The following is a 57,671-nucleotide window of genomic DNA, read 5'->3' on the forward strand; positions in this document are numbered from 1 at the left end:
AGGTCCATCGCGACGTACTCGACCGCGCCGGTGTCGAGCGTCTCGCGGAGGACAGCCGGCCGCGTCCCGTTCGTGTCGAGTTTCACGTCGAACCCACGGTCGGCGATCCGGCTGACGAATCGGGGCAAGTCCCGGTGCAGCGTCGGCTCGCCGCCGGTGATCACGACGCCGTCGAGGACGGCTTCCCGGTCGTCGAGAAGGGCGAAGAACTCGTCCGCCGAGAGCGTCGATGCCCCAGCGTGCTTCGAGTCGGCCTCGATCAGTTCGGGGTTGTGACAGTACGGACACCGGAGATTGCAGCCCGCGGTGAAAACCGCACAGGCGACTCGCCCGGGGAAGTCAGACAGCGTCGTCCGCTGGAGCCCACCGAGACGCATGTCAGTCGGTGACGCTCGGGCGGAAGTCCGCGCGCTCGTCGAATTCGGCCTGCTTGCCGGGATTCCAATGCTCGGTCGGCCGGAGATACCCCACGACGCGGGAGTACACCTCACAGGATTCCCCGCAGTCCGGGCAGGTCTCGTGCTCGCCGCTGTGATGGCCGTGGGTCGGACAGACCGAGAACGTCGGCGTCAGCGTGTAGTAGGGCAACTCGTAGTTCTCGGCGATCGTCTTGACGAGTTGCTTGGTCGATTCGGGGTCGGGCATCGCTTCGCCCAGCCAGCCATGAAAGACCGTGCCACCCGTGTATTTCGTCTGGAGATCGTCCTGGTGGTCCAGTGCGTCGAAGAGGTCCGGTTCCGCGCCGAATGGCAGCTGCGTCGAGTTGGTGTAGATCGGCTCGTCGCCGCCGAGACCGTCGGTGGCGTGGACGGTCAGGTCCGAGAACTGCGCACGATCCTGGCGGGCCAGCCGATAGGACGACCCCTCCGCGGGCGTCGCTTCGAGGTTGTACATGTGGCCGGTCTCGGCTTGGTACTCCCGGAGGCGATCGCGCATGAATTCGAGGACCTCCTCGGCGAAGGCCTTCCCCTCGGCCGTGTCGATCCCCGACTCCGGACCACGGAGATTGAGAATGGCCTCGTGGGTACCGATGAGGCCGATCGTCGAGAAGTGATTCGCCCAGTAGCTGTCCTGCGCCTCCTTGACGTTCCGGAGATAGAACTTCGCGTAGGGGTACAGCCCCTGCTCGGTGTAGCGCTCCAGCACCTCGCGTTTGGTCTCCAGACTTCGCTTTGCCACGTCCATCAGCGATTCGAGCCGATCATAGAACTCAGCCTCGTCGTCGGCCCGATACCCAAGCTGGGGCAGGTTGATCGTGACGACGCCGATCGACCCCGTCAGGGGGTTCGAACCGAACAGGCCGCCACCGCGGGATTCGAGTTCGCGGTTGTCAAGGCGGAGCCGACAGCACATCGAGCGGGCGTCCTCGGTGTCCATCTCGCTGTTGACGAAGTTCGAGAAGTAGGGTGTCCCGTACTTGGCAGTCATCTCCCAGATGGGATCGAGCGTCTCGTTGTCCCACTCGAAGTCCTCGGTGATCGAGTAGGTCGGAATCGGGAACGTGAACGGCCGGCCTTTCGCGTCGCCCTCCAGCATCACCTCGGCGAAGGCGCGGTTGATCAGGTCCACTTCGTCCTGATAGTCACCGTAGGTCGAGTCCTGGGCCTCGCCGCCGATCACGACCGGTTTGTCGGCGAGGTGGTCGGGCACCGTCAGGTCCATCGAGAGGTTGGTGAAGGGGGCCTGGAAGCCGACCCGCGTCGGGACGTTGAGGTTGAACACGAACTGCTGGATCTGGTGGCGGACTTCCTCGTAGTCGAGGTCGTCTTCGCGGACGAACGGCGCGAGGTAGGTGTCGAAGTTCGAGAGGGCCTGCGCGCCGGCGGCCTCGCCCTGCAAGGTGTAGAGGAAGTTCACGAGTTGCATCAGCGCCACGTCGAAGTGGTTGGCGGGCGCGGACTCGACCTTCCCGCGGACGCCCTTCAGGCCCTCCCGGAGGACATCCTCGATATCCCAGCCGACGCAGTAGGGACCCAGCACGCCCAGGTCGTGGATGTGGATCGCGCCCGCGTCGTGGGCCGCGGCCACCTCGGCGCTGTAGAGCTTTTCGAGCCAGTAGTCCTCGATGGTGCGCTCGGTGAGGTGGATGTTCAGCCCCTGCAGGGAGTAGTCCATGTTGGAGTTCTCCCGGACGCGCCAGTCCTCACGGTCGACGTAGGCGTCGACGGGTCCCTGGTCGGTTCCACTAGCCTCGCTCCCCGCGACCAGCCCTTCCAGATCACGCAACTCGGCGTGGCGGTGTCGATAGAGGATGTACCGCTTGGCGGCCGCGTACTCATCAGCCTCGACGAGCGTCCGCTCGACGCAGTCCTGGATCGTCTCGACGGCCACCGTCCCATCGGACGGATCAAGGCGATCGACCACGCCGTCTGTCAGGGCGTCGATCCCGGTGTCCGGGTCAGTTTCGGCCGCCGCGAACGCCTGCCGGATGGCGGTCGTGATCTTCGAGCGATCGAACGGTTCCACAGTCCCGTCGCGCTTTTGGACCTGCTGGACCATGCGAACACTCGCTTCGCCGGCCCCTCACTAAACAACTACGATTGCCGTTATACAAATTTATTTGTACTTCGGTTCGGCGAGTCGTCCCCGGGCGATCAGCGGATGAAGAGCGTCCCCTACCATTGTCCGTCGTGTCACACGCTACCCATCGCTGTCAGTAATCCGGTGCTCGTCTGTGAGGCGGGCATCGATAATTCCTGCAACGATAGTAGCCGCCCCTGAGAGAAAAAGATACACATTGATCGAGGTCACGTCCATAATGCCAACGTAATCAATGGCAGCGACGCCGAGGATTACCCAAGAAATGGCCTGGAAGCGTCGCCCGGGTCGAGTTTCGGCGATGAATCTACTCATGCGATCCGCTCGGTTCATAGACAGTAAATGCCTTCTGTTTCACTGATAGCAAGCTGCGTGCGAGACAGTGTCAGCCATCAGCGAATAGATCCAAGATTGCTCCGCCCTGTCGGGTTCGTTCCGGAGTTCACCGCAGTTTCCGATGGAGTGGATGCTCCCGATAGAGGACGACAGAGCCGACGACGATCAACAACGTTCCAGCGATTAGTCCGAGTTGTTCATAGAGGTCCATCGCGAGGAACCGGTAGTAGTACTCTTCGACGCTGAACGGAATGTTCTCGGGCCGCTCGATAGTAATTCCGTACTCGTATTCGTTACGGACAACTGTTTGGTTTCCATCCTGATGAGTTATCCACCACTCATCCTCGATGAGATTTCCTGTTTGGGTATCAATCGTGAAAGCCCACCGTTCACTTCGGTTTGGGGGGTTCCCTGGGCGAGATACCGACATCGCATTTGGAATTGCAACGATAATTTCCTCGGCGCTTCGCTTCCGTACCGTCGCGTTGGCTTCACTGAGCTCATCTACCTTCGGGGTGAAGGCTGTGAAGCGCCCGTTCCATCCGTCGTAATTTTTGATTGGACTCCAATTCGGACCACCCCATCCCATCGCGCCATTTTCGTAGTGCTTTGGGATGAAGGATCCATCAGTACCATTTATCATTCCCGCTTTTGCCCGCTGATCGCTGTTTGATACCTCATAATAACTCCGCGGGACAACTTTGGGATAGTCACTTGTATTAAATGAGACAATCCGTCGATAATCTACTGTTTCCAAGCGATCAAACGTCTGGACGAGTAGTTCACTTGAGTCGGCACTCGTGTTGACCTCAGACGGTTGTACGCCTGATCCGCCGAAAAATACCACACTAAACAGTAGAAGACCGGTGATGACGGTGGCAGACCCAGCAATGAGAGATGTCTGGTGTGGGTGTTTCATATCTTCCTCAGTCTTCTTGTCCATCCGATAGTGGATCGTTCACACGGACGACAGAGGGGCCTATACCAGCTATTTGAACAGTGACATCCATGGTACCTCCAGTAGGATCTCCATCTGAGATAGTCCAAGTGAATTCCGAAGACATGTTTTTGTAGATGGCAGAATGGTACATGCTGTACTTACTTTTTCCACCCGCGACATTAACAAGTTGACCCGTTCCCTCCTCAAGGACAAACGCACCAACTGCCGTCCCATAGCTACCACTTACGATTAGCGTATTCGCAGATGCTGTTACTGAAGATAGAGGGCCACCGCCTGCAGCCATAATTAGCCCCGTTTCCAATGTGTTCATTGCTTCATCGTACGTTTCTTGGAACCTAGTTTTCACCGTACTTTCGTAGAGATATGGTTCATCGGATTCTATCGTGATCGTACCGTCTTCATCTCTTGCTTCGAAATAAATTGGACTATCCTGAGACATATCGAAGTTTGCTTCGAGAATACCGAGTTCTTCCCATTGGTAATCGTTTTCACCCGTATCTGGAGCAGATACTACGATATCAGTCTGCGTTATGATTTCATCTCTATTGATCTCTCCAACATTATTATACATATGAATGTCGCGTGACGAATCGCCGGGCTTGAATTGTAATTCGTACTCTGTCGGAATATCCTCGGTGGCTACGTCATGCGAATAATGAAGATGGACTTCGACATTTTCGAGAAGGATGTGTTTCTGATCCTCGTCCTTGATCGCATCTTCATCTGGGAGCCAATCTGGATGTTTTGACTGGCCTGGAACCCAGCAACCAATGAAGCACCCACCCTCGGCTGGAACATGGTGTTTGCGATGCACCGCGGCATACCCAGTTGCTACGTCTCCATCTTTGCCCTCCGAGCCGTACGGGTTCCTGTTTTCACCCCATCTAAGATGGAACACATTTTCCTTCGTTTCGGCATCGATCCGCGATGGAATCGTCACACCGAGGCGAATCGCTTCCTTCCGCACGGACTCACCACTCCCGGGATGGACACTCGCGTCGATCATCTTCGCGGTGACCATCGGGTCGCCATCGTCTTCGTAGGTCACCCGCTCGAACTCGGTAGCATCGCCGTCGACATATTCTTCAGCAGCCGTACGTGGATTGTCTGGCTCGAGTTCTGGGGGCCTCCCGACCATCCCGGGACGACCGAAAGTCATCCCCAACTCCATATCTTCGACTGCGTCCGAGATTCCGTCTTCGTCGGAATCGACCAGCGAAATCCGGTTTTGCTCAACGCGGTCGAACACCTCTGGAAGTTCCGAGGAATCGCTGACCTGATAGAACTCGCCGCCGGTCGCATCGGCGATACTCGTCAGTTCCTGGGCGTCGATTCCAGTCCCCATTCCGATCGTGTTAATTGTAATCCGATGCTCATCTGCGGTCTGAGCAATTGTAACTGGGTCCGGGCCCAGGCCGGTTCCGCCGTCCGCGAGCAGGATGATCTCCTGGGTGTCGCCCTCACCATTACTGGTGAGCTCGTCAACTGCTTTCTGGAGTCCAGCACCGGTATTGGTCCCGCCGCCAGCATTCAACTGGTCGATACTTGCGTTTACTGCTCCGTGATCGGTCGTCAGTGATTGTCCGAGTGTCGCGCCTCCCGCGAAGCTGACGAGTGCGGCCCTATCGTCCTCGTAGAGACCGCCGACGAAGCGCTTGGCTGAGGCTTTGGCGTCTTGGATACGAGCGCCACCCATACTCCCGCTTTCGTCGATGACAAACGCGAGATCGATCGGTTCTATCGATCCCTCGGTTTCGTTTGCGACGTATTCGGGGTGTTCAGCGAGGTTCACCGTGTCCGTGATGGCATCGTTCCAATTGTCCACCCAGAACACCGAAAAATACGAGAACGAATCCACCGTCGCGACGGCCGTCCCGTTCTCGACGTGAACGTCAGTCTCGACTGCGTGCCAGGGCTTCTCGTCGTGTTGATCCCACTTGTACACCGAGAGGTTTCCGTCGGACGGATCGACATCATCGTCAAGTGGCATCTCGACAGTCGCGCTCTCGAAATCGGAGAAGTTCCGGATGTGGATGAACGGACCAGCATAGAACGAACGATTTTCCTCAGCCGGGACGGGATCGACCACGAAATCGCTTTTGACGATTCCCTCACCGGTGACAGATATTTCCGCGCCACTTTCGGGATCCGTGAGTTCGATATCATACACTTCGTCGGCGAATCCCGGTGCGTCAAGTGTAATCGTCTTGGAGACTTCTTCACCACTGGATTCGTCTCTCGCTACCACGGTGACCGTTGCCTCCGTCGTCGCCAGTTCGAGTTCCGTCTCGAAGCGCTCGGGAATGCCAGGCATCATCGAGGTCGAGACATTGACGGTCTTGTGGCGCTCGCCATCGACGTAAATCTCGACAGATTCGACCGTTGCGGACGGTGCCGAGATCGTCCCACTGACCGGATACGTGATCGTCTCGTTTCCGGGTTCGTGCTGTCCGGTCGAAACGGACAACGACAGACCGACCTCGCTATCGACGGCTTCGATCGCCTTTTGTGCGTGTTTCCAGGCCTGTTCGTAGTGCTTGATCGCCTGTCGATCCCGATTGTGTCCGTGTTTCTCGTCGGAACGTCGCTCATCTCCGCGATCCAGCGCACGCTTTGCGTTTTCGATCTGTCGTTCCGCCTTCCGTCGCTGTCCCGGTGTCTCGACTTCGTCCTCAAACTCCTCGAAGACGTGCTCAGCGTCTGCGATCGACTGTGTTGCCAGTGACCGATCGGACAAGACGAGTGCAGTAGTGGCGTTGGACACGGTCGAATCGGCCCCGAAGTGCCGGAGTGCTTGCAGTGCCGAACGATCTGAACCGAACAGGTCGGACGCTTCGACTCTGGACCAATCGACATAGGAACGCACTGACTCGTTTATCGACTTGAATGCGTCCGTCAATCGTCGATCTTCCTTTCGGTTCGTCGGGTCAACATCTTCGAGTTGTGCCAGAACCCAGGCCCGTTGTTCCAAAGAAGACAGCATCTCGAGATTCTGGACAGTCGCATTCTCGATATATGATGGGATCGTTACATTACTGTCCGGCCCGGTGAAGTCGTTCCCAGACTTCCCTGGTGGCCCACCGTTACCTGGAGACCCGCCGTTTCCGTTCCCGTTACTTTTTCCGTACTTTTCGCCTCTTAAAGTGTATTCCGTCCCTGTGAACGCACCGTCAGCGTCCCTCACTGAGTCAGAAAGTGAATCGAATGACTGATGCTCCGATAGCTTTGTTGCAACCGGGTCGCTTGCCAGTACAGGCGAGACGACCATCGATGCGGCGATCAATACTGCGAAGACTACCGCTCCCCCCCGGGAAGTGCATTTATCCCCCATAACCAAGAAAACTATTCACCTACAATATAGTATTTTCTATATCACTGTATTGACTGAGTGATTTTAGTTATGGTATAGATATATGAGTGATAGGTGATGCAGTAGTTCACAAACGAAATCCCGAAATCCGTCTCGAAGAGATCGTTGTACCCAATTTGTAGACCGAACGGTGACTGCGTGCGTTCAATACGATACTGACGTACAGTTATCCGTCCACGGGTGAACAACAACCAGCCCCAGGGCAAATTTCGAAATTGTTTCCGTCCGGTGGACCCCGACGCTAGGTGTCCTTCGACGCTGCGGACGAGCCGTAGTCTTGCTGCTCATCGTCGGTCACGTAGTCGTACAGCGCATCAGCCGTCACCTCGACCCCCTGCCCGGCGAAGAAGTTCGCCACGTTCTGACAGTCCCGTCGGAGGAAGTCCTCGGCGTTGGGCGAGTGGACCGTCACGGCCTGGCCGAGGTCGATCACGACGAGTTCGCCCTCGTGGAAGACGACGTTGTACTCCGAGAGGTCGCCGTGCACCAGTCCGGCGGCGTGGAGCCGACGCATGTACTCCCGGAGCACCTCGAAGGCGGTCTCGGGGTTCTCGATGTGGACCTCGTTGAGACGCTTGGCCCGGCCCTCCGCGTCCGTGGCGATGTACTCCATCACGAGGACGTTTCGCTCGACGGCGATCGGGTTCGGAACGCGGACCCCGGCCTGCTGTGCCCGTTTGAGGTTGGCGAACTCCTTGCGGACCCAGGCGGTGACGACCTTCTTCTTGTCCGAGCCGATCCCCTCGAAGCGCGGGTCGCCGTCGAGATACCCGCGCATGTCCTTGAAGTCGCTGGCGTTGATCCGGTAGACCTTGACGGCGACCTCGTGGCCGCCCTTCGTTCCCCGGCCGCCGTCGTCTCGTGGCTCCGGCTCGTCGCCGTAGTCACGCGGCTCCGCCGCTTTACTTTCGGCGGACCGCCGATCAGGGCGACTCGACTCGTCCGGGGCGCTCCGGGACTGGGCTCCGGAGAGCGCGGTATAGACGTTAGCCTCCTTTCCAGTCGAAATCGGGGCCCCGAAGGCCTCGATGTAGCCGTCCTGAACGAGTTTGTACAGCGCGGCGAAGGTCGCGTCGTCGAAGACCGACGCCTCGACTTTGAACTGCTCGGTGTTCTTGATACGCTTGCGGAACTCACTGAACTCCCGATCCCGCCGGCGGGCGATCCGATCGGCCTCGGTGTCCGCAACGTCGATTTCCTCGAACTCGTCGCCCGGCAGCTCGGCTCCCTCGTCGTCGATCAGGCCGAACTCGGTCATGGGTGCCCCGCGAAAACAGTGCGAGCAGTGCTGGACAGCGATTTGCGGCCGTCAGTCGGTGGGGATGCCACCGTCATGTTTGGTCCGTCACGGTTCCTTGATGTGGCCCTCCTCGCGTAACTGATCAGCCTGCTGTTTCTCATACCGCCAAGTGATGTCGGCCTTCTCGTCCTGCCAGTCCCAGGGCTCGATCAGTACGACGTCGTCCTCGCGGATCCAGATGCGCTTTTGCATCTTGCCCGGGATCCGCGCGGTCCGTTCGACGCCATCCATACACCGTACCTTCACGCGATTGGCCCCAAGCATGTTGGTAACGACGGCGAAGACCTCGTCTTCGTCGGGCATACGGAGATCGGTACGTTCCTGGTCGCTCATATCCGGACGTTCGTCCGGCATCGGTATAATTGCTGCGAGAAGAAACGTCGCGATAGAAAGGGCGAAGCGGGACGAGCCCGACCGAACGGGCGGGCGGCGCTACTCGACGTCAGTTTCGCTGAAGTACGCGCGGGAACTCCGGGCGAGTTTGCGGGTGTCGCCAACAACCTCGAAGTCGGCAGCGGCCTCGATGTCGGCAGCCGAGGAGCCGACGCGGAGTTCGTACTCGCCGGGTTCGACGACCAGGTTCATATCATGGTCGTGGAACGCGAGTTGGGTCGCCGAGATCTCAGCGGTCACCGTTGCGGACTCGCCGGGTTCGAGGTGGACGCGCTCGAACGCGCGCAGTTCCTGGACCGGACGGGCCTGGGAGGGCCAGCGCTGGTGCGTGTAGACCTGGACGACCTCGTGACCGGCGACGTCGCCGGTGTTCTCGACGGTGACGCTGGCCTCGATGGTGCCCGTGGTGGGGACTTCCTCGCTCGCGAGTGAGACGTCGCTATACTCGAAGTCAGTGTAGGAGAGCCCGTGACCGAACGAGTACAGTGGATCCTCGTCGACGTAGACGTGCCGTTCGTTGCGGCTGTTGGGTCGACGCGAGTAGTAGACGGGCAGCTGACCCACGTCCTTCGGAACGGAGATCGGCAGCCGACCGCTCGGGTTGTGCTCGCCCAGCAGCACGTCCGCGATGCCGTTGCCACCCTCCTCGCCCGGCAGCCAGGCGTGGAGGACGGCGGGGACGTGCTGGTCGATCCACTCGATGGAATGGGCCTTGCCGCTGACCTGCACGACCACCAGCGGCGTGTCAGTATCGTTGACGGCTTCGACGAGTTCCTGCTGGACGCCCGGGAGTTCGAGGTCGGTAACGTCCGCACCCTCACCGCTCGTGGGGAGGTCAGGCACCTGTTCGATCCCCTCGTCATCGTCCGAAAGGGCGATCGCCGAGCGTGTCCCGACGAACGCGACCGCGACGTCAGCCTCGGCGGCAGCGTCGACTGCAGCATCGATCTCGTCGGTGTCGGGGCCGGTCGTCGTACAGCCCTCGACGTACTCGACGTCGTCGCCGAGACGGTCCTGCATGGCGTCGAGCGGCGTGACGATCTCGCGGTTGACCTCCGCCTCGGGGTAGTGAGCGGCGTAGGCGTAGTCGCCCAGTTGGCCCGAGGGCGCGTCGGCTTTCGGCCCGAGGACGGCGACGGACTCCTCGCCCTCCAGGGGCAGGAGGTCGTCGTCGTTCTTCAGCAGCGTCACGGACTCACGGGCGAGTTTGCGGGCGTACTCGCGGTTCTTCTCGGGCCCGAAGGCCTCTTCGACGCGATCGGGGTCGACGCCCGGATCCTCGAGCAGTCCCTTCTCGATCTTCTGTTTGAGGACGCGTCGGGCGGCGGTGTCGATCGTCTCCTCGGCGACGTCGCCGTTCTCGACGGCCTCGACGAGGTGCTGGTAGGCCTTGATCTGGGGGAGTTCGACGTCAAGGCCGGCCTCGACGGCCTGGATCGCGGCGTCGTAGATCGTCGGGGCGACCTGGTGTTCGTCCTTCAGCAGGCGGACGCTGAAGTAATCGGAGACGACGTTGCCGTCGAAGCCCCATTCGCCACGGAGGACGTCCGTCAGCAGCCACTCGTCGGACGTGCAGGGTACCCCGTCGATGTCGTGATAGGCGTTCATCACCGAGTCGGCGTCAGTCTCCTGTACGGCGGCCTCGAACGGGAAGAGGTGCACTTCGCGGAGTTCGCGCTCGCCCAGTTGGACCGTCGAGCGGTTCTTGCCGCCCTCACAGACGGCGTGGGCGGCGAAGTGCTTCAGCGTGGCCGAGATGCCCTCCTCGGGATCGTCACCCTGGAGGCCGTCGACGAACGCCGACCCCATCTTTGCGACGAGATAGGGATCTTCGCCGAAGGTTTCCTCAGTGCGGCCCCAGCGCGGATCGCGGGCCACGTCGAACAGCGGCGAGAGCGCGTGATGAGCACCGATCGCGCGCAACTGCTCGCGGATCTGAGTGGACATCTCCTCGACGGCGTCCGGATCCCAGGTGCTGGCGATGCCCATCCCCTGGGGATAGGTGGTGCCCTTCGGCCCCATGTACCCGCTGAGACATTCCTCGTGAGGGATCGCAGGGATGCCAAGCCGGGTTTCCTCGATCAGGTGTTCCTGGAGCGCTTCGGTAACGTCGGCGGCTTCCTGTGGTGCGAGGCTGCCGCCTCCGCCGAGTCGCGTGAAGTGACCGATGCCGTCTTCCAGAAGGTCAGCGGCGTTGTCCGAGTTGATGTTCCCGTCCTCGTCGAGCAACTGCGCTTTGGCCGTCATCTCGCTCTCGTCTTCGACGTCCATCCAGCGCGGTGGGACGGACTGAAGTTGGGCCACCTTCTCCTCGAGGGTCATCCGGGAGAGGAGGTCCTCGACGCGTCGATCGACTGGCAGCGTCTGGTCTAGATACGGGGGAGTATCTGTGTCTGTCACACCGTACCAGTGGGACGGGCGGAAGGTAATGTTTTCCCATCCGGGATTCGATCGAGCGCTGTCACGTCCAAAAACCGACAGACGACAATCAGTTCAGTTGTTCTCAAATGAGATAATGTAACGATCACTGCCACCCGGGTATGTCCCTCTCGGACCGGCGCTATCGCGTTGCCCAGGTGATCGCCTGATCGAGATCGTCGATGATGTCGTCGGGATCCTCGACACCGACCGACAGCCGGACCATGTCGTCGGTGACGCCCGCGGCGGCCTTCTCGTCGTCGGACAGTTGCTGGTGGGTCGTCGAGGCGGGGTGGATGATCAGCGTCTTGGCGTCGCCGACGTTCGCCAGCAGGCTGGCGAGTTCCGTCGATTCGACGGTGTCCCGGGCGGCCTCGTAGCCGGCGTCGAGACCGAAGGTGATCATGCCGCCGTAGCCGCCATCGAGGTACTTGCTGGCTTCCTCGTGAGTCTCGTGACTCTCCAGGCCGGGGTAGTTGACCCAGGCGACGTCCTGGTGGGCTTCGAGGTACTCCGCGACCGCCAGGGCGTTCTCGGAGTGGCGCTCCATGCGCATCGGCAGCGATTCCAGACCCTGGATAGTCTGCCAGGCGTCGAAGGGGGCCTGCTGGTTACCCAGATCGCGGAGTCCACGGGCAATCGCGGCGTAGGTGAAGGCGGCGTCGCCGAACCGTTCCTCGAAGTTGACGCCGTGATAGGCGGGGTTGTCGCCCGCAACCTCGGGATAGTCTTCGGCATACTCGTCCCACGGGAAACTCCCTCCGTCGACGAGGATGCCGCCGACGGTGGTGCCCGAGCCGTGGATCCACTTCGTCGTGGAGTTCCAGACCAGGTCCGCGCCGTGCTCGATCGGGTTGCAAAGATACGGCGTCGCGAAGGTGTTGTCGACCAACAGTGGGACGCCGTGGTCGTGGGCGATGTCGGCGATCCGCTCGATGTCCGGCGTGACGAGCGCGGGGTTGCCGATGGTCTCGAAGTGGACGTAGGCGGTGTCCTCGTCGATGGCCTCCTCGTAGGCGTCGTAGTCAAGCGTGTCGACGAACCGCGCCTCGACGCCCTGACGCGGGGCCGTGTGCGTGTAGTAGGTGTAGGTCCCGCCATACAGCGCCGAGGCAGTGACAACGTTGTCGCCGACATCCGCCAGCAGGAACGTCGCAAGGTTGAGGGCTGCCATCCCGGAGGAGGTAGCGACTGCGCCGACGCCACCCTCAAGTTTCGCCAGGCGCTGCTGGAGGATCGAGTTGGTCGGGTTCATCAGCCGCGAGTAGATGTGGCCCTCCTTCTCCAAGGCGAACTGGGCGGCGGCGTCCTCGCTGTCTTCGAAGACATAGCTGGTCGTCTGATAGAGCGGCGGGGCGCGTGCGCCCGTGGCCGGGTCGGGCTCCTCCTGCCCGACGTGCAATGCGTCCGTGTGGAATCCGCGATCGTCGTCGCTCATAGCGATCGTGGCTACGACACCCGCCGTTGTATAAGTGGTGTACCGACACCCGGATTCACCGGCGTCGATAACACGCGTCGAGATTCGCCGGTATCGAAACCGGGAGGGAACGACAGCGCCTTATTTTGCGGCAAGCAGCCCCTTCTCGACCGCGTCGGCGATCAGTTTGTACTGTGCTCCCAGCAGGCCACCCATGATGAAGATGTAGCCGAGGAGGCCAAACACGACCATCATGATGCCCTCACCGGACAGGTATCCGATACCCGCGATGACGGCCCCGATGATCCCCACGACGAGGAAGTACGCAAGCAATCGGAACCCGTACACGATCCCCTCAACCGGATTGACGTTCGCCATGTCCCAAACTCAGAACAGTTGGTAAAATAAGTTACTATTCATCTCGATTACCAGTTCGTGAATATATTCGAGTTTGGTAGTTGGCAAAATGAGCGACACTCGAAGAAGTCTAACGATACGTCAGCCTGTATTTGATAAAAATATATCTATAATATAAATTTGAGATATCATGTTTTCACTTACCCGAAGCTCCGGATCGTCAGGAAGTCGCTGGCGTCACGTTGATCGAGTTTGTCGAGGTGAACGATCGGCGCGTAGCCGACGTCGGGGTCGATGTTGACGCTCTCTTGAAAACTGGTCTGTTCCTGCCAGCAGGCGGAGTTGATCGTCAGCACGTTGTGATAGGAACCGTATCCGAGCTTGTGGACGTGGCCGGTATGGAAGATATCGGGGACGTCCTCCATGACGAGGTAATCACGCTCTTCGGGGGCGATCCGGGTGTGGCCGCCGAACTGCGGCGCGATGTGGCGCTTCTTGAGTAACTGGGCCATCGCCCGGTCGGGGTGATCGTAGCTGGCGTGTTCTTCGGGCAACTCGGCGATCACTTCGTCCAGACTGACGCCGTGGTACATCAGGATATCGACCCCTTCGACGGTAACTGTCGAGGGATTGCCCGTGATCGTCGCGTCGTGGGCCGACATGATCGAGCGGAGCTCCTCGTCGAAGGCCGGTTGGGGTTCGGCCAACCGGACTGCGTCGTGGTTGCCCGGGATCATCACGATCTCCATGTCACCGGGCACGTCTTTAAGGTGCTCCGCGAAGGCCTCGTACTGGTCGTAGATATCGACGATGTCGAGTTCCTCGTCCTGGTCGGGATAGACGCCGACGCCCTCGACCATGTCGCCCGCGAGCAGGAGATATTCGACGCGGTCGGCTTCGGGTGTATGAAGCCACTCAGCAAACCGATTCCAGGCGTCAGCGTCGAACTCCTGGCTGCCGACGTGGACGTCGCTGATCAAGGCCGCGCTGACCGCACGATCAGCCGTCGAGGGTTCGAAGGTCCGGGGAACGTCCGGGAAGTGGATCGAGTCGGCGAAGAGGATACCCCCGTCGTCGGCGAGTGTTCCCTCCACCGCAATCACCTCGTCGAACAGCAGATCCTCGACCACGTCAGCCATGTCCCGATCTTTCATCACCAGCGCCGGGAACGTGCCGGTGGTGTCCTCCAGGTCGATCAGCCAGTGGCCGTTGGCGGTCGAACGGATGTCCGCGACCATCCCCACGATCGCGGCCTCGCTGCCGCCTGGCATCGACTCGACTGCATTCGTCGGGCGGTGGTTGACCCGTCCGCGAAGTTGCCCCGAGAGTTTCTCGTAGCGGTCCCGAAAGACCGCCAGAAAATCCTCGTACTCGCCGGTGCCGGTCGACCGACCGGTCACGTCGCCCGCAATCGACGGTTCGTCCGGATTTCGCCCGGTTCGGGACGACGTACCGGGTGGACTCTCGCCGGAGTGAACCCCCTTTGTTTCGACTGGAGAACGGTCGGCATCGTCCCGTGGTTCAGGCGGTTCATCTCCAGTTGAAACAAGGGGGTCTCCATCGGACGCTGGAGACGACGATGACGTGGACGGCGAGTTGTGAGATCGATCGGAACGCCCTGACCCGGTTTCGAGGGCGTCCCGAACGTCATCGACGGAGAGTTTGATCGCGTCGTCCGGGATGGCTTCTATTGCACGCTCGATGGCGGCCTCCGTGTCTGCAGCCTCCGCGAGTAGGGTGACCGCCTCGCGGTCGGTGTTGTAGCCACGACTCGCGAGTTCGTTGACGATCCGGGCTGGCGTCTCGCGAGGCACACTACGTCTACAGCAAGTGCGCCAGCAAAAGGATGGCGGTCCCCGAGAACGGCCCATCTTGGGGACGAAAGAGTTATCTGAAACAAAAGAACTGTAAGCGGTGTGATCGAAAGCGAGGGCGAATGGGCAACGAGCGCGAGAGGAAAATCGGCCATCGATCGGTTCCTGAAGTCCTCCCTGGCCCTGTTCGCGTTCGATACGCTGAGTAGCGTCCTGATCGTCGTGATGATCGGTGGGTTGCTGTTCGCGACGAGTGGTGTCTGGTCGCCAGTCGTCGCTGTCGAGAGTGGCAGTATGCAGCCGCATATGGACGTCGGAGAGTTCGTGTTCGTCATGGAAGACGGACGGTTCCCCGGTCCGGAATCACAGGGGGACACGGGAATCGTGACTGCCCACACCGGTCAGGAAGCGGGCTACCGGACGTTCGGTGGGTACGGCGACGTGATCGTCTATCAGCCCGACGGAAACGAGACGAAGACCCCGATTATCCACCGGGCAATGTTCTGGGTCGAGAACGGTGAAAACTGGTACGAGCGCGCCGGTTCGACGGCGATCGGGAACGCGGATAGTTGCGAGGAACTCGCCAACTGCCCGGCCCCACACGCGGGCTTCATCACGAAGGGAGACAACAGTGTCACGAACAGCCGATACGATCAGCTAATGGAGATCAGTTCGCCGGTCAAACCAGCGTGGATCGTCGGGACGGCAGAAGTGGGCGTCCCGTGGCTCGGGCAACTTCGCCTGGCCCGGGACTGAAGCGACGAAGCCGGTGAACGGACGCCCAAAAACGAAGAGTTGTAACGGTCCAGGTCAAACGGACGCGCAGATGAGCGACCCGAGCGACGATCGCGACCCGCCAGATCGGGAGCGCGATCGGCGAGAACCTGCCCCGGACACGCCCTCCGAACCCGGGGACGATGACGACGACAGCGCAGGTAACGGAGGGGTAGCTGATCGTGACGAGCAGTCGGCTCAGGACCAGCCGTCAGCTGGTCGTCGTGAACGCGACTCGACGCACTCTCCACCGGAAGACCGGACGGCCGGAACTCGATCACCGCTCGAAGAGACGGAGCCCAGTAACCAGCCTCCATCAGGGGACAGAGACCATCGTGGGGCCGATTCGGATCAGACCGGTGCAGCGACGGGCCGGGATGTCGCCGAACGGCACCCGCCATCGATCGATAGAGAGAGACGGAAACCGCCACAGAGACGGGGGTCCGCAAGCGGCAGTGACAGTTGGCTCACCCGCGTGTTCCAGTATACGTTCGACATCGCAAGCAGCGTGTTGATCGTCGTTCTGATCGGCGCGCTCCTGTTCGCGACGAGCGGGGTCTGGCCACCGCTGGTGGCGATCGAAAGTCCCAGCATGGAACCCAACATCGATACCGGAGATCTCGTCTTCGTAATGGAGGAACACCGGTTCTCCGGGCCAGGAGCCACGGAGGAATCCGGGATCGTGCCGGCACGTGCAGGCCAGGAGACGAATTATCGCATGTTCAACGGCTACGGTGACGTAATCATCTACCAACCAGACGGCAACGGCGAGGCGACACCGATCATTCACCGGGCAATGTTCTGGGTTGCGGCGGAGGAGAACTGGTACGACCGTGGGGATCCAGCGGCGATCGGGAACGCGGACAATTGCGAAGAGCTCGCCAACTGCCCGGCTCCCCACGCCGGGTTCATCACCAAGGGCGACAACAATCGCTACTACGACCAGGTCGGTAATCAGTTCAGCGGGCCGGTCAAGCCCGAGTGGATAATCGGCACCGCCGAGTATAACGTGCCGGGACTCGGCCGGGTCCGACTCCTGACCGGAGAGGCACAGTCGCGGTACGGAACGGTGGCGAAAGATGCGGAGCACGTAACAGCTGGGACGACTGTGACGGCAGCAACGAACGGAACCGAAAGCGTCGATTTCCCGTCGATCGCGCCGTGAAAAGTTGCGAATCGAACTGCGGTGAAAGATTACTGATCGAATCGGGCCTGGATGAACGGTTGGACGTCTTCGATATCGCCGAGTCGTGAGTCCGAGTGGAGTACGGCTTCGGTTTCGTCCTGGGGAACCGAGAGACTGATCTCCTTGGTTCGACCGTAGCGGCCCTTCGAAACGACCACAGCGTTGACGATCCCGAGCATGTCGAGTTCCGAGATGAGGTCGGTGACCCGGCGCTGGGTGAGGACGTCGGCGTCGATCTCCTCACAGAGGCGCTTGTAGATGTTGTACACCTCGCCGGTGTTGATGTTGTGGACGCCGTTTTTCTCCAGCAGGATGATCGAAAACAGGACGAGTTTCGACTGGGTGGGCAGCGTGCGGACGACCTCGACGACCCGGTCGAGTTCGATCTTCTCCTGGGCCTGCCGGACGTGGTCCTCGGCGACGAGATCGATCTGGTCGCGTTCGGCGAGTTCCCCGGCCGTCCGGAGGAGATCGAGCGCGCGGCGCGCGTCGCCGTGTTCCTGTGCTGCAAAGGCCGCACACAGCGGGATGACGTCCTCCGAGAGGGCGTCGTCCTTGAAGGCGACGTCCGCGCGTGCCTGGAGAATATCCCGCAACTGGTTGGCGTCGTAGGGCGGAAAGACGATCTCCTCTTCACCGAGACTGGACTTGACGCGAGGGTCCAGAAAGTCAGTGAACTTCAGGTCGTTGGAGATGCCCATGATCGAGACCCGGGAGTTCTCCAGCTCGGAGTTCATCCGCGAGAGATTATAGAGGGTATCGTCGCCGCTTTTCTCGACGAGTTTGTCGATCTCGTCGAGCATGATCACGACGACGCGTTCGGTGTAATCGACGGCGTCGAAGAAGGTACTGTAGACCCGATCCGTCGGCCATCCCGTCATCGGGACCGTCTCGAAGGACGCCAGGTCGTCCTCGAGTGACTCGATCTCGGCACTGACGGCTTCGAGCGTGGCGAACTCCGTCCCCTCGAGTTCGTTCGGATCGGCCTCGGCGCGGTCTTGCAGGTCCTCGAGCTCTGCGAGTCGGTCCTCGATGTGGGCCTCGTTGTTCTCGATGAAGGTGTTGGCGAGTTGCGCGAGAACGCGGTACTGCGTGTCGGTCACCTCGCAGTTGATGTACTCGACGTCACAGGGGACCTCGTACTTCGCGGAGGTACGTTCGAGTTCCTCGCTGACGAACTTCGCGCTCGCGGTCTTGCCCGTCCCCGTCTTGCCGTAGATGAGGATGTTCGACGGCGTATCACCGCGGAGCGCGGCGACGAGGATCGTCGCCATGTTGTTGATCTGCTCCTCGCGGTGGGGGAGTTTCCGTGGCGTGTAGGAGGGACGAAGCACCTCCTTGTTCTCGAAGATCGGTTCCCCGCTCAACAGATCGTCGAACAGACCCCTGGAGGCCTCGTCCGCGTCCTCCTCGTCCTCGAAGACGATCTCGTCGAGGAGATCTGTGTCGATCGATCCGGCTGTATCGGACGGTGTAGCCTCGACTGACGACCCGAAAGACTCCTCCGACGGCCGTGTCGTCCAGTCTTCGTCGACAGGATCGTCGTCCCCGTTCCTGTTTGAATCGGGCGGATCGCTTTCGTGTGAGAGTCCTCCGCCCGCGCCATCGTCTTCGACGTCTGGTGCCGGATCGCTTTCGTCAGGACTGTCCGGATCGGAATCACCGCCACTGCGGTCAGTACCCGCAGGTGGATCGACGACACCGCCGGTCGACGGTTCGGAGTGGTCGTCGGTGAGACTGTCCTCCGTGACGGGTGAGTTGGATTCGTCTTCGGTGTCTTGCATGTGGTTTTCATCCCCCTTCTTTCAGGTGGAGATTCGCCCGCAGATCCGAGATAGCGGCCGAAAACGGCCTGTAGAACCGATATGGCGGATTTCGAGATGGCGATCTTGGTGCAGTTGAACCACAAGAACCGGTGGGTGAAAGGCTATTAAAAATTTCGGTTCAGATCGTGCCCAGTCGATGATGATGGATTCGGAGAGGTGATCATGTCCGGTGAATCAGTTTGCAGAGGTCCAAGCACCGTCCGGATTGGAGTGGTCTGGTTTCCGGATTGGAGGGAGCCTGGTTTTACAGGCTTCGATGCGAATTCCCGGAGCTTGCCCCCGAGACGATCCACACATCTGCATGAAGTCTGGAGAGGTTTGTCATTGAGTGCTATTGTCAAAGACACCCTCCCCCACCCCTTCGTTTCGAGTGGAACAGTCCAAACACCCGGGGAGGGGGGTTCAGCAACCGGGTAAGGACAATCTAGAAAAGTCGGGTTTTATTAGAGAGTACATATAACAGTAACCGTAATGGGAACCAATTCTCTCATTGAATAAATTTAAAGTGTCTAGTAGATATTAGTACTAGATCTACCTAGAACAAAAGTACTAGTTTCCACTAGAGGTTCTGTATGGCACTCTCATCTCCATTGACGATGGTTCTCAGTCGGTACTAATCGGTGTTAGTTGGTCCTTCCTGAGACGATCCGCTGATATACTGTCGAACGGTTTCGGCGATCAGTTTGGCCTCACCCGATGCTTTGCCGTTCTGCTCTACAGTGTAAGATACCGAATCATCCAATATGCATCACGACTGCAGTAGAAACGATCCCGTGCATTCCGGAGACTGATAGTCTATTATATACTGGTCTATACCAGTCTGATGTCATGGTTTCGTTATATCTACCCATCGCCAATATCGAATCGCCACCGAGTCGGTCTGCGTGTGGATTTTCGCTCGTTCGGACGATCTGTACCGGTCAGCGCATGGTCCACCCGGTGGTTCACGGTGTTCCACTTGAAACGAAGGGGTGGGGGGTATGCACGACCTCTCGTTGGTCATGCACGACCTCTCGTTGGTCATGCACGACCTCTCGTTGGTCATCGGATTGTCGATGAGCCCGTCCTTGTCGTGGTTTCCGTGTTCGTTCAGAATTCGTTATATATGTCTGACGTACAGTTAAGTGAATTCGGAAAAGTGTTTTGCGCAGATGCCCCGACTCGCTCGGGCGCGGGAGGATAGGATGGGCCTGCTCACAGAACTCAGAGACAGCATTTCACGTGCCGCTTCGAGCCTGTTCTCAGAACAGGATCCGAAACGCATCGGCATCTACGGACCGCCCAACGCCGGCAAAACCACCCTGGCGAATCGGATCGCCCGGGATTGGACCGGCGACGCGGTCGGACCGGAAAGTGCCGTTCCACACGAAACCAGGCGCGCGCGCCGCAAAGAAAACGTTGAGATCGAACGCGACGGCAAGTCGGTCCAGATCGACATCGTCGACACGCCGGGTGTGACGACCAAGGTCGACTACACCGAATTCCTCGATCACGACATGGAGAAAGACGATGCCGTTCGCCGATCTCGTGAAGCCACCGAGGGCGTCGCCGAGGCGATGCACTGGCTCCGGGAGGACGTCGACGGCGTCATCTACGTCCTCGACTCCGCCAAGGACCCCTTCACGCAGGTCAACACGATGTTGATCGGCATCATCGAGAGCCAGGACCTGCCGGTGTTGATCTTCGCCAACAAGATCGACCTCGACGATTCGAGCGTCAAGCGGATCCGCAACGCGTTCCCACAGCACGAGACTGTCCCGTTGTCGGCGCTCGAAGGCGACAACATGGACGAAGTCTACGACAAGATCGCGGAGTACTTCGGGTGATCGAGCATGGCTGAAGTCACAAATAAACCACGCGACGGCGTCCAGATCGACCTGATCAGCGGCCAGCGGATGGAGGGGATGGCCAGCATGGAGAAGATCCGGATGATCCTGGATGGCGTCCGTGATGGCAACATCGTCGTCCTGGAGGAGGGACTCAGTCCAGACGAGGAGTCCCGGCTGATCGAGGTGACGATGACCGAGATCAGTCCGGACGAGTTCAACGGGATCGAGATCGAGACGTATCCGCGGTCGGAGACCGCCGACCAGAGCTTCCTCGATCGACTCATGGGAAAGGAGTCGACGAAGAAGCTCACCGTGATCGGGCCGGCTAACCAGATCGAGACGCTTCACAAGGACGAAACGCTCATCAGCGCACTCGTCTCCCGGAAATAATGCCTCACCAGTGTACGAGCTGTGGTACGGTCTTCGACGACGGCTCCACGGAGATGTTGTCGGGCTGTCCGGAGTGTGCTGGCAACACCTTCCAGTATCACCCGGGCGGGACGGAGTCGACTGGCGAGTCAGCGCCCGACGCGGCGCCCCCGGAGCGACCCGAACCGGACGATTCCGTCGCCCGGACCGTCGGCAACGCCGCACAGACGGTCAAGAACTTCATCGGGAGCGACGAACCGACGCCCGGCGTCGACCCCGACGAGGCGGACCCCCTCTCGCCGTGGCCGGGTGACGCCGAGGACGCGGCGACCGTCGATGGTGACACGTCGCCCGCTCGACCCGAAACAGGGGGACCAACCGCTGGCGGTGCGGAGAATGACAGCGTCAGCGCCGAACCCCAGACTGATTCGGATCGCGGTGAGACCGTTCGGACGGCCGGAATCGAGGGCGAAGCCCAGGCATCGGCCCGATCGGCGGTCGTCTCGCCGGAGGAACTCTCGGAGGCCACCGGTGGGACCAACGTGGCCGTCGGTTCGAACGGTGGAGCCGTGGCTGCCGGGACTGCCAATGGCGAGCAAGCAGACGATGACCGGACCCCAACCGAAGACCGTCCCGACCTCGCCGAACTGCGCGAGGAGCTCAACGACCAGTTCGAGTCCATCCGGATCGTCGAACCCGGCCAGTACGAACTCAACCTCATGGAGCTGTACGAACGAGAGGAGTATATCATCGCACTCCAGGAGGACGGCCGCTACCAGATTCAGGTCCCCGATACCTGGCAGGAGTGAGGCTCCCTGGGACGTTCGGTCCGCTCGCGTTCTTCTGGTCGCGCCCGTAAGCAATCCTTTTTGTCCTCGTCACCGTGGGTAGGCACATGCACTATCGGGAACTCACCGGGTCGCGGGAGTTCGTCGCCAGCCTGACCCACGGCGAGGACTGGCGCGGCCAGATCGAGGCTTTCGCCCGGGATGAGGGGATCAAGGCGGCCGTCTTCTTCGGCCTCGGGACCGTTCAGGACGCGGCGATCTGGTACTACGATCAGGACGAACAGACGTATCGCGAGACGGTCTTCGACGAACCGCTTGAAGTCGCGGCCTGCGTCGGGAATATATCGCTCGATGTCGACGGAGAGCCCTTCGCACACACACACGTCGTCCTCTCCCGCGAGGACGGATCGACGATCGCTGGCCATCTCGATGCAGGGACAACATACATCGGCGAACTGTACGTTCGGACGTTCGAGGAATCGCTCGAACGCGCTCCGGACGAGACGACCGGTGGCGACCTCTGGGCGCTGTAAATGCGCGACGCCGACGAGCGGTACTTCGCGCGGCTGGAAGACGAACTCGATACGGCCATGGACGTGGCCCGGAGCGCTCGCGAGCGGGGCGGCGATCCGACGACCGACGTCGAGATACCCGTCGCGAAGGACATGGCCGATCGCGTCGAGAACATCCTCGGGATCGACGGGGTCGCCGAACGGGTCCGGGATCTCGAAGGCGAGATGTCACGCGAGGAGGCCGCCCTCGCCCTGGTCGAGGACTTCGTGGCGGGGACCGTCGGTGACTACGATACGAAGGCGGGCAAGATCGAGGGGGCCGTCCGGACGGCCGTCGCCCTGCTCACCGAGGGGGTCGTCGCCGCGCCGATCGAGGGGATCGACCGCGTCGAGATCCTCGACAACGACGACGGCACCCAGTTCGTCAACGTCTACTACGCCGGGCCGATCCGATCCGCCGGCGGGACCGCCCAGGCGCTCTCGGTCCTCGTGGCCGACTACGCCCGGACCCTGCTCGACATCGACGAGTACCACGCTCGCGACGAGGAGATCGGCCGTTACGTCGAGGAGATCGAACTCTACGACGAGGACACCGGCCTGCAGTACTCGCCGAAGGAAAAGGAAACTCGACACATCACCGATCACATGCCGATCATGCTCGACGGTGAGGCCACCGGTGGCGAGGAGGTCTCGGGTTATCGGGACCTCGAACGCGTCGACTCCAACAGCGCCCGGGGCGGGATGTGTCTGGTCCTCGCAGAGGGAATCGCGCTCAAAGCCCCCAAGATCCAGCGCTACACCCGTCAGCTCGATGACGTCGAGTGGCCGTGGCTCCAGGACCTGATCGACGGCACGATCGGGGCGGACGAGAGCGAGGACGAGACGGGCGGAGAAGAAGACGAAGACGGTTCGGCCGACGGCGAGAGGGACACGCAGGACGACGACGCGTCCACAGTGGACGGCCCACCCCGGGCAGAGCCATCGAAGAAGTACCTCCGGGATCTCATCGCGGGTCGCCCTGTCTTCTCCCATCCGAGCGAATCGGGTGGATTTCGACTGCGCTACGGCCGCGCCAGAAACCACGGCAACGCCACGGCGGGCGTCCACCCGGCGACGATGCACCTCGTCGACGACTTCCTCGCGACGGGGACCCAGATCAAGACCGAGCGCCCGGGGAAGGCTGCGGGTGTGGTCCCGGTCGACACCATCGAGGGACCGACGGTCCGGCTCGCTAACGGCGACGTCCGGCGGATCGACGACCCCGAAGAGGCCAAGGAAGTCCGCAACGGCGTCGAGTCGGTCCTGGATCTCGGGGAGTATCTCGTCAACTACGGCGAGTTCATCGAGAACAATCATCCGCTCGCGCCGGCTTCCTACACTGTCGAGTGGTGGGTCCAGGAGTTCGAGGCGGCCGGCGCGGACGTCCAGGCGATGACTGATTCCGTCGAGATCGACCTCGACGATCCCACGCCGTCCCGAGCCCTCCAGTGGGCCCGGGAATACGACGCCCCGCTCCACCCGAAATACACCTACGTCTATCACGACGTGAGCGTCGAGGCGATCGACGCCCTGGCCGACGCGATCGCGGACGGCGAGATCGTCACGGGGGACGGGGCCACGGCGGAGCCCGGTGATCACGCCGACAGGGCGGGCACCGCGACCGGCGATCTCGTCCTCCCGCGGAGTGAGATCGCCCGACGGACCCTCGAATCGCTGCTGGTCGAACATACCCAGACTGACGCCTCGCTGATTGTCCCGACCTGGCGGCCGCTCGTCGAGACGCTGGGATTCAACGACGACCTGACGCGACCGTGGACGCTGTCGGACCTTTCGGAAGCGGCCCGCACGTACGACGATGGGGAGAACGCCATCGAGGCCGTCAACGAGATCGCCCCCTTCGACGTCCGTGAGCGAGCCCCGACCCGGATCGGCAACCGGATGGGCCGCCCCGAGAAGTCCGAGGAACGGGAACTCTCGCCGGCCGTCCACACGCTGTTCCCGATCGGCGAGGCCGGGGGCAATCAGCGTGATGTCGCGAAGGCGGCCGGGCACGCCGACGAGATGGGTGACGCACCGGGCGAAGTCGAACTCGAGGTCGGCCGTCGGCGGTGTACCGATTGCGCCACCGAGACCTATCAGGCGCGGTGCCCCGACTGTAACGGCATCACCGAAACCATCTACGTCTGCCCGGACTGCGACCGCGAGGTCGACCCCGACGAGTCCGGCCGGGCCGAGTGTCCACGGTGTGAGACCATCGCCTCACCGACCAGAATGACGACGATCGACGTCGGCGAGGTCTACCAGCAGGCTATGGACAGCGTCGGCGAGCGCGAGGTTGCCTTCGACGTACTCAAAGGCGTCAAAGGATTGACCTCGAAGGAAAAAATGCCCGAACCGATGGAGAAGGGTGTCCTCCGGGCCAAACACGACATCAGCGCGTTCAAGGACGGGACGGTCCGCTACGACATGACTGACCTCCCCGTCACCTCAGTTCGGCCGGCCGAGCTCGACGTCACCGTCGAGCAGTTCCGCGAGCTGGGCTACGAGGCAGACATCCAGGGCGATCCACTGATCCACGACGATCAACTGGTCGAGTTGAACGTCCAGGACGTCGTCCTCTCGGACGGCGCGGCCGAGCACATGCTCAAGACGGCGGCCTTCATCGACGACCTCCTCGAGTCGTACTACGGTCTCGATCCCTACTACGAACTCGAGGATCGAGACGACCTCGTCGGCGAACTCGTCTTCGGGATGGCTCCCCACACCAGCGCGGCGACCGTCGGCCGCGTCGTCGGCTTCACCTCGGCTGCGGTGGGGTACGCTCACCCGTACTTCCACGCGGCGAAACGACGGAATTGTGACGGAGATGAAGATTGTGTAATGCTTCTCCTTGATGGACTTTTGAACTTTAGTGTCAAGTACCTGCCAAATCAGCGAGGGGGCCGCATGGACGCGCCCTTAGTGATGTCTTCACGGATCGACCCGGCCGAGATCGACGACGAGGCCCACAACATCGACATCGTCGAACAGTATCCCCTGGAACTCTACGAAGCGACCCGCGAGATGGCCCATCCCGAGGACGTTGACGTCAAGATCGCCGAGGACACCCTCGGGACGGACGAGGAGTACACTGGCTTCGCCCACACCCACGACACCAGCAACATCGCCCTCGGGCCGGATCTCTCGGCGTACAAGACCCTCGGATCGATGGAGGACAAGATGGACGCCCAACTTGAAATCTCCCGGAAACTCCGGGCCGTCGACGAGACCGACGTCGCCGAGCGAATCATCGAGTATCACTTCCTGCCGGACCTGATCGGCAACCTTCGTGCCTTCTCGCGGCAGGATGTCCGGTGTCTGGGCTGTGGCGAAAAGTACCGCCGGATGCCCCTCACCGGCACCTGTCGGGAGTGTGGCGGTGACGTGAACCTGACCGTCCACGAGGGCTCGGTCAACAAGTACATCGACACGGCCACGCGCGTGGCCGAGGAGTTCGGGGCCCGGGAGTACACTAAACAGCGCTTAGAGATCCTGGATCGCGCGATCAAGCGCGTCTTCGAGGACGATACGAGCAGGCAGACGGGGATCGGGGACTTCATGTGAGTGGGTTCTACCGAGCCGAGCGAAGCGAGGCTCGGCTTTTTGGTCCAGATTTTTGCGCGAGTGGTCAGGAGTGATGTGAGCAGTGTAACCGCGAACGAAGCGAGTGACCCGAGCGGAAAAAGGTGGGAGAGATACGAGCAGGCAGACGGGGATCGGCGACTTCATGTAGCGGCCGGCGGGCACTGCAGCCGGACACTCACGCAGCGTCGGGGTCAGGTTCCAGTCGATAGCGAGTCGTCGGTCGACCGGAGAACCGCGGGCCGGAGCCCGTGGTGGCGAAATCAGCCGCCTCGGCGGCATTTCGGACGGCTGCTTCGCCGTCAGGAACCAACAGTTCGACGACCATCGCTTCCCGGCGGGCGAACCGGATCGGTTCTTCGAGCAGTCGCGCACACGCCGGTTCGGAGCCGGCGAGTTGCGTGACGTAGACTGTCTCGTCGCGAGCGTCGAAGCTCACGAATCCGATGATCGGGACACTGTCGTCGTCTCCATCGTCGCTTTGCTCCGTGGCTGGACCGTCAGCTCTGTCCGGATCGACGGCGACGCGAACCGTCCGGTCGTGGACGAGATTTCGCATCACGTCCACGGGTGAGTCAGCCAGTTCCGCCAGCGCATCGGCGTCGGCTTCGACGGCCTCACGAACGTCCATGCGAGTGGTTCACGACCCCGACGTAGTTAACCGCTGTGGCGACGGCTGTTTTGAGTGGCGTCGGTGCGAGCAATCTTTGTCTCCGGTCCGCCTACTGTCGAGTATGTACGTCTCTCCGGCGGTCCGGTCGATCCGCGAGCATCCAGTCGAGGACGAATCGGTCACGTTGCTCGTCCGTGCAGCCGACGATGTCGCCGAGATCCGCGATCGGATCGAAACTGCCGGTGGGACGATCGAGGAGAGCCTGGAGTTCGAGACGCTGGCCGTCTCTATTCCACAGACGGGTGTCGGGGAAATCTGTGAGCTAGAGGGGATCGAATCGATCGAGACCGACCGGACGCTGACGATCGACGCCGATGGCGCGGGCGAAGACGTCTCGACGTCCGGGGAGTAGTCCGTTTCGAACCGGGGTCGAAGCGATCGTCAACCGTGATACACTCACACGCGGAGTCTGCAGCCAGACGCAAACGTTTTGCTTGCCCACCAACTACGCCGATTCAGCATGGCGGACTGTCCACTCGCCGACGATTGCCCCGAATTCACCGAGCGGATCGAGGGGATGGGGTGTACCCACTACGGCGACCGCGGCGGGGCCGAGTGGTGCAACCACTACAACCAGCCGATCTCCGACCTCAAATCCCAGCCGGTCCAGCCGGGCGAAGAAGTGGTCGTCACTGTCGAGGACATCCACGAGAGCGGGGCTGGCGTCGGTCGAACCGAGGACGGGTTCATCCTCCTGATCGACGGCGTTCTGCCCGAGGCTCGCGCCAAAGTTCGCGTGACGACTGTCCACTCAAATCACGCTCGGGCCGAGGAAGTCGAACGCCTCGAACTCGATCCGGAGGAATCCGAGGGCGAGGACGGCGACGAGGCCGGTGAATCCAGCGACGAGGAGTCTTCCGACGACGGGGACGGCCGCGACGACGGCCCGGATCGACCCGAACTCGGCAGTCGGGACAACTTCTGGGGCAGCTAACGGCTGGGCTGGCAGTCCGTCGATCTCCGTTCTTGCAGTCGATCTTTCAGCTGACGCATCGCTCGTGACGCTTTTCTCCCCGGCGACGTACGTCGGAATATGGATCTGCAACTCGAGGGCAACGTCGCGCTGGCGACGGCCGCAACTAGCGGCCTCGGACTCGCGAGCGCCGAAGCACTCGCCGCGGATGGTGCGAACGTCGTCGTCTGTGGCCGAACCGCGGAACGGCTGGAATCCGCCCGCGAGCAACTCGCGGCGGCAGGGCCGGGCGATGTCCGGGCGATCGAGGCCGACATCACCGATCCCGATCACGTCGAGGCACTCGTCGCGGAGACCGTCGAGACCTTCGGCGGGCTGGATCACCTGGTCACGAGCGCCGGCGGACCGCCGAGCGGGTCCTTTCTCGATACGCCGACCGACGCCTGGTACGACGCCTACGACCTGTTGGTGATGAGCGCCGTCCGGACGACGCGGGCAGCCTACCCGCACCTCAAAGAGAGCGACGTGGGATCGATCGTCAACATCACGTCCCGGTCGGTCCGGGAGGTCATCGACGACCTCGTGCTCTCGAACGCGGTCCGGCGGGCGGTCATCGGGCTGATGAAAACGCAGGCCCGGGAGTTCGCGCCGGACGTTCGCGTCAACGCCGTCCTGCCCGGCGCACACGAGACGGCCCGCATCGAGGAACTGATCGACGATGCCGTCGAACGTGGCGAGTACGACAGCTACGAGGAAGGCCTGGCAGACTGGGCGGCGGACGTTCCGATGGGTCGCATCGGCGAGCCGCGGGAACTCGGCGACGTCGTTGCATTCCTTTCAAGTCCCCGGGCGAGTTTCCTGACGGGCGCGGCGATCCCGATCGACGGCGGGTCGATGCGGAGTTGAACCGCGGACGGACCAATGCGGAGTTGAGACAGCCGTCACCGCTTCAGCGGCCGTCGGGGCGCGTCATCGAGAGGGTCAGCATCACACCGAGGGCGACGAGCGCCACGGCCATCAACACGACGTAGCCGCTCGGGGGTAATCCGCCCCAAGGCGGATTCGGGTAGAAGAAGTCCACGAGCAACACGAAAATCGCCGTCAGCGTCGCGAGGACTGACAGGGCGAACAACCAGAACCAGACGTATCCACGCATATGCGCGCCTTCTCGGGGTAGGATATTGGTACTTCCGGGAAGTTCACAGGTGAACTTTTGAGGTACGTTTGCCTCCGCGGTCGGCAGGCCCGCGACAGTTCCATTCAGCGGTCAAATGCTGCTGTCGCCGCTTTCAGACTGCGCCATCAGTCAGGGGTATTTTTGGTGTCATGCATTGATGTCCCTGCAAATGGGGTTCGATCGCCAGGGCCGTGCGGCGACGTCCGTTATCGGGATCCTTCTCTTGGTCGCGGTTGCAGTTGTCATCGCGGTCGTCGTGATGATGGCGTCGCTGACGTTTCTCGATGCATTGGGAGCGCCGACTGCGGACGCAGTCTTCGAGTACGAGCAGACGTCCGTCGGCCTTCGGATGACACCGATGGCGATTGGCACTGACGTCACTGTCCGACTGAACGGCAAGCCCGTCTCGACGATCGAAAGCGACGACGCCGGTCGATCGGTGCTCCTGCCGACTGCACCCGGCGACCGTATCACCGTCGTCTCGCGTGACAGAGAGCAGTCCGTGCTCGTGCAAAAACGGGTCGACGAACGGGCCGAAATCGGCGATTTCATCGCCTATTACACGTTCGAGAGTGGTTCGGGGTCCACCCTTGTCGATCGCTCGGGCAACGACAACGACGGGACACTCAACGACGATCCGAAATGGATCGACAGTGGCCTACGATTCGACGGGTCGAACGATCACGTCCTCGTGGACAACCTCGATGCACAGCAAGATGTCGAGGCCTTCACCGTCGCCACAACCTACACCCAGCGAGGGCCCGGAAGTGACACAGTAACACAGCTCGTCGAACATACCTGGCAGGGCAACGAGTGGTTCATCGAAACGCGGGACAACGGATCCGGTGGCTATCAGATCGACTACGCAGTCGGCTTCCCGGACGCAGCCGGTCAGGTGTCGACGGGTGACGACTACACGTACGGCACCCGCCACGTCGTCGTGGGCACGTACGACGGGCAGACGTTCGAACTGTACGTCGACGGCCAGCGAGTGGCGTCGGAGTCGTATTCGCGGCAAGTCAATATCGGCGATATGCGGATCGGCCGGGACTTCGAGTCCACGTCCCAGTACTTCGAGGGAGATATCCACGAACTCAGGCTGTACTACAGCGCGTTCGATGGGGCTGACGTTCGAAGAATTTCCGAGTCGATGCGGTGAGACTCGCCCGACACGATGAACTCATTTTGGCTCGATTGCGACCGGTAGACAGCCTCAGCCATCGTCGAGCGACAGCGCTCGAAAGCGTCGGCGGGCATACCAATAGCCGCCGGCAGCGACGAGACTCAGGACGACCGCGTAGACGCTGAGAAGGCCGAACCCAGCGAGTTGATTTTCGGTCAACCCGACCCACAGGAGCACGAACCCGATCGCACCGACGAATACCCCTCCCATCAGAAAGACGAAGGTAATGACGAACGAGGGATGGGCTCGCTCGACGCTCATGTACTCACGGCGCTCGAACTTCGGGAGGGCGGCTCCCATGCCGAGTGCCGTCCCCGTCCCGGCAACGGCAAGCAAGACAGCCAGTAGCGCCTGCCCGAGGACGAACGCCGGCGAGTATTCGATCAGCCCGAACGGGACGCCCACCCCGGCGACGACCAGTCCCAGCACGATTCCGGCGAGCATGCGTCCACGGAGCAACGGCCCGACCGATCGGGTGCTCGTCAGCAGGAGTGGGAGTTGCTCGCGATCACTCCCCAGTGGATTGAGACAGAACGCCCCACCTGCGAGGATCGCCCCGGCGATGACGACCCCGGGCGGGCCGATCAATACCAGCGAGTGCGGGTCCTCGAACACCGTCCCGCTCATGCCGAGCACGCCGAAGAGAACTGGCGTGAGGTGAGCGAGCGTCCGTGGATCCCGCCGGGTCCGAAGCAGGTATCGCCAGGCGATCCGCCCCGACTGTGTGAGATCGAACAGCCTGGGGACGCTGTGGGTCCCGTCGGTCGCCTGGCCGGCATTATCTCCACCGACCTCCCGGACAAGCAGCAGTGTTTCCAGGCGGACCACGGCGACAAAGCCGAGCGAGATGGCCATCACGAGCACGCCGGCGAGTGCGACACCGAGCAACTCGACTCGCCCATTTACCGGCGAGAGCACGAGAGCCGCGTAGGCCTGGACCGGAGTGCCCGGGAGTATCGCGCCGATCGAATCCGGCCCGACGATGCTTCCATCCTCGATCAGCGTGTTGGTGAGGCGTTGCGTTCCAGCAAAGATGCCGATCAACAGGCTGAGAAACACCCCTGCCCGGACCCAGAGCGAAACCGCCAGGCGCTCGTTGGCGTATCTGACCCCGTCGCCGAGCAGTCGGCCGGCAACGACGCCGGCACCCAACATCGGCACTCCGCCAAGCCCGATCAATATGGGGACCAGCGGGTTCGATGCGCCCACGCCGACGATCACGAGCAATACGATCGCGGTCGGCACCAATCCCGCCAGCCCCTCGGTCGTTCGCGTGACGAACCGCCCGATCGACACCGCCGCTGGCGGAATCGAGGTCCGGATCAACGGCCCGACGACGCCGACCCGTGTCTGGTTGAATCCGCCGACGAACCCGACGTAGCCCCCCGCGAATGCGACGGCGAGATAACTCGCGGCCAGGATGCCGATCGGTGCTGGCCCGGTTGCCGCCTCCCGACCCACGGCCGTCGTCTGCTCCCACACCAACAGCGGGAACGCGACTGCGAAGAGTTCGATGATCGCAAATCCGACCAGCCGTCTCGGCTTCTGGCGCACGTTTCGCAGCGTCGTGCGCAACTCCGTCCGGGCAAGCGTCCAGGCCCCACGAAGCGTCTGTTGGCTGGAGCGACTCGATTCGGTCATTGCCAGGCTCGTTCGGGTTCGGCAGTCAGTTCGAGGAACGCATCTTCGAGGTCCGCCTCCCCGTCCTCGTCGGCGGCCGCCGCGAGCCCACCTGGCGACCCCTCCGAGACGAGTCGCCCGTCGTAGAGAACGCCGACGCGGTCGGCGATCTCCTCGACGACGGGCAGGATGTGCGTCGAGAGGAACACCGTCGTGTCGCCGCTGGCCAACTCCACGATCAACTCCCGGAGCGTCTTGGCTGCCCGTGGATCCAGCCCCGACGTCGGCTCGTCGAGAAAGACGACCCCGGGATCGTGCTGGACGGCCTGGATGAACGCTGTCTTCTGTTTCATCCCTTTGGAATAGCCGTCGATCCGCCGGTCGAGATCCGCCTGGAGGTCCAGTGAGTCGGCGATATCCAGCGCCCGATCCTCGACTCGTTCCCAGGGAACCCCCCGCAGATCAGCGGCGAAGTGCAACTGCTCGCGGCCGGTCAACTCCCGGTACAGCGGTGGCTCTTCCGGAAGGAGTCCGATGTGATCGACGAGGTCTCCCCGATCTGAACAGTCGATTCCATCGACGAACCCGTCGCCGCTGGTCGGTTCTATCAACCCTGTCAGGATCCGCATCGTGGTGGTCTTGCCCGCGCCGTTGGGGCCAAGAAACCCGTAGACGACGCCCGTCGGAACGTCCAGGTTCAGGCCATCGACCGCGACTGTGTTCCCGTAGCGTTTGGTTATCTCTCGGGCAGTGATCGCGCTCGTGTCTCCAGTCATAGACGCCTGTATTCTGAGCAGCTATTTAATGCCCTGCCGACGGCTGCTGGTGATGCAATCGGTCGAAACCGAACTGCGCTCTCAGCCGGACTCCTCTGGCTCCCACGTCTCGACAGTTCCGGCTCGCACGTCCTCGACGCAGCCGCGACAGTCCGGGTGCTCCACGTCGAAGCAGTCGGGTTGGCCGTCTTCGTCGATCTTGACGGCCCGCCGCTCGGCGTATCGCCGGCAGACGATCCGTGCCTGTCCGTCCTCGGCGAGCGGGAGATCCGTCCGGGCCGTGTGCTTTGCGTTCTCGTAGGCGCGTCTGGCCTCGGCCAGTTGTTGACCGGCGGATTGCAGGCTCGACCGCAGGAATCCCGGAAGCGACTGCTCGTCCTCGGCCATGGTTGCGCTGTGGGCCCTCTCCCTATGAATCTTCTCGCCGTGGGGCCGGCTGACCCGTCCCACCACGGTTTCACTTCCGCCGTGGTCGCCGCGACTTTATATAGGAGGCCGACCAACTGTCAATCGTCTCCCATCGAAAACACGCGGAGACAGCACAGCTATGACGGATTTGCATACCCACGCGGAAGAGATACACGAGCAGTTCGCAGACCAGCTAGACGTGAGTGTCGACGATGTCACGGAACGACTCGACACGCTGGTCAACGAGTACCAGGTACCGATCAGCGAGGCGCGCCGGAGCGTCACCAACTCCTACCTCGACGAGGCAGGGCTAGATCGCGAGGACATCGGCGGCGGAAGCGGCGGTAACGAGACCGTCCAGGCTGCCGATGTCGACGCGCCCGAGGAGTGGGTCGACATGACGGCAAAGGTCGTCGAGCTCTGGGAGCCCCGGAGCGACGCCGTCGCCCAGGTCGGCCTGCTGGGCGACGAGACCGGGACGATCAAGTTCACCAAGTGGTCCAAATCCGACCTCCCGGAACTCGCGGAGGGGGCGACCTACCACCTCCGGAACGTCGTCACCGACGAGTACCAGGGCCGGTTCTCGGTCAAACTCAACCGGACGACCGTCATCGAGGAGACCGACGAGGAGATCGAGGTCGGCGACGACGCCCTCGAAGTCGAGGGGGCCCTGGTCGACATCCAGAGCGGCAGCGGCCTGATCAAGCGGTGTCCGGAGGACGATTGCACGCGCGTCCTCCAGAACGGGCGGTGTTCCGAGCACGGCGAGGTCGAGGGCGAGTTCGACCTCCGGATCAAGGGCGTCCTCGACGACGGCGAGGAGGTCACCGAGGTCATTTTCGATCAGGAAGCCACCGAGAACCTCACCGGTGTGACGCTCGAAGAGGCCAAGGACATGGCGATGGACGCCCTCGATACGAGCGTCGTCGTCGAGGAGATGCAGGGGACGATCATGGGGCGGTACTACCGCGTCGAGGGTCCGACCTTCGGGCGGTACCTGCTGGCCGACGAGATCGAGACGCTGACTGACGCGGTCGATCCTGAAGCCACGCTGATCAAAGCGAGGTCGATATAATGGCGGCGACACCGACCCGAGAGGTTGCCCGCCGCGTCTTCGCGGGCGAGTTCAACGACGCGACCTACACGTTCAAGGAAAGCGACGACGACCGTGCGCCGGTGTACGTCCTCCTACCGACGGGCGAGCGCGCTAATCGTGTCTTCATCGTCGGCACGCTGACCGAGACCGAGGACGTCGGCGAGGACAGCGAGTACTGGCAGGGGCGGATCGTCGATCCCAACGGCGACACTTATTTCGCCTACGCCGGGCAGTACCAGCCCGACGCCGCCTCGATGTTGCGGGAACTCGAACCGCCCGCGTACGTCTCCATCGTCGGCAAGCCACGGACCTACGAGACTGACGACGGCGAGGTCAACGTCTCGATCCGGCCGGAGTCGATCACGCCGGTCGACGAGACGACGCGGAACCGCTGGGTGGTCGAGACGGCCGAGCGGACGCTCGAACGCGTCCAGGGCTACCAGGAGGCCGACCCGACCCAGGACGACTACGCGGCTGACGAGTACGTCCAGATGGCCCACGACGAGTACGAGCCGGCGGTCGAAAACTATCGACGGCTCGTCGTCGAGGCCTTAGAGAGCTTAGAGGAGGAGACGGCCGAACCCGAAGCATAACCTGGGCGAGCAGTAGTCGGATCGCGACGAGTTTCGGGTGGAATCATATTCGTTAAACACTCTTTCCTTTGGTTTTATTGTCTGTACGACAACTCTATACAGTAGAATGCCCACGAGGCCGAATTCTTCGACACACGGAACTTCCGATACCGAAGATCGTCACCCGGATAATCCGGCAGCCACTCGCCAGAATCGATCCAGCCAGTGCGCGCCATCGGGCGGCAGTAGTGGTCGTGAACCGCAACAAGAGCGGCGTCCGAAAGGGAGCGGCACCGCGACAAGTCGCCGTCGACTTTTGGCCTCCGGCGTGGGACTGCTAGCCATCGCCGCCAGTGGGTGTGTGACGGAGAATGAATCCCAGACCAGTGAGGATCCAACTGGTGAGGTCGAGACAAACGACGATCCAACTGCCGCGACCCAGAAATTCATCACAGCCCTGGATCAGGGTGATGCGGCAACAATTCAATCATTGGCCCGGAGCGGTTCCGAACTTGAGAACGTTTCGGCGAGTGACCTTACAGTATTCGAGGAAGGCGACCTCGAACTCGAACAAACGAATCTCTCCACCCGAGGTGATGATACAGCGACCGTCGAAGTCACACTTTCAGAAGCGAACAATTCTGATTCGGCGACCTTCAATCTCAATCTCTTGCAGGAAGATGGACGGTGGACCATCGACACACCCTCATGGTGGGATGAATATTCATTCTTCCAGAGTCGACCCGAGGAGAGCAGGACAGAAGCCAATAACCAGATTACGAACCGGGTCATCGAAGTCACTAGCGTCGGATCTATCAATGGGGGAGTCGTCGACGAACTGAAATTCACCATTCGACTGGCAGCCGGTTCAGAAGCGGTTCCTCTCGATGGGATGTTGATCCAGTTGGTTACTGAAGACGGTAGTTGGAACCTGTTGTCTTCGAACAGTGACGATGTTTCCAATGCAGATGGTGTCTTCTCTTATCGTACCCTCCAGGACGACGATTCGTCCATCGCAGACAATCACACGATGAACGATCGTAGCGACCGCACTGTCATTACAATCGGTCTTGACGGGTCAGGTGATTCTATCGACAGTACATTAGGCCCTAGCCAAACGGGGACAATGCATGTGATCACACCGTCTGGCGGCGAAACTACGTGGACGCTCGTCGTGCCAGACTCACTGGAAGGCAAAGAGAAGGTCGAGATCTGAATGGGGAAACTCGAACTGGGTGTCAGCTCCGTCGGTGTGACCAGCGATCTTTCAGTATCTCACAGCGGTGAGAGGTTCAGATCCAATCGGCTCTCAGGACACCCTCGACCCAGCCTGACCCGGACCCACTCGAGGTGCCAACAAGATGGCTGGGTGCCGTCTGACAAATAATTAAGTAGGTGGGCAAATGATTGTCGCCAACCATGAGTAACAAGAACAAGACTATCTCCTTTCGGGTCAGCGAGGAGAAGTTCGAGACCCTCCGGGAGATCGCCGAGGAGCGCGATATCTCGCTGTCGGCCGTCTTCCGGGACTACGTCGACATGCTCGTCGACCACAGCGGGAAAGTCGAGGTCGTCCCGGAGCACGAACTCAGCGGTGAAGCCGAGAGCGACGACGAGACGTTCCCGCCGCAAGTCGAGGTTCCCAAGTCGTTCATCCGAGAGCACGAACGCCTCGAACTCGAATCCGACCACCTCCGGGAGCAACTCGAGGAGTACAAACGCTACGTGACGAAACTCCGCGAGGAGGTCAACGGCGACGACGAGGACATCATCCAGCTCGAAGACCTCGATGGGGAGCAAGAGGACGAGGAATCCGCCTATCGGATCGGCGAGTTCGACGAGCCGGTCTGACCGCTTCGCTACAGTAACTGCTCGCGTCTGTTCTGTGCTTCTCTGGCGACGTTCGTCTCTCCCTCGACGTCCGCCAACGATTCGACGGCTTCCAGCGTCCGGACCCCGCTATCCAGAAACGAGAGCACGTCGCCCGGGTAGGCATACAGCATGTAGTCGTCGCCCATCACGTCGACGATGGCATCGGGGCCCAGGCCGTCAGCGCGCAACTCCAGCAGATAGCGAACGAACTTCTCCTCGGGGTGGCCACAGTGGGGGGCCGACTGGCAGTCACAGTCCATGAAGTCCTCGGCGAAATCCAGCACCCGGTCCTGGGTCGCGTCGTTGAGTTTGCCCAGGTTCTCGCCGTGAAAGAGGACGTCCAGCGTCGCGCCGGCGAAGGCACTCTTCGGGAAGGAGGTCTCCAGTTGGGAGACGAGCTGGCGGTGGTTCTTGACGTAGATCTTGTCGGTGATCGCCACGACGACCGATATGAGGGGATAGCGAGCCAAAAGCGTCTCGGAATGCGCGCTGCCATGCGACCCCCAGCCCGAATCTCGATTATATTCCGAGGATCCCTTCGACGAGTTCGCCAATCCACTCCAACAATTCCCCGGCGAAATCCTGGTATTCGGGAACGAATATTTCGAGCAAACCGACCGTGAGCAACCCCGCGGGGATGCTCAATCCGAAAACAGCCAGCAATATCAGTCCGTAATTCGACTGGTCGAGCTGGATGGATACCCACCCAGTGCCGCCATGTTCGTCGATGGCGTCAGTCGTTTTCTGTGCCGGTTCGAACTGGTGGTCAGTTTCTTCTTCTTCCGGTGGCGAATACGAACTCATTGTCTCTGCCTCCGCCGTCCGTTCGTTTTCGTCTGCCCACCTGTCCAGGCCTTGTTGCCTGGTCTCATGAGTCTCGGTTTGGATGGAATTCTGAAAAGTGTTCGGCTGATTTTCACGTCGTCTTGGGTGTATGCGAGCCGGGGGACGGTCAGCGACGCTATCTCCACCGGTGCCAGCAAGAGTACTGTGTCACCATCGTAACAATTGATATGTCGCTTGGGACGTCACTCCCCCCGGTGACGACCGCTGCAATACCTCCATTCCGCCGTCACTGTGAGCAAGCATTGTCTGACAAGTGATGTAATCTCTGTATGTGTCTCTGAGTGTGATTTCAGACTGAACGATTTCAAAAACGCATCACGACACTCGATTTCAACATTTGAACAGGTCCATTGACGGCAATTAACGAACGTGAAAACACCTATTCACCGGTGAACGATGCGCACTGGTTTTTATACCTGGTATCATTCGTGATAGTGTATGGATCCAAAAGGATTCCTGTTGGACGAAGATCGGGGCGTATCACCAGTTATCGGCGTCATCCTGATGGTCGCTATCACGGTGATCCTCGCGGCCGTGATCGCGACGTTCGTGATGAACATGGGGCCGACCGAGACCACGATGCCCAACGCGCAGTGGAACTTTGACGAGGATAGTAGTGGTAATGTCGTTATCGAACACAACGGTGGCGGTGAAGTCGATCCGAGCAATATCCAGATTAAGCATGATGGTGGTACCACCGCCGGTACCGCTAGTAGTGCCTTCGGATCAACGGAGATAACAGCAGGTACCAAGACCAGTGCTCTTTCCCATGGTGGAAATGAAGTCCAGATCATCTGGGAGAACCCCGATTCGGGCGAGACTCAGATCATGGCCTCCTGGGAACCATAAGGCTGTAGCCGCCTTCTTCCGTTTTTTTTCGCCTGTCCGTGACCAACTGGTCTCTCGATCGCGAAAGCCGTCTGCGAGGAACTTCCGATCACGCTACTGGCTGTACTTGGCGATGAGTCCGTGACACACGCTCTTCGGCCACAAACCGGACGCCAACTAGCGATTCTGAAACTACCCCGCGGTGTTTACATACGCGCTGTTCGATGCTGAATCTGGGCCGGGACGTCCCCCCTGTCGCCGGCCCTGGATGGTCCTCGATTCTCATCGGGTTTCCATTCCACCACGGTGTCTCGAACGAGTTCCCCCCGAACTCGTCCACCATCAATTGCTGTCCGCCGGGCTCTGCCCGGTACCCCCTTTCCTAATTTATCGATTCCGATGAGCGTGCCATCCTATCTCGGGCCCGCGCCCGAGCCATGACGAACGTCCCCGTTAGAAGTGGGTCGCCCGATGAATCCCAACGGAACGCCGACCAATGACGACTCAAATTCCCGCTTTGCCGTGACTGAGTCCCGTCCGAAGGAGCTGCATGTCTGCGATGTACCAACTCGTAGGGACACTGGATGTCCTACCGGACTGTGCCGAAGAACTATCGACGATTTCTATCGGGACCGGGGTACAGCAGTCCGGCTGAGTCGTAACGTATTTGAACGACAGCTAGGTAGTTAAGGTTGCTCTCAGCGTGTCCGGGTTGGGGTAGTGGTTATCCTTCAGCCTTGTGGAGGCTGAGAGGCGGGTTCGATTCTCGCACCCGGACCTTTATTTCAAGCTCCAGAAAAATGAATTATATCTGGAGCTGACGGCGCTCGTTTATCACACAATGCGGGGCCACAGTCCTCATGCACGAATTTCAGTGTCCGAGTTGTACCCGTGTGTTTGAGACGAAGCGTGGTCTTGGTGTCCATCATAGCCGTAGTCATGGTGAACGACTGCCGAATCGGGACTGTGCTGAATGCGGTGAGCAGTTTTACTGTGAATACGAGAGAAAATACTGTTCGGAAGAGTGCCGATCAATGGCGGTATCATTCGCAGGCGAACAAAACCCGAACTACTCCGGCGGGAAAGAGACGACGACCTGCGACAATTGTGGCACGGAATTTGAGTACTATCCCTCGGAAAAGGAAGGGGTGGTATGCAGCACTTGCGTCGAATCCGTTTCGTGGCGGGAATTACCCGATATCGACGGATCGGCCAATCCACGCTGGACCGGTGGGAAAGTGACGGTATCGTGTGATGTCTGCGGGACGACTGTCGAACGGTATCCCAGCGAGATGCAGGGAGAAGTAACTCTCTGTAGTCGAGACTGCCACCACGAATGGCTCTCTGACGCTTTCAGCGGTGATGGTCATCCAAACTGGCGGGGCGGCGACACCGGAAACTACGGTCAGGGATGGAACGCAGTCCGACGTGAAGCGCTCGAACGCGATGAATACGAGTGTGTCCACTGTGGAACGGGGTCCGACAGTCTCGGTCGGAATCCCGATGTCCACCATATCGTTCCGGTTCGAGCTTTTGTCACGTCAGATAGACATGAGAAAACAGACGCCCACACCATCGACAATGTGGTTTCCTTGTGCCCGTCCTGCCATCGCCGGGCGGAGTTCGGACATATCGACGCGGCTGTACTCCGAACGGAAGCAAACATCGATAATTCGGACCGATCTTCCCGCTGATGTCCAGAGGGTGATGGTCGGAACTAGGTTTATCTATCCAATTGTTTGATAAATGGCCCCTCTCGAAGAATAGTGCTAACCGCAATCTCTCCCAGTTCTGGCTCCTCTCGCTCGCATTAGTCGCTCATCGTTCCGAGCAGCCAGCCGACTGTAACGCCGAGGACAACCGCCCCGAGCAGTCGCTGCCGGTCGTCGACCCGGACGAATCGCGTGTTCTCGTCGGTGATCTCGAGGGCTCCAATCGGCTTCGCTACGACGCCGCCCCCACCGCCACCGCCCGAACCGTGCTCGGCCGGGGCGTCCTCGCTGTCCCCGTTCACCCCGCTACTGGACCCTTCGCCGAATCCGCCGCCGAAGCCGTAGGCGACGCGAGCGACGGGCACCACGGTCCGATCGTCGCGCTCGATCGGCTCGCCGTAGACACGTTCGACACCGGCACTGTCTCTGATCGTCTCGACCGCCGTCGTGACTGCGTCGGGGAGTTCCATGGTGGCGCGACGTACCGCGGTCGAATAACGATTGCCCAACCGCCGACACGTCAGTGGCCGTGCGGGGATCTGATGGTCGACCCCGGAAGAGAAAGGTATAGCAGTATCCCCCTCTCAGATGGGGCCAAGATGGCCACAGAGCACGATCAGCGCGAGCGCGGGTTCGATCACACGGAGATCGAACCTGCCTGGCAGGACGAATGGGACGAGGCGGACGTCTTCCGCATCCCGGACGACGCCGAGGATCCGGCGTACGTCCTGGCGATGTTCCCCTACACGTCGGGGAACCTCCACATGGGTCACGTCCGCAATTACACGATCACGGACGCCTACGCCCGCTTCGAGCGACTGCGCGGCGAGGACGTTCTCCACCCGATGGGGTGGGACTCATTCGGCCTGCCGGCCGAGAACGCCGCCGAGGAACGCGACACCAACCCCAGAGACTGGACGATGGACTGCATCGACTCGATGACCGAACAGTTCAAATCCATGGGCTTTGGCTACGACTGGGAGCGGGAGATCACCACCTGCGATCCCGACTACTACCGCTGGAACCAGTGGCTGTTCAAACGGTTCCGCGAAGAGGGGCTGGTCGAGCGCCAGGCGTCCGAGTTGAACTGGTGTCCCTCCTGTGAGACCGTGCTGGCGGACGAACAGGTCGAAGGCGAAGACGAGGTGTGCTGGCGGTGTGAGACGCCGATCGACACCCGCGAGATGGACCAGTGGTTCCTCACGATCACCGACTACGCCGAGGAGCTGTTCGAGGCCCTCGACGAGCTGGATGGGTGGCCCAACAACGTCCGGGAGATGCAGCGCAACTGGATCGGTAAACAGGAGGGCGCGAGCGTGGCCTTCGAAATCCCTGGGTATGGTGAGGTGGACATCTTCACGACCCGTCTCGATACAATCTACGGCGCGACGTATTTCTCGCTCGCGCCGGGCCACCCCGTCGCCCGGGAGATCGCCGACGACAACGACGAGGTCGCCGAGTACATCGAGATGGCCGAAGCGGCCGAGGAAGACGACCTCGACGTCACCTCGGGCGTGTTCACCGGCGAGTACGCGATCAACCCCGCGACGGGCGAGGAGATCCCGGTCTACGTCGCCGACTACGTGCTGACGGACATCGGAACCGGTGCGCTGTACGCGGTGCCTGCACACGACGACCGCGACCACGAGTTCGCGACGGCCCACGACATCCCGATTCAGCAGGTCGTCGAACCCACGGAAGACGCCGGTGTCGATCCCGAAGACATCGACGTTCAGGAGGCTGCCTACACCGAGGACGGTGTGCTCGTCAACAGCGGCGAGTTCGACGGCCTGACGAGCGAAGAGGCCCGCGAGCGGTTCGTCGAGGAATTCGACGGCGAGGCCCGCACGGAGTACAACCTGCGCGACTGGGGTATCTCCCGGCAGCGTTACTGGGGCACCCCGATCCCGATGATCCACTGCGACGACTGTGGCTATGTCGAGGTGCCCGACGAGGACCTGCCGGTCGAGCTCCCGGAGTTCGTCCAGACGACGGGCAACCCGCTGGACGCCGCCGAGGAGTGGAAGTCCGTCGACTGTCCCGACTGCGGCGGCCCCGCACACCGGGAGACGGACACGATGGACACCTTCGTCGACTCCTCGTGGTACTTCCTGCGCTTCCTCTCGCCGGATCTGGACGACGCGCCGTTCGATACCGAGCGGGCCGACGACTGGATGCCGGTCGACCAGTACGTCGGTGGCATCGAGCACGCCGTGATGCACCTGCTGTACGCGCGGTTCTTCACGAAGGTGCTGGACGACGTAGACCTGCTCGATGGCGTCCGCGAGCCTTTCGAGAACCTCACCAACCAGGGGATGGTGCTCGGCGAAGACGGCAACAAGATGTCTAAGTCCGGGGATAACGGCGTCTCACCGGCGCGCATCGTCGAGGAGTACGGCGCCGACACCGCCCGGCTGTTCATCATGGAGGCCGCCCAGCCGGAGAAGGAGTTCGCCTGGAGCGCCGAAGGTGTCCAGTCAGCCTCCGACTTTTTACAGAGTCTCTACACAGTCGCGTCCGAGTATGCAGCGGGTGACGTCTCAACTGGTGACGACGGGACTATCGCCGAGTATGTTGACCGCGAGATCGCGGCGACGGCCGCCAAGGCGACAGAGGAGTACGAAGACTTCCGGTTCAATCACGCACTGCAGGCCGTCCGGGAACTCGTCTCGTTGCTGCGCCGGTACCGGGACGTGACGGCCGTCGATCCCGATACCTTCGAGGATGGGTTGGTGACGGCGACGAAGCTGCTTGCGCCCGTCGCCCCCCACGTCGGCGAGGAGATTTGGGAGGAACTCGGTGGCGAGGGCCTGCTGGCCGAGGCCGGCTGGCCGGAGAGCGAGGCACCGACCGATTACGATCTCGAACGTCGCCTGATCGAGGACACCCGCGAGGACGTCCGGGACATCGTCGAGACGGTCGGCATCGAGGATCCCGATGCGATCACGCTCGGGGTTGCCCCTGCCTGGAAACACACGGTCGCAGACGTCGCCCGCGACGCGGACAACGTCGTCCCGGCCGTCATGCAAAACGAGAATCTCCAGCAATATGGCGAAGATGCCGCCGACTTCGCGAAGGAACTCGCCGGCCGAGGCCACGTCGAGGAGTTCTTGGCTCCCCAAAGCGAGCAGGCGGCGCTCGAACGAGCCGCCTGGTTGATCGAAGGTGAGTTCGACGCCGACGTCACGGTGCGTTCCGCCGCCGACGCGCCCGACGACCTGGCCGGCAACGCCGAACCCGGTCGCCCGGCGATCGACATCGCGGAGTGACGGAATCAGGATTCTGGAACCGAAGTGACCGCGGGTTACCGTCCCGGATCGGTATCGATCAGTTCGTAGCTGTCGCCGGCGGTTACTTCTCGCGCACGCTCGTAGACGACGTGAGCGGCCGCGACGTCCTGGATGGCGAGGCCGGTCGAATCGAAGAGTGTCACGCCGTCGCCGTCGGTTCGGCCCGCCACATTCCCGGCGACGACGTCACCCAGTTCAGCGTCGATATCGGCGTCCGTTAGGGTGCCGTCGCTGTAGGGGACGTTGATCTCGCCCGAGTGTGTGCACTGCGCGTAATCGTCGATGACGATCCGGGCGTCGGTCAGCACCTCGTCGCTGATCTCGTGTTTCCCGGTCGCGTCGGCACCGATCGCGTTGAGGTGCGTCCGGTCGCCGACGGCGTGGACGATCGGCTCCTCGACGGGTGTGGTCGTCGAAAGTATGTCACAGGTCGCTGCCTCTTCGATCGTCCCTTCCCGGACGTCGAATCGGTCCGCGAAGTGATCGACGAGTGCCTGGGCGGCCACACTCCGGCGGTCGCTGACGACGACGCGATCGATCTCCCGGACCGTCGCGATCGCTTCGAGCTGTGTGTATGCCTGTCGACCGGCTCCGACGAGTCCAAGTGAGGTTGCGTCCTCGCTTGCGAGGTACTTCGTCGCGACGGCGGCGGCCGCGCCCGTCCGCAATCGGGTGATCGTCGTCCCGTCCATGACTGACAGCGGAAATCCGGTTTCGGGGTCCGTGTAGATGATCGTGCCCATGACCGTCGGGAGGTCGTGATCAGCGGGGTTGTCGGGATGGACGTTGACCCACTTCACCGCCGCGGCATCCCAGGCGTCCTCGGCCGGTCCGTCCTCGGGGTGGATGTCGAGGTAGACGGGCATCGACCGGACGTCGCCGCTGTAGGCTGGCAACTCGACATAGGATTTCGCGGGCATGATCGACCGACCCCGCGCGTGGGCAGCGAAAGCGCTTTCGACTGTCCGGACCACGTCTTCGATGTCGGTGAGTCGCGTGACCGTGTCCGGACCGAGCAGGCTGGTATCCATGTGGTGTGCTGGCACACCAATCGGGTTAAGCGTTTGTGCCCGCCAGGCGAGAGACCGTGTGACCCGTACTCACGCATTCTCCCCGAATGCCTCTGAGCGAACTGACCAACGCGAGTGTCGTCCCGTTCTGTTGGCCTCCCGCCGCGTTCGTATCATCCGGTTTGCCTTCTGGGAGATAAATTATGCTTACTTGAGTGTTTCTAAGAGCCATTGCGGATCAAACGGCCGTGAAACGTGTCGCATATTTATTTAGTCCTGTTCTAGATATGGGGTGTTCAATCATGGCTATCGGCGACATTCGCGACCAAAAACTCGTCGAACTGTACCACCGGTATATCGGAGAACCGGAGTCGAAACGTGACGTATACGGCTACTGGCTGTTGCTTCTCGGGAGTATCACGGGGTTGCTGGGCGTGTCCGTCTTCCAGATCGAACAGCTCTTCTTCCCGGGTAATTTCGAGATCCGGGAGATCGCCATCGTCCTGTCGGCGATCGGGCTTGCGATCGGGCTGTTTGCCGTTATTGTGCTCTTGCCGGTGCGTCGACGTGGGATGCAAGCGAGCGTCGTCGGGCTCGCGATCGCCTTTCTCAGTATCTTCGCCTTCACGCAGGTCTATCCGGGATCCTGGACGGTCGGGCCAGCCTACAGCGCCGAGATCATCGCCCTCTACACGCTCGGGATCGGGATCCTCGTCGCCGTCGCGATCCTCGTCCCGATCGTCACCGGCGAGAAGGGGCTGCTGGTCGAACCGGAACTCGGACTCGGGACGGAGGAGGCACCGATCCTCGTCGGTGACGCCACGCGGGACGCATTTTTCACCGTCTACGAGACGCCGACGAACGACTGGACCTGGCGAACCATTCGGCGTGACGCGATCGGGCAAAGTGCCACGGCCGTCTCCACGGACACCGACGCCCGGATGGAGGTCGAGACAGTCCGGGAGAAGATCGCGGGTGCCGGATTGCTGGACATCACGACAGCGGCGTTCCGACTGTATCAGACCGCGGACGAAGCCTGGGAGTGGTCGCTGGTTACCGCAGACGGCAGCATCATCGCCGCAAGCGACGATTCCTACGGGGACCGCGACGGTATCGAGTCCGCCGTCAATTTCCTCAAAGAGGAGACCCCGGCGGCCAGCCTCGTCGAGATCCAGGGGGCCGCCTTCGATATCACCCAGGACGAGGGCGACCGCTGGCACTGGCGACTCATCGACGAACGTCACCGACCACTGGCCGCGGGACCGGACGATTACGCCCAGGAGTCGGCCGTCGAGTCGGGTATCGACCGCTTCGTCGACTGGGTCGAGGATCCGCGCGTCCTCGCCGTCGAGGCGGTCGCCATCGAACTGTTCGATGACGAGGACGGCTGGCGGTGGCGAGTCATCGATGCCACCGACACCCGGCTGCTCACCAGCGACGCGACCTTCGACGCGCGAGGCGACGCCGAAGTCGCGGCGACGACCATCGCCGACCATCTCTCGGAGGCGGCCGTCATCGAACATGGATCGCCCGGCTTCGAGGTCCACGAAACGAACAGCTGGGCCGGGGGGGATTCCGACTTCGAGGGGGCGGGCTGGACCTGGCGGCTCCGGGACCAGGCCGACGAGATCGTCGCCACGATGGACGGCCAGACCGCCACCGAGGGCGACGCCACCGACGCCGCCGAGCGCACCCGCTCGGCACTCGATCGGACGGAAACGATCGAGTTTGAGGGGGCTGACTACGAGGTGTATCCCGCCGAGGGCGACTGGCACTGGCGACTGGTCTCGGCCGAGCGGGACGTCCTGGCCGACAGTACCGTCGCCTTCGATGGGAGGGAGGCGGCCGAGACGGCTGCCGATCGGGTTCGCGAGCAGGCCCTCGCCGCCGACCTCATCGAGTTCGAACAGGCCGCCTTCCAGCAGTACGAGTCCGACGGCGAGTGGCGCTGGCGGCTTATCGACGAGGATGGCAAGGTGATGGCCGACAGCGGCGAATCCTACGAGGACAAAAGCGAGGTCATGGAGGGGATGCGGACGCTGAAGGAAAACGCGCCCGACGCGGAGGTTCTGGAGATCGACACCGCTGCGTTCGAGATTCACCTGACGGCGGCCGGCGAGTACGCGTGGCGACTCATCGACGAGGGTGGGAAACTCATCGCCGAGAGCGCCAGATCCTATCCGTCGCGGACGATGGCCCGGGAGGCCGTGGACTTCCTGATCGAACACATCGATGACGCGGCCGTGCGGGCGATGGAACACGCCACCTTCCAGCTCCTCAGCGACGAGGAGACCTGGACCTTCCAGCTGATCGATACAGACGGGACGATCCTCGCCGAGTCCGTCGAGGACTATCCCACCTACGACGACGTGACGACGGCCATCGCGGACGTCCGCGAGGCCGGAGCGGGCGCACCGATCGACACGATGCGAGAGGTGACGGTGCAACTGCGACAGAATGCCGGGTATCACTGGCGACTCATCGACCGGGATCGGCGTCCCGTCGCCAGCGGCGAGCGAACCTACGAGACCCGGAGCGCCGCCGAGGCGGACGTCGACCGCCTCCTGGAACATGCGAGCCACGCACCGGTGTTCGACATCGGCCGTGGCGTCGTCTGGATCGACCGCCTCGAGGACGAGTGGCGGTGGCGACTCGTCGACGCTGACCGGACGGACCTCGCCGTGAGTCCCCAGGCGTACGATAGTTACGAGGCGCTCATCGACGACGTCGAGACGGTCCAGGCTCAGGCCGCCGACGCCGAACCGATGGACATCGAGACGCTTGCGTTCGAGCCATACCGTGAGGGTGACCTCGACGGCGAGGCGACGGCAGGGAGCGACGACGGCGATGCGGGGGTCTGGCGGTGGCGACTCATCGACGAACGCGAGACGGTGCGGGCGGTGAGTGCGGCCAGCTACGAGAGCCGGGACGCGGTCGCCGACGCGATCGATGACGCCAGAGCGACCACCGAGAAGGCAAGCATCCTCGAAATCGACGAGGTGTCCTTCGAGTTCGCCCAGCGCGACGACGGCTGGATCTGGCGGCTCATCGACGAGAACGGCTCGGCGATCGCCGAGAGCGTCGAACCACACGAGACTCGCCAGTCGGCCCGCGAGGAGATGCTCACCGTCAAAGAACACGCGCCCGAGGGGGAGACTGTCGTCGCCTGGTGACTTCCCGGTCGAAGCCGAGCCGGACGATCGCCGAGAACACACCTCCGGCCCGTAGCCGGCGCATCTTGTGGCAAGTGCGGGTCTTTTATAGCCTGTCCGGCCTTACGAAGAGTATGAGCACGTCAGAGGATAATGGGGCCATCGAAGAGGCGCTCCGGACGGTCACGCCGCTGTCGACGGAAGGCCCCAACCTGCAAATGAACGTCGTCGGGTATCTCGTCATGCTGCCGATCCTGTTTTTGCTGTTGCCCCTGCTGCCGTTCGCAGCGCTGTATATCGTCCTCTCGAAGGGTGCGAAAGCACTCCGCGGGTAGTCAGTTCGTCGCGTCCGATTGCGCTCGTTAGTTCTTGCCGACGAACGTCGCGTCCGCCGAGGTTCGACCCTCGTTGAACGAGAGCACTCTCGCCCGGATAACGTCACCTTCGCTGACGTCAGCCGGGACATCCTCGGCAAACAGCACGAACCCCTCGACTTTCCCGACGGCGATCCGCTCGCCGGAGTGGTGATCGGTGAACTCGACGACGCCGAACTCGTAGACCTCGCCGAGTTCGACCGGCGGCTCCCGGCCCTGGGCCGCGTCGTGTGCCCGTTTGGACGCGGCTGTATCAGCCGATCGAGCCAACCACAGGACCACCACGATGGCGAGGACGAGGCCAACCCCGCCAGCAATGAACCAGATTTCGTCCATGACTCGCCTAGCGTCGTGGTGATCAATGACAGTGGCGGTTGGTGGCTGGGAACTCTATTTCGTTTAGTGGGGGCTTGCATCTCTGTTACGAGATCGTCTGCCGTATCAACGGGCATGGCTGCTCATCGCATGTGCTCCAACCAACTGAAAACTAATCATTTATAATCAGCGGATTCGCAGGGGCCGTTGCTATATTTTCGATAAATTGGCACTCACAGTAATATCCCGCGGTGTCATTTGAAACGGATTCGATGGCGATGCACTGGGCAACCCGTCGAATTGCAGGCTTCCCTCTTCGATTGTCTCCCTGGAACTCGGGGATTCTCCAAGAATCCATTCCGAGGAAATACTATTTGATACATATATCGGGCAGAGAGATAAGTTCCCCCTCTTCGCTTCCTATATATCCTCTCCCAGTATTGTCGATGGTCGCTGCCCGAATTCGAGTGTCGAGTGAAATTGAGGCATACTGGTAGCTTGTCGTAGCATCGAACAGAGACACAGCACCGCTGTCAGTCGTGATTAGCGTAATTCCACCACTCACGACAGGCTTCACACCAATTGCGCCAGTGGTCGTCTCTGACCAGGAAACTGACCCATCATTGGCGTTTACGGCTGAAAGAGTTCCATCAGCGCCACCGACATACACACTATCATTGCTCACGGTGGGGGTTGAGCCAGGTGAGCCGCCATAAGCGACACTCCAGCGAACCGTTCCATCAGTCGTGTCAATTGCGTAGAGTTCGTCGCTTGCGACGTAGAGTGTGCCGTTCTCTTCGGTGGGTGAGGCGTGCCCGATAGTGGACGCGGTCGAAAAGCGCCACTCTCTCCCCCCAGTTGCCGCGTCGAGAGCGAGAATATTTCCTTGTCGAGTTGATGCGTACACCGTACTGTGCGCAACCTCGATCGTTGAGTAGATCGGTGATTCAGCAGTGTAGCGCCATCGAACCGTCCCATCGGATTTCGCCAGCGCGATTACTGTTCCGTCGTTTGATCCGACGTATACAGTATCGCTATCCACGTCCGGAGAGGAGACAATTGCGCTGTCCGTCTTCGTTTGCCACTCGAGTGTCCCTGTGTCTGTCGAAAGCGCATAGACAGCGCCACCGCCGCCACCGATGAAGACGCGGCTCCCCGAGATTGTCGGTGAGGAGTCTGAGAGCGAGCCTTGTCTATCGAACTGCCATGATATCGAGCCGTCTGTTCGATCAAGCGCGTATACCGTCTGATCGAGACTCCCGACGAACACCTGCTGAGCGGTCACTGCAGGGACTGCATATTGGATCCGGCTCGGGACAGTGAACGACCACGCGCGCGAAAGTTGTGGCTCTGGAACGCTGATCGTCTGTGAAACACTATCTTGAATGCCATCGGCGTCTTTCGCTTCGGCGAACACCTCATACGATCCGTCCGGAAGTCCTGATGAAGCTTGCAGTGTAATTGATGGTCCGACTGACATGTCCGGATTGATTGTCTGCCAGAGCCATTTGTTCTCCGTCGCGTTCCATATTCCACCGTCATCTGTTCGGCTGACAATTCTCCAGCCACTGGGAAGATTCAGGTCGAGGATGTACCCGCTCGCAGAAGCGCTCGTATTCGTTAGTCGAAATGTGACTGTGAGGCTGTCGCCTCCATTGACAGCGCTTCGCGCTTCAATGGAGAGTGTTGCCGTTTGACTACCTGTTGCCCTGACTCCGTCAGCTACAGCGGTATTTTCATCCATAGTTCACACCTCTGTCCCCGTGCGCCAGTGTTCGAGAAGAGCAGCGATCTTGCTGTCACTGATCTTCTTTCCATTCGTGTTTGGCACAGTTTCGCCAGCGCGCCAATATTCGACCGCGGTGAGGACTTCAAAGTCGCCTATCTGGCCGTCACTATTCTTGTCGATCGCTTGCTCAATCGTCAAGAAAGACTGGTCCGCTTCGACGCTAAGTGGTTTGGTCGTCGAGTTCGTATTGCCGTCGCCGTCGGCGACAGTCAGCGACACATTGTAACTTCCAGCACTGCTGTAGGTATGTGTTGGATTGGTACTACTGGAACTGTTGCCGTCACCGAATTGCCAGTCGTAAGACTGGATCGATCCATCCGGATCGGAAGCGCTCTCACTGAACGACACTGTTTCATCTGCTGTGGGATTCGATGGGGTATATGTGAAGTCAACCGACGGTGGACTATAATTTGGGTCAACAGTCACGTTGACCGTATCGTGTGTAGTGGCACCACTATCGTCGGTAACTGCCACGTCGAACGTCAACTCAGTCGCAGCCGGGACATCTGGCGCGGTGAACATCGCAACAGCTTCATCAGCATTTTCGATTGTGACTTCAGGATCCGGGAACGCCCCCATCACCTGGCTCCACTGGTAGGAGAGCGCGTCACCATTCGGATCGAGCGCAGTGGCGTTAAGTCTAACCGTCTGCTCGTTAGCGACAAGATGTGGTGCTTTGGCCGTTACAATCGGTGGACTGTTTTCGGGCCCATCGATGGTAAGCTGATACCTGAACGTATCCCGTAATCCCTTCCGAGTCGATCCGTACGTTGATGCATCGGGTTCCGTGGTCACTGCAAGGTAGTAACCGCCGGTCGTATCGGGCGAGAAATCCAGCGTCACGCCACCTCCATCGTTATTATAACTCCTGTCGACTATCGACCCGTCATTATCATAGACTGCGACTCGTGCTGCATGATCAGTTGGATTATCGACTATCACTGTTGCGGTGAGTTCCGAGCTGGAAGTCGCTGACACGTGATAGAGATCGAAGAAGCCGTCGGTCTTATCAAGGTAATTATCACGTACTGAGAGCGCACCCGTAAGCGACGTGCCGGTTGTCAGAACCGGCGCGTCGGCACCGAGCTCGTAGGCCCGGAGTTGATAGCGGAACGTATCCGTCCGAGCAGCAGTCTCGTCATCGTAGACATCGTCAGAATAGGAACCAACCGCACCGATATCGTTCGTCGTCGCAATCAAGGTGTACTGCCCGGTAGCATCGAGTGAAACGGATTCTAGCTGTGCTGATCCTTGTACGTCATTATAGCTTCCGAAGACCTCGGTACCGTTCGGTGCGTATAGCCTCAACTGTGCGGCCTTTGTAGTCGGCTGATTGACCCGCATCTCGAAATTCAGGGTCTTTCCCCGCTCTCCCTCAAACGTATATGCGTCGTAATAGCCCGCTTGATCGTCGAGATAATTATCGGCTTCCGAGACTGAGTCTGTGATATTTTCACCGATATTTAACGCTCGATCGGGGCCCAGTCCCTCATACAGTCGAAGTTGATACTCGAACGTATCCGTCCGAGCAGCAGTCTCGTCATCGTAGACATCGTCAGAATAGGAACCAACCGCACCGATATCGTTCGTCGTCGCAATCAAGGTGTACTGCCCGGTAGCATCGAGTGAAACGGATTCTAGCTGTGCTGATCCTTGTACGTCATTATAGCTTCCGAAGACCTCGGTACCGTTCGGTGCGTATAGCCTCAACTGTGCGGCGTGTGCAGCGGTAGCGTGACCACTACTCCCGTTGGGCCGCAGTTCTGCTGAGATGGTTTGTCCAGTTTGTCCCTCAAACGTATATGCGTCGTAATAGCCCGCTTGATCGTCGAGATAATTATCGGCTTCCGAGACTGAGTCTGTGATATTTTCACCGATATTTAACGCTCGATCGGGGCCCAGTCCCTCATACAGTCGAAGTTGATACTCGAACGTATCCGTCCGAGCAGCAGTCTCGTCATCGTAGACATCGTCAGAATAGGAACCAACCGCACCGATATCGTTCGTCGTCGCAATCAAGGTGTACTGCCCGGTAGCATCGAGTGAAACGGATTCTAGCTGTGCTGATCCTTGTACGTCATTATAGCTTCCGAAGACCTCGGTACCGTTCGGTGCGTATAGCCTCAACTGTGCGGCGTGTGCATCGGTAGCGTGACCATTGCTTCCGTCAGGACGCATCTCCGCTGAAATCACGTCACCACTCTCCGCATAGAAGGTGTAGTTCTCGTGATGACCCGCCATCTCTTCATCAAATCGGTCACCGGCGTCGAGTTCGCTCTCGATCGTTTCGTTGAGAGCGATACCCTGGTCAAACGTTCCATCTGTCGTGGTACTAGTATCGCTCGCCACTGCCCCGTCGACCAGTGCCCCGCCTGCACATAACCCAAGTAGTACGACCGCGACGAGTCCTGCCGTCCGCATAACGACTCTGTCGCGTTTCGAGATATGATTTCTCACTGTGGACAGTGCACTGATTAAGCTATTTTGGCCAATGACATATTTTCTCATGATTTCGTCTAATATATGAGTTCTTGAGTGGGGATATTATAAAAGTGGTTATCGTGACGGAATTTTGGATAATGAGTCTTCTTTCAATTAATAAAAACACTGGGGAGACCGGCAACGCTGCATACCGAGGTATATTCATTGTCGCTGACTTGCAGTCTTGCGATGTCGGCCTGTCTCGGATCCCCCACGGCACAGAGCGACGCTCACTTGATAGTTCGTTCGAGAAACTCCAGGATCGCTTCGGGACCAGCGGGTGGGAGATCACCGAAGAGGCGATCGGGTGACCCGCCTTCCTCGACATGTGTGGCCTCATAGACCGACTGGGCGTGGGTCGGATCCGCCGCGAGCAGGTCCATCGCCACACGTTCGCCTTCGATCTCCTCGACACGCTCGACCCAGACGTGGTTCAAGTCGTGTAATTCGTAGAAGACTGCGTCCACCCCGGCGTTCTCCAGCGCGTCGAAAAACTGCCGGCTGTGTTCGACGGCGACCACTTCGTCCTTGCGGCCGTGCATCAACAGCGCTGGCGGGCTCTCGGGCGTGACGTGCGTGACGGGGCTGGCCTGTGCCCACCGCTCGGGGTGTTCAGACTGGGGGCCGCCCAGCAACAGCGGGATGAGTCCATCGTCGTCTTGTGCCTCGTCGCTCATGTCTTCGATGAGCCGGAAGTCGGTGGCACCGTACCAGCTGATGACCGCCTGGACGGCACCGGATTCCGCGGGCGCGACGGTCTTCTCGACCTCGTCGGCGAAGGCGTCCCCGAGGTCGGTAACGTCGTCGACGACGCCCGCGAGCAGCGCGAGATGCCCACCCGCGGAGGAGCCCCACGCGGCGATCTGGTCGGCGTCGTAGCCATAGTCCTCAGCGTGTGCGCGAAGCCATCGAATCGCGGCTTTCACGTCGACGAAGTGGTCGGGGAAACTCCCCCGCGGGGTGGGGTTGTCCGGGTCGTACATCTCTTCGACGCCAGCACCGTCGGGCGCTTCCTGGAGGCGGTAGCTGACGCTGGCGATGGCGCAGCCCCACTCGGCGGCGTACTTCGCGGGATCGGGGATGTTCGAGCGCGTCGCCGCGATCCAGCCACCACCGTGGACGTAGACGACGAGTGGCGGGTTCTCACGTTCCGGGACGTACAGATCGAGTTTCATCTCACCGCTTTCACGGTCAGCGTAGGGGATGCCCTGGTGGATAGTCGGGTCGCTCATTCTATCCTAAACCAGCTAGTTTGAGACAATAAAAGTATAAAATTTGCATCCGGATGCGGCCGACAGTTCGAGGCAGTGCTGGCAGCCACACCAGGCGTGCTCCGAGACGACAATCCATCAGGGATATTCCAGGTTCCGAAACTCGAACTGCGCGCCGCCCTGGGACGACGCCGTCACAGCGACACGCCAGTCGTGGCCGCGAGCGATCGTCCGAACGATGTCGAGACCGAGGCCAGTCCCGTCCGATTTCGATGAGTTGCCCGGTTCGAAAACGTCCTCGTGTTCATCCGCGGGGATGCCCGGGCCATCATCGGACACGAAAAATCCTTCCCCGTTGCCAAGATCGCCGACGGTGACCGTGATGTCGTTCCCAGCGTGTTCACGCGCGTTCCGGAAGAGATTCTCGAACAGCTGTTGGAGCCGGTCTTCGTCCGCCAGTATCCTTACCTCAGTGTCTACAGTGAGTGTCATCTCCTCCGCGTCGACGGTATTCCACGCCTGCGTGGCCGCTGAACCGAGCGCAACCGGCTCCAGGTCGCCGACAGATTTGCCTTCTCGGGCGAGCGTGAGCAGATCGTCGATCAGGGTCTCGATCCGATCGAGCGCAGTGGCGGTCCGTTCCAGATGCTGTTGGTCGCCCGGTGCGTCCACGAGTTCGAGGTTCCCGGCTGCGACATGCAGCGGGTTCCGGAGATCGTGACTGACGACGCTTGCAAACTGTTCGAGTCGCTCGTTCTTCTCCGAGAGCTCGGCGACGGCAGTCTGGAGATCCTGTTGAGTCTTCTTGAGGCTGGTCCCGTCCGTGATGATCGCAAACGCACGTCGTGTCCCGTCGTACTGGTACGGAATCAGTCGGAGACGGTAGTATCGAGTGTCGCCGGACACCGATATGGAGAACTCGCTCGTGAGTGGCGTCCCTGCCTCGGCGGCGGTGTGAAGGTCCTCGTCGACGTCATCGAGGTCAACGACGGATCTGAATTGCTGTCCCTCGTAGTTTCCATCGGTCGGGAAGCTCTTCTGAAACTCGTCGTTCACGGCAACAATGGAAAACGTGTTCTCGCTGAGAGACAGATCTGCGACCGCGGTTGGTGCCCGCTCGAACAGCGATTTCCACCGGTTTCGATCGCGGTCGGCGCTCCCCAGGGCCTGCCTGGTTCGGCTGTTCTTCGTGCCGGCAAGTCCGCCCGCTACTGCACCGCCGACCGCCGCCTGTAGGATTGCGACGAGCGAACCAGTCCCATCGCCCACGATCCATAACCCAAGCGCAACGCCTCCAAGCGCCCCGCCAGCGCTCCAGACTGCCACTGTCGTCCAGTCTACCCACTCGATGCGGCGGTCGACATATCCAACTATCAGCAGTGACGCGCCGCCGAGCATGACCACGATCAGTGCTTGCAATGATGCAGCCGGCACACCCGGTTGAACCAGCCATTGGCTCCCGGTTGCGAGCCCAGTCATCGGGACTCTTTGCGCTCCGCTTATGTGTAGCGCGAGAGATAAGTCCATTCCCTGATTGATTGTGATTGTCCCGCAACTATTGTTAGCGTTGCGCTGTGGTCGCCTGAGTTGATAATAACTCAATTCTGCCTGTTGACACGAGTACACGGGACATCGGATCGGTGATGCCAGAGCGAACGGGGCCGCTCGAATCGCGCCGTCACACCGTCTCGAGGAACGCCCGGAGCTCCTCGGTCGCACGCTCGCGTTCGTCCCAGAAGACGCAGTGTCCGGCGTTCTCGACGTGCACGATGCGCCCGTCCGGGAGGATGTCCGCGATCTCGCGTTCCCGCTCGCGTTCGGCCTCCTCGGCGTCGGCTTTCAGGATGAGCGTCGGTGCCTCGATGTCGCCGTAGGTCTCGGTGGGGTCGACAAATTCCCCCTCGGACACGCGGCCGATCTCGGGTCGGAGCCGTTGTCTGGCTTCGGCCACGCGGCGGGCGAGGTCGGGCTGTCCGCGCTCGGCGAGATCGCTGAACATGGGATCGGCTTCGAGGAGTTCTTCGACGCTGTGGTCGCGCCACCACGCGATCTGCTCAGCGATATCCGCACCCGGATCTTCCTCGATCACTTCGTTGACTCCCTCGAGCATCCAGACCGGATCTTCGAGGATGACGGCTCGCGGTCGGGCCGGTTGATCAGATGCTGCCTTTGTGACCGTATCGGCACCCATGGAGTGGCCGAACAGGATCGGGTCTTCGAGATCGAGCGCATCGAGCACGCCCAGTAAGTCCGCTGCCCGCGCAAACGCGCCGTACTTATCGTCGGGGGCTGCCGAGCGGCCGTGCCCGCGGGCGTCGTACAGCACGACGTCGAAGTCGTCGCCGAGTTCACGGGCGAGGTCGAGCCGACAGTACCCGTCGTCGGTGAAGCCGTGAGAGACGACGACTGGCGGCCCCGATCCGTTCGTCCGGCAGTAGTGCAACTCGATGCCGTTGGCCTGGACGAAGCCACGCTCCCAGTGCGCCGGGATCTCCCCTTGTCCACTCATCAGGGTGAATCTCACGGCCGGGGCAGAAAAATGATACTGCATTGCTCGGCCGGGACAGTCACCGATCGTCGTCGCGGACTGTCGCCGACCCAACGTGAAGTCTTTTTAATGGATGCGGTCGTACCTCGCTGCAAGATGTTCAACGCCATCGTGAGTGCGGACACGCTGCGGACGGCACTGGACTCCGTCAGCGTGCTGGTCGAGGAGTGTAAGCTGCGGCTCGAAGCAGACGGCCTCGAGATCCGGGCCGTCGACCCGGCCAACGTCGGCATGGTCGACCTGACGCTTTCGGCGTCGGCCTTCGAGTCCTACGAGACCGACGGCGGCGTCATCGGGGTCAACCTCTCGCGGCTCGAAGACATCGCCGGGATGGCCGATTCGGATCAACTCATCCACCTCGAACTCGACGAGGAGACACGCAAGCTCGAGATCGCCATCGACGGCCTCGAATATACGCTCGCGCTGATCGACCCCGACTCCATCCGTCAGGAGCCCGACCTGCCCGACCTAGACCTCGCCTCTGAGATCGTCCTCGAAGGCCGGGACGTCGATCGGGCAGTCACTGCCTCGGACATGGTCAGCGACCACGTCGCCCTCGGCGTCGACGAGACAGACGAGCTGTTCTACGTCGACGCGGAGGGTGACACCGACGACGTCCACCTCGAACTGGGTCGCGAGGACCTCATCGACCTGACCGCTGGTCCGGCCCGGTCGCTGTTCTCGCTGGACTATCTCAAGGACATGAACAAGGCGATCCCGAACGACGCCGAGGTCACGATGGAACTCGGCGAGGAGTTCCCCGTCAAGATGCACTTCGACATCGCCGAGGGACAGGGCTCGGTCACCTACATGCTCGCCCCCCGGGTCCAGAGCGACTAGGCGGCGAGACCGGACAGACCACGCTTTCGGCCCGGAACAGCCCGTCGGGTCGACCGCGCGATGGCGGCTCTCCCGTTTTTGCGGCCGAACGGCCGCTCCCGTCTTGCGTTCGTCTGACGTATCGTTTTGTGTGTGGGGATCGACGAGTTCGGTATGCCAAGCCTCGGCGAAGCCTACGACGATGCCCGCTGGGGTGATCGTCGCCCGCGCCAGATTCACGCCGGGATCGCGGTCTTTCTCGCTGGCGCGCTCGCCGTTGTCGTGGCGATCACCCTCGTCACGACCCCGCTTTCGGATGCGCTGGGGCTGGACACAGTGGCGACCTATCGCGTCAGCGGGGTCATCGCCGGCGTGGGCGTACCGGGGACGTTCCTGGGCGTCGTCGCCGTCTTGCCCTCGAGTCGGCGTCAGCGACTCGGGGTCGCGATCGGTACCGCGGTCGCCGCCGGCGGCGTCGCGCTGTTCTGGTACGCCTACCCCGCCCACTGGACGGCAACCCAGCACTCGCTGGCCTTCCATACCGCGGCCGTCTACTTCTTCGGCGGTGCGCTCGCGCTGTGGTTCGTTTTCGCCACGCTCGCAAACTCCCACGTCCGTAACGATCCCCACGGAACGGTTCGACTCCGCCTGACGCGGCAGGGTGAATCCCGGGTCGTCGAGGTGAGCCGGGACGACTATCAGCGATACGCGGCCGCCATCAGCGACGGCGGCGAGGATGCGCAGGTCATCCGCGAGATCGAGTCGAAATACGACGAGTGATCGATCCCCAGTCCCGAGGCTTTATCTCCGGACAGTCCAATCGACGTGTCGATGGAGTCGCTTCACGCTCGGTATCCGTTTCTCGACGCGTCCAGGCAGGCCGTCGAGGCGGCCGACGTCGATCTCGCGACGGTCGTCGCCCAGCGCGGTCCGGCCGTCGACCGGGGGCGCGAGCGCGTGGAGTCGGCGTTGTTCGAGGGGACCGTCGGTGATACCCATCGCCGGACGCGCGTCGAGTTGCTCTCCTATCCGGTGGCCCGGGTCATCGTCTCGTTGATCGATCAGCCGGCGCTGACTCACCGCTACGCCCGAGCGGAGGCCGAAACGGCGCACGACCGATTCACCGCGGAACTCGCCGCGGGCGAGTTCCGGTCGACCGACCGACAGCAACTCGATCTACGGACGCTGCTCGCCGAG

At 61.2% G+C, this 57,671-nt stretch carries 50 protein-coding genes and 1 tRNA gene (2 of these 51 cut by a window edge); 24 read left to right on the top strand and 27 right to left on the bottom strand.

The window, feature by feature from the left end; all coding sequences use genetic code 11:
• From HUTA_RS07800 to HUTA_RS07850, 11 genes are all read right to left on the bottom strand, one after another.
• Window positions 1-377, bottom strand: partial view of an anaerobic ribonucleoside-triphosphate reductase activating protein gene (locus tag HUTA_RS07800; protein WP_015789348.1) — the 5' portion only. The gene continues 310 nt to the left of window position 1, outside the view; 377 of the gene's 687 nt are visible here — the first part of the coding sequence; it begins with the start codon at window positions 375-377; the stop codon falls past the left edge of the window.
• Window position 378: 1 nt separating this feature from the next.
• The gene (locus HUTA_RS07805) at window positions 379-2,499 is read right to left on the bottom strand and encodes a ribonucleoside triphosphate reductase (RefSeq protein WP_015789349.1); all 2,121 of its coding nucleotides are present in this window, start codon (window positions 2,497-2,499) and stop codon (window positions 379-381) included.
• A 141-nt stretch (window positions 2,500-2,640) separates the two neighbouring features.
• On the bottom strand, window positions 2,641-2,853 hold the full coding sequence (locus tag HUTA_RS07810) for a hypothetical protein (RefSeq protein WP_008525833.1): 213 nt from the start codon (window positions 2,851-2,853) through the stop codon (window positions 2,641-2,643).
• Between the two features lie 127 nt (window positions 2,854-2,980).
• On the bottom strand, window positions 2,981-3,817 hold the full coding sequence (locus HUTA_RS15265) for a hypothetical protein (protein ID WP_015789350.1): 837 nt from the start codon (window positions 3,815-3,817) through the stop codon (window positions 2,981-2,983).
• Window positions 3,801-7,166 carry a vWA domain-containing protein gene (locus tag HUTA_RS07820; RefSeq protein WP_079891688.1) on the bottom strand — a complete coding sequence of 1,122 codons (3,366 nt, stop codon included), beginning with the start codon at window positions 7,164-7,166 and terminating at the stop codon, window positions 3,801-3,803. Before HUTA_RS07820 ends, HUTA_RS15265 begins: the two co-directional genes overlap by 17 nt.
• A gap of 280 nt (window positions 7,167-7,446) precedes the next feature.
• Entirely contained in the window at window positions 7,447-8,463 is a 1,017-nt protein-coding gene (locus HUTA_RS07825; RefSeq protein WP_015789352.1) for a serine protein kinase RIO, read from the bottom strand.
• A gap of 87 nt (window positions 8,464-8,550) precedes the next feature.
• Window positions 8,551-8,838: a translation initiation factor eIF-1A gene (gene eif1A / locus HUTA_RS07830; protein ID WP_015789353.1), complete on the bottom strand. Its 288-nt coding sequence runs from the start codon at window positions 8,836-8,838 to the stop codon at window positions 8,551-8,553.
• A gap of 99 nt (window positions 8,839-8,937) precedes the next feature.
• Window positions 8,938-11,220, bottom strand: a complete 2,283-nt coding sequence (locus HUTA_RS07835; protein ID WP_015789354.1) for a glycoside hydrolase family 3 N-terminal domain-containing protein — start codon at window positions 11,218-11,220, stop codon at window positions 8,938-8,940.
• 238 nt (window positions 11,221-11,458) lie between these two features.
• Complete coding sequence (locus tag HUTA_RS07840) at window positions 11,459-12,754, bottom strand: O-acetylhomoserine aminocarboxypropyltransferase/cysteine synthase family protein (RefSeq protein ID WP_015789355.1); 1,296 nt, start codon at window positions 12,752-12,754, stop codon at window positions 11,459-11,461.
• Window positions 12,755-12,874: 120 nt separating this feature from the next.
• Entirely contained in the window at window positions 12,875-13,111 is a 237-nt protein-coding gene (locus HUTA_RS07845; RefSeq protein WP_015789356.1) for a hypothetical protein, read from the bottom strand.
• Window positions 13,112-13,290: 179 nt separating this feature from the next.
• On the bottom strand, window positions 13,291-14,904 hold the full coding sequence (locus tag HUTA_RS07850; RefSeq protein ID WP_015789357.1) for a DNA-directed DNA polymerase II small subunit: 1,614 nt from the start codon (window positions 14,902-14,904) through the stop codon (window positions 13,291-13,293).
• 102 nt (window positions 14,905-15,006) lie between these two features.
• Here HUTA_RS07850 and HUTA_RS07855 point away from each other — a divergent pair, with 102 nt between their 5' ends.
• The gene (locus tag HUTA_RS07855; RefSeq protein ID WP_015789358.1) at window positions 15,007-15,660 is read left to right on the top strand and encodes a S26 family signal peptidase; all 654 of its coding nucleotides are present in this window, start codon (window positions 15,007-15,009) and stop codon (window positions 15,658-15,660) included.
• A gap of 70 nt (window positions 15,661-15,730) precedes the next feature.
• Window positions 15,731-16,843 carry a S26 family signal peptidase gene (locus HUTA_RS16045; RefSeq protein WP_015789359.1) on the top strand — a complete coding sequence of 371 codons (1,113 nt, stop codon included), beginning with the start codon at window positions 15,731-15,733 and terminating at the stop codon, window positions 16,841-16,843.
• Between the two features lie 29 nt (window positions 16,844-16,872).
• Here the strand turns inward: HUTA_RS16045 and HUTA_RS07865 are convergent, their stop codons facing one another.
• Window positions 16,873-18,648 carry a Cdc6/Cdc18 family protein gene (locus HUTA_RS07865; protein ID WP_015789360.1) on the bottom strand — a complete coding sequence of 592 codons (1,776 nt, stop codon included), beginning with the start codon at window positions 18,646-18,648 and terminating at the stop codon, window positions 16,873-16,875.
• Between the two features lie 1,226 nt (window positions 18,649-19,874).
• Between HUTA_RS07865 and HUTA_RS07870 the strand changes: the two genes are divergently transcribed.
• From HUTA_RS07870 to HUTA_RS07890, 5 genes are all read left to right on the top strand, one after another.
• A complete protein-coding gene (locus tag HUTA_RS07870) occupies window positions 19,875-20,516 on the top strand; it encodes a GTP-binding protein (RefSeq protein WP_015789362.1) in 642 nt (213 codons plus the stop codon).
• Window positions 20,517-20,522: 6 nt separating this feature from the next.
• The gene (locus tag HUTA_RS07875) at window positions 20,523-20,909 is read left to right on the top strand and encodes a DUF2073 domain-containing protein (protein WP_015789363.1); all 387 of its coding nucleotides are present in this window, start codon (window positions 20,523-20,525) and stop codon (window positions 20,907-20,909) included.
• Window positions 20,909-21,697, top strand: coding sequence for an OapC/ArvC family zinc-ribbon domain-containing protein (locus HUTA_RS07880; RefSeq protein WP_015789364.1), 789 nt, complete (start codon window positions 20,909-20,911; stop codon window positions 21,695-21,697). The genes HUTA_RS07875 and HUTA_RS07880 overlap by 1 nt, the downstream gene beginning before the upstream one ends.
• Before the next feature lie 86 nt (window positions 21,698-21,783).
• Window positions 21,784-22,209, top strand: a complete 426-nt coding sequence (locus tag HUTA_RS07885) for a PPC domain-containing DNA-binding protein (RefSeq protein ID WP_015789365.1) — start codon at window positions 21,784-21,786, stop codon at window positions 22,207-22,209.
• Entirely contained in the window at window positions 22,210-25,791 is a 3,582-nt protein-coding gene (locus HUTA_RS07890) for a DNA polymerase II large subunit (RefSeq protein ID WP_015789366.1), read from the top strand.
• A gap of 196 nt (window positions 25,792-25,987) precedes the next feature.
• Here HUTA_RS07890 and HUTA_RS07895 read toward each other — a convergent pair whose 3' ends face one another.
• Window positions 25,988-26,440 carry a hypothetical protein gene (locus tag HUTA_RS07895; protein ID WP_015789367.1) on the bottom strand — a complete coding sequence of 151 codons (453 nt, stop codon included), beginning with the start codon at window positions 26,438-26,440 and terminating at the stop codon, window positions 25,988-25,990.
• Window positions 26,441-26,543: 103 nt separating this feature from the next.
• On the opposite strand from HUTA_RS07895, the gene HUTA_RS07900 reads away from it, so the two are divergent.
• The 3 genes from HUTA_RS07900 to HUTA_RS07910 all read left to right on the top strand — a co-directional run bounded on the left by HUTA_RS07900 (window position 26,544) and on the right by HUTA_RS07910 (window position 28,301).
• Entirely contained in the window at window positions 26,544-26,834 is a 291-nt protein-coding gene (locus HUTA_RS07900; protein WP_015789368.1) for a hypothetical protein, read from the top strand.
• Window positions 26,835-26,942: 108 nt separating this feature from the next.
• Window positions 26,943-27,416 carry a TRAM domain-containing protein gene (locus HUTA_RS07905; RefSeq protein WP_015789369.1) on the top strand — a complete coding sequence of 158 codons (474 nt, stop codon included), beginning with the start codon at window positions 26,943-26,945 and terminating at the stop codon, window positions 27,414-27,416.
• Between the two features lie 99 nt (window positions 27,417-27,515).
• Window positions 27,516-28,301, top strand: a complete 786-nt coding sequence (locus HUTA_RS07910; protein WP_015789370.1) for an SDR family oxidoreductase — start codon at window positions 27,516-27,518, stop codon at window positions 28,299-28,301.
• A gap of 43 nt (window positions 28,302-28,344) precedes the next feature.
• Here the strand turns inward: HUTA_RS07910 and HUTA_RS07915 are convergent, their stop codons facing one another.
• Window positions 28,345-28,551, bottom strand: a complete 207-nt coding sequence (locus HUTA_RS07915; RefSeq protein ID WP_015789371.1) for a hypothetical protein — start codon at window positions 28,549-28,551, stop codon at window positions 28,345-28,347.
• A 190-nt stretch (window positions 28,552-28,741) separates the two neighbouring features.
• On the opposite strand from HUTA_RS07915, the gene HUTA_RS07920 reads away from it, so the two are divergent.
• On the top strand, window positions 28,742-29,731 hold the full coding sequence (locus tag HUTA_RS07920) for a LamG domain-containing protein (protein WP_049941246.1): 990 nt from the start codon (window positions 28,742-28,744) through the stop codon (window positions 29,729-29,731).
• 54 nt (window positions 29,732-29,785) lie between these two features.
• Here the strand turns inward: HUTA_RS07920 and HUTA_RS07925 are convergent, their stop codons facing one another.
• From HUTA_RS07925 to HUTA_RS07935, 3 genes are all read right to left on the bottom strand, one after another.
• On the bottom strand, window positions 29,786-31,396 hold the full coding sequence (locus tag HUTA_RS07925) for a hypothetical protein (protein WP_015789373.1): 1,611 nt from the start codon (window positions 31,394-31,396) through the stop codon (window positions 29,786-29,788).
• Window positions 31,393-32,151: an ABC transporter ATP-binding protein gene (locus HUTA_RS07930; protein ID WP_015789374.1), complete on the bottom strand. Its 759-nt coding sequence runs from the start codon at window positions 32,149-32,151 to the stop codon at window positions 31,393-31,395. The genes HUTA_RS07925 and HUTA_RS07930 overlap by 4 nt, the downstream gene beginning before the upstream one ends.
• 81 nt (window positions 32,152-32,232) lie before the next feature.
• Window positions 32,233-32,538, bottom strand: coding sequence for a DUF7091 family protein (locus HUTA_RS07935; RefSeq protein ID WP_015789375.1), 306 nt, complete (start codon window positions 32,536-32,538; stop codon window positions 32,233-32,235).
• 160 nt (window positions 32,539-32,698) lie between these two features.
• On the opposite strand from HUTA_RS07935, the gene HUTA_RS07940 reads away from it, so the two are divergent.
• The 4 genes from HUTA_RS07940 (at window position 32,699) to HUTA_RS07955 (ending at window position 36,078) form a co-directional block, all read left to right on the top strand.
• Window positions 32,699-33,634, top strand: a complete 936-nt coding sequence (locus HUTA_RS07940) for a replication protein A (RefSeq protein WP_015789376.1) — start codon at window positions 32,699-32,701, stop codon at window positions 33,632-33,634.
• Window positions 33,634-34,248: an RPA family protein gene (locus tag HUTA_RS07945; protein WP_015789377.1), complete on the top strand. Its 615-nt coding sequence runs from the start codon at window positions 33,634-33,636 to the stop codon at window positions 34,246-34,248. The genes HUTA_RS07940 and HUTA_RS07945 overlap by 1 nt, the downstream gene beginning before the upstream one ends.
• 307 nt (window positions 34,249-34,555) lie before the next feature.
• A complete protein-coding gene (locus tag HUTA_RS07950; RefSeq protein ID WP_015789378.1) occupies window positions 34,556-35,443 on the top strand; it encodes a hypothetical protein in 888 nt (295 codons plus the stop codon).
• Between the two features lie 203 nt (window positions 35,444-35,646).
• Window positions 35,647-36,078, top strand: a complete 432-nt coding sequence (locus HUTA_RS07955) for a ribbon-helix-helix protein, CopG family (protein WP_015789379.1) — start codon at window positions 35,647-35,649, stop codon at window positions 36,076-36,078.
• Window positions 36,079-36,086: 8 nt separating this feature from the next.
• Here the strand turns inward: HUTA_RS07955 and HUTA_RS07960 are convergent, their stop codons facing one another.
• Both HUTA_RS07960 and HUTA_RS07965 read right to left on the bottom strand, forming a co-directional pair.
• Window positions 36,087-36,539, bottom strand: a complete 453-nt coding sequence (locus tag HUTA_RS07960; RefSeq protein WP_015789380.1) for a DUF5814 domain-containing protein — start codon at window positions 36,537-36,539, stop codon at window positions 36,087-36,089.
• Window positions 36,540-36,618: 79 nt separating this feature from the next.
• Window positions 36,619-36,903 carry a hypothetical protein gene (locus HUTA_RS07965; protein WP_015789381.1) on the bottom strand — a complete coding sequence of 95 codons (285 nt, stop codon included), beginning with the start codon at window positions 36,901-36,903 and terminating at the stop codon, window positions 36,619-36,621.
• Between the two features lie 480 nt (window positions 36,904-37,383).
• Between HUTA_RS07965 and HUTA_RS07970 the strand changes: the two genes are divergently transcribed.
• The 3 genes from HUTA_RS07970 (at window position 37,384) to HUTA_RS15865 (ending at window position 39,467) form a co-directional block, all read left to right on the top strand.
• Entirely contained in the window at window positions 37,384-37,794 is a 411-nt protein-coding gene (locus tag HUTA_RS07970) for a type IV pilin (RefSeq protein WP_015789382.1), read from the top strand.
• A gap of 685 nt (window positions 37,795-38,479) precedes the next feature.
• Window positions 38,480-38,551: transfer RNA gene (locus HUTA_RS07975), tRNA-His, on the top strand.
• A gap of 514 nt (window positions 38,552-39,065) precedes the next feature.
• Window positions 39,066-39,467: an HNH endonuclease gene (locus HUTA_RS15865; protein ID WP_245529170.1), complete on the top strand. Its 402-nt coding sequence runs from the start codon at window positions 39,066-39,068 to the stop codon at window positions 39,465-39,467.
• A 116-nt stretch (window positions 39,468-39,583) separates the two neighbouring features.
• On the opposite strand, the gene HUTA_RS07985 is transcribed toward HUTA_RS15865, so the two are convergent.
• Window positions 39,584-39,955, bottom strand: a complete 372-nt coding sequence (locus tag HUTA_RS07985; RefSeq protein WP_015789384.1) for a spore germination protein GerW family protein — start codon at window positions 39,953-39,955, stop codon at window positions 39,584-39,586.
• Window positions 39,956-40,084: 129 nt separating this feature from the next.
• On the opposite strand from HUTA_RS07985, the gene leuS reads away from it, so the two are divergent.
• Window positions 40,085-42,754 (top strand): leucine--tRNA ligase, encoded by a 2,670-nt coding sequence (leuS, locus tag HUTA_RS07990; protein WP_015789385.1) that lies wholly within the window; start codon window positions 40,085-40,087, stop codon window positions 42,752-42,754.
• A 35-nt stretch (window positions 42,755-42,789) separates the two neighbouring features.
• On the opposite strand, the gene HUTA_RS07995 is transcribed toward leuS, so the two are convergent.
• Window positions 42,790-43,806, bottom strand: coding sequence for an ornithine cyclodeaminase family protein (locus tag HUTA_RS07995; RefSeq protein ID WP_015789386.1), 1,017 nt, complete (start codon window positions 43,804-43,806; stop codon window positions 42,790-42,792).
• A gap of 281 nt (window positions 43,807-44,087) precedes the next feature.
• Here HUTA_RS07995 and HUTA_RS08000 point away from each other — a divergent pair, with 281 nt between their 5' ends.
• Both HUTA_RS08000 and HUTA_RS08005 read left to right on the top strand, forming a co-directional pair.
• On the top strand, window positions 44,088-46,958 hold the full coding sequence (locus HUTA_RS08000) for a DUF1508 domain-containing protein (RefSeq protein ID WP_015789387.1): 2,871 nt from the start codon (window positions 44,088-44,090) through the stop codon (window positions 46,956-46,958).
• Window positions 46,959-47,071: 113 nt separating this feature from the next.
• Window positions 47,072-47,272, top strand: coding sequence for a DUF7535 family protein (locus tag HUTA_RS08005; protein ID WP_015789388.1), 201 nt, complete (start codon window positions 47,072-47,074; stop codon window positions 47,270-47,272).
• Window positions 47,273-47,299: 27 nt separating this feature from the next.
• On the opposite strand, the gene HUTA_RS08010 is transcribed toward HUTA_RS08005, so the two are convergent.
• The 6 genes from HUTA_RS08010 to HUTA_RS08030 form a co-directional block, all read right to left on the bottom strand.
• Window positions 47,300-47,647 (bottom strand): hypothetical protein, encoded by a 348-nt coding sequence (locus HUTA_RS08010; RefSeq protein WP_015789389.1) that lies wholly within the window; start codon window positions 47,645-47,647, stop codon window positions 47,300-47,302.
• A 349-nt stretch (window positions 47,648-47,996) separates the two neighbouring features.
• On the bottom strand, window positions 47,997-49,370 hold the full coding sequence (locus HUTA_RS15060; RefSeq protein WP_015789390.1) for an outer membrane protein assembly factor BamB family protein: 1,374 nt from the start codon (window positions 49,368-49,370) through the stop codon (window positions 47,997-47,999).
• A 3-nt stretch (window positions 49,371-49,373) separates the two neighbouring features.
• Entirely contained in the window at window positions 49,374-51,764 is a 2,391-nt protein-coding gene (locus HUTA_RS08015) for a PKD domain-containing protein (RefSeq protein ID WP_169304886.1), read from the bottom strand.
• Between the two features lie 362 nt (window positions 51,765-52,126).
• Window positions 52,127-53,128, bottom strand: coding sequence for an alpha/beta hydrolase (locus HUTA_RS08020; RefSeq protein ID WP_015789392.1), 1,002 nt, complete (start codon window positions 53,126-53,128; stop codon window positions 52,127-52,129).
• A gap of 117 nt (window positions 53,129-53,245) precedes the next feature.
• On the bottom strand, window positions 53,246-54,586 hold the full coding sequence (locus HUTA_RS08025; protein ID WP_015789393.1) for a sensor histidine kinase: 1,341 nt from the start codon (window positions 54,584-54,586) through the stop codon (window positions 53,246-53,248).
• A 199-nt stretch (window positions 54,587-54,785) separates the two neighbouring features.
• Entirely contained in the window at window positions 54,786-55,616 is an 831-nt protein-coding gene (locus HUTA_RS08030; protein ID WP_015789394.1) for an alpha/beta fold hydrolase, read from the bottom strand.
• Between the two features lie 135 nt (window positions 55,617-55,751).
• Between HUTA_RS08030 and HUTA_RS08035 the strand changes: the two genes are divergently transcribed.
• The 3 genes from HUTA_RS08035 to priL all read left to right on the top strand — a co-directional run.
• A complete protein-coding gene (locus HUTA_RS08035; RefSeq protein WP_015789395.1) occupies window positions 55,752-56,495 on the top strand; it encodes a DNA polymerase sliding clamp in 744 nt (247 codons plus the stop codon).
• Between the two features lie 153 nt (window positions 56,496-56,648).
• On the top strand, window positions 56,649-57,254 hold the full coding sequence (locus tag HUTA_RS08040; protein ID WP_015789396.1) for a DUF7139 domain-containing protein: 606 nt from the start codon (window positions 56,649-56,651) through the stop codon (window positions 57,252-57,254).
• 51 nt (window positions 57,255-57,305) lie between these two features.
• A protein-coding gene (gene priL / locus HUTA_RS08045; protein WP_015789397.1) for a DNA primase regulatory subunit PriL crosses the window boundary here: on the top strand, window positions 57,306-57,671 show its beginning. It continues 720 nt past the right edge of the window; only the first 366 of its 1,086 coding nucleotides appear in the window; the start codon lies at window positions 57,306-57,308; its stop codon lies off the right edge, out of view.

It is taken from the genome of Halorhabdus utahensis DSM 12940 (assembly GCF_000023945.1).
GTDB lineage: Archaea > Halobacteriota > Halobacteria > Halobacteriales > Haloarculaceae > Halorhabdus > Halorhabdus utahensis.

What these genes read in the sequence shown, in the direction of transcription:
- HUTA_RS07805 (WP_015789349.1), bottom strand. Translation starts at nt 2,499, where the DNA reads ATGGTCCAGCAGGTCCAAAAGCGCGACGGGACTGTGGAACCGTTCGAT.
- HUTA_RS07810 (WP_008525833.1), bottom strand. Translation starts at nt 2,853, where the DNA reads ATGAGTAGATTCATCGCCGAAACTCGACCCGGGCGACGCTTCCAGGCC.
- HUTA_RS15265 (WP_015789350.1), bottom strand. Translation starts at nt 3,817, where the DNA reads ATGGACAAGAAGACTGAGGAAGATATGAAACACCCACACCAGACATCT.
- HUTA_RS07820 (WP_079891688.1), bottom strand. Translation starts at nt 7,166, where the DNA reads ATGGGGGATAAATGCACTTCCCGGGGGGGAGCGGTAGTCTTCGCAGTA.
- HUTA_RS07825 (WP_015789352.1), bottom strand. Translation starts at nt 8,463, where the DNA reads ATGACCGAGTTCGGCCTGATCGACGACGAGGGAGCCGAGCTGCCGGGC.
- eif1A (WP_015789353.1), bottom strand. Translation starts at nt 8,838, where the DNA reads ATGAGCGACCAGGAACGTACCGATCTCCGTATGCCCGACGAAGACGAG.
- HUTA_RS07835 (WP_015789354.1), bottom strand. Translation starts at nt 11,220, where the DNA reads ATGACCCTCGAGGAGAAGGTGGCCCAACTTCAGTCCGTCCCACCGCGC.
- HUTA_RS07840 (WP_015789355.1), bottom strand. Translation starts at nt 12,754, where the DNA reads ATGAGCGACGACGATCGCGGATTCCACACGGACGCATTGCACGTCGGG.
- HUTA_RS07845 (WP_015789356.1), bottom strand. Translation starts at nt 13,111, where the DNA reads ATGGCGAACGTCAATCCGGTTGAGGGGATCGTGTACGGGTTCCGATTG.
- HUTA_RS16045 (WP_015789359.1), top strand. Translation starts at nt 15,731, where the DNA reads ATGAGCGACCCGAGCGACGATCGCGACCCGCCAGATCGGGAGCGCGAT.
- HUTA_RS07865 (WP_015789360.1), bottom strand. Translation starts at nt 18,648, where the DNA reads ATGCAAGACACCGAAGACGAATCCAACTCACCCGTCACGGAGGACAGT.
- HUTA_RS07870 (WP_015789362.1), top strand. Translation starts at nt 19,875, where the DNA reads ATGGGCCTGCTCACAGAACTCAGAGACAGCATTTCACGTGCCGCTTCG.
- HUTA_RS07875 (WP_015789363.1), top strand. Translation starts at nt 20,523, where the DNA reads ATGGCTGAAGTCACAAATAAACCACGCGACGGCGTCCAGATCGACCTG.
- HUTA_RS07880 (WP_015789364.1), top strand. Translation starts at nt 20,909, where the DNA reads ATGCCTCACCAGTGTACGAGCTGTGGTACGGTCTTCGACGACGGCTCC.
- HUTA_RS07885 (WP_015789365.1), top strand. Translation starts at nt 21,784, where the DNA reads ATGCACTATCGGGAACTCACCGGGTCGCGGGAGTTCGTCGCCAGCCTG.
- HUTA_RS07890 (WP_015789366.1), top strand. Translation starts at nt 22,210, where the DNA reads ATGCGCGACGCCGACGAGCGGTACTTCGCGCGGCTGGAAGACGAACTC.
- HUTA_RS07895 (WP_015789367.1), bottom strand. Translation starts at nt 26,440, where the DNA reads ATGGACGTTCGTGAGGCCGTCGAAGCCGACGCCGATGCGCTGGCGGAA.
- HUTA_RS07900 (WP_015789368.1), top strand. Translation starts at nt 26,544, where the DNA reads ATGTACGTCTCTCCGGCGGTCCGGTCGATCCGCGAGCATCCAGTCGAG.
- HUTA_RS07905 (WP_015789369.1), top strand. Translation starts at nt 26,943, where the DNA reads ATGGCGGACTGTCCACTCGCCGACGATTGCCCCGAATTCACCGAGCGG.
- HUTA_RS07910 (WP_015789370.1), top strand. Translation starts at nt 27,516, where the DNA reads ATGGATCTGCAACTCGAGGGCAACGTCGCGCTGGCGACGGCCGCAACT.
- HUTA_RS07915 (WP_015789371.1), bottom strand. Translation starts at nt 28,551, where the DNA reads ATGCGTGGATACGTCTGGTTCTGGTTGTTCGCCCTGTCAGTCCTCGCG.
- HUTA_RS07920 (WP_049941246.1), top strand. Translation starts at nt 28,742, where the DNA reads ATGGGGTTCGATCGCCAGGGCCGTGCGGCGACGTCCGTTATCGGGATC.
- HUTA_RS07925 (WP_015789373.1), bottom strand. Translation starts at nt 31,396, where the DNA reads ATGACCGAATCGAGTCGCTCCAGCCAACAGACGCTTCGTGGGGCCTGG.
- HUTA_RS07930 (WP_015789374.1), bottom strand. Translation starts at nt 32,151, where the DNA reads ATGACTGGAGACACGAGCGCGATCACTGCCCGAGAGATAACCAAACGC.
- HUTA_RS07935 (WP_015789375.1), bottom strand. Translation starts at nt 32,538, where the DNA reads ATGGCCGAGGACGAGCAGTCGCTTCCGGGATTCCTGCGGTCGAGCCTG.
- HUTA_RS07940 (WP_015789376.1), top strand. Translation starts at nt 32,699, where the DNA reads ATGACGGATTTGCATACCCACGCGGAAGAGATACACGAGCAGTTCGCA.
- HUTA_RS07945 (WP_015789377.1), top strand. Translation starts at nt 33,634, where the DNA reads ATGGCGGCGACACCGACCCGAGAGGTTGCCCGCCGCGTCTTCGCGGGC.
- HUTA_RS07955 (WP_015789379.1), top strand. Translation starts at nt 35,647, where the DNA reads ATGAGTAACAAGAACAAGACTATCTCCTTTCGGGTCAGCGAGGAGAAG.
- HUTA_RS07965 (WP_015789381.1), bottom strand. Translation starts at nt 36,903, where the DNA reads ATGAGTTCGTATTCGCCACCGGAAGAAGAAGAAACTGACCACCAGTTC.
- HUTA_RS07970 (WP_015789382.1), top strand. Translation starts at nt 37,384, where the DNA reads ATGGATCCAAAAGGATTCCTGTTGGACGAAGATCGGGGCGTATCACCA.
- HUTA_RS15865 (WP_245529170.1), top strand. Translation starts at nt 39,066, where the DNA reads ATGCAGGGAGAAGTAACTCTCTGTAGTCGAGACTGCCACCACGAATGG.
- HUTA_RS07985 (WP_015789384.1), bottom strand. Translation starts at nt 39,955, where the DNA reads ATGGAACTCCCCGACGCAGTCACGACGGCGGTCGAGACGATCAGAGAC.
- leuS (WP_015789385.1), top strand. Translation starts at nt 40,085, where the DNA reads ATGGCCACAGAGCACGATCAGCGCGAGCGCGGGTTCGATCACACGGAG.
- HUTA_RS07995 (WP_015789386.1), bottom strand. Translation starts at nt 43,806, where the DNA reads ATGGATACCAGCCTGCTCGGTCCGGACACGGTCACGCGACTCACCGAC.
- HUTA_RS08000 (WP_015789387.1), top strand. Translation starts at nt 44,088, where the DNA reads ATGGCTATCGGCGACATTCGCGACCAAAAACTCGTCGAACTGTACCAC.
- HUTA_RS08005 (WP_015789388.1), top strand. Translation starts at nt 47,072, where the DNA reads ATGAGCACGTCAGAGGATAATGGGGCCATCGAAGAGGCGCTCCGGACG.
- HUTA_RS08010 (WP_015789389.1), bottom strand. Translation starts at nt 47,647, where the DNA reads ATGGACGAAATCTGGTTCATTGCTGGCGGGGTTGGCCTCGTCCTCGCC.
- HUTA_RS15060 (WP_015789390.1), bottom strand. Translation starts at nt 49,370, where the DNA reads ATGGATGAAAATACCGCTGTAGCTGACGGAGTCAGGGCAACAGGTAGT.
- HUTA_RS08020 (WP_015789392.1), bottom strand. Translation starts at nt 53,128, where the DNA reads ATGAGCGACCCGACTATCCACCAGGGCATCCCCTACGCTGACCGTGAA.
- HUTA_RS08025 (WP_015789393.1), bottom strand. Translation starts at nt 54,586, where the DNA reads ATGACTGGGCTCGCAACCGGGAGCCAATGGCTGGTTCAACCGGGTGTG.
- HUTA_RS08030 (WP_015789394.1), bottom strand. Translation starts at nt 55,616, where the DNA reads ATGAGTGGACAAGGGGAGATCCCGGCGCACTGGGAGCGTGGCTTCGTC.
- HUTA_RS08035 (WP_015789395.1), top strand. Translation starts at nt 55,752, where the DNA reads ATGTTCAACGCCATCGTGAGTGCGGACACGCTGCGGACGGCACTGGAC.
- HUTA_RS08040 (WP_015789396.1), top strand. Translation starts at nt 56,649, where the DNA reads ATGCCAAGCCTCGGCGAAGCCTACGACGATGCCCGCTGGGGTGATCGT.